This window comes from Paenibacillus allorhizosphaerae (genome assembly GCF_042659105.1).
In the GTDB taxonomy this organism is placed as follows: domain Bacteria; phylum Bacillota; class Bacilli; order Paenibacillales; family NBRC-103111; genus Paenibacillus_G; species Paenibacillus_G allorhizosphaerae.
In genome coordinates this window covers 980413-1038083 of record NZ_JBHSRV010000001.1, presented here as the reverse complement: position 1 = coordinate 1038083, position 57671 = coordinate 980413, and the positions used below count along the sequence as shown (strand labels likewise).

Annotated in this window: 63 protein-coding genes (2 of these 63 only partly in view); 62 read left to right on the top strand and 1 reads right to left on the bottom strand. The window is 51.5% G+C overall.

Features of this window, described 5'->3' with window-relative positions; genetic code table 11:
• The 16 genes from smc to ACFQI7_RS04425 form a co-directional block, all read left to right on the top strand.
• Positions 1-2209, top strand: partial view of a chromosome segregation protein SMC gene (gene smc / locus ACFQI7_RS04500; protein WP_218097279.1) — the 3' portion only. 1367 nt of this gene lie to the left of the window's left edge; the window shows 2209 of its 3576 coding nt (coding positions 1368-3576); its start codon lies beyond the left edge, outside the window; its stop codon occupies positions 2207-2209.
• Between the two features lie 63 nt (positions 2210-2272).
• Positions 2273-3274, top strand: coding sequence for a signal recognition particle-docking protein FtsY (ftsY, locus tag ACFQI7_RS04495; protein ID WP_218097280.1), 1002 nt, complete (start codon positions 2273-2275; stop codon positions 3272-3274).
• A gap of 234 nt (positions 3275-3508) precedes the next feature.
• Positions 3509-3859 (top strand): putative DNA-binding protein, encoded by a 351-nt coding sequence (locus tag ACFQI7_RS04490; protein ID WP_218097281.1) that lies wholly within the window; start codon positions 3509-3511, stop codon positions 3857-3859.
• 34 nt (positions 3860-3893) lie between these two features.
• Positions 3894-5261 (top strand): signal recognition particle protein, encoded by a 1368-nt coding sequence (gene ffh / locus ACFQI7_RS04485; RefSeq protein WP_218097282.1) that lies wholly within the window; start codon positions 3894-3896, stop codon positions 5259-5261.
• A 39-nt stretch (positions 5262-5300) separates the two neighbouring features.
• Positions 5301-5573, top strand: a complete 273-nt coding sequence (gene rpsP, locus ACFQI7_RS04480) for a 30S ribosomal protein S16 (RefSeq protein WP_218097283.1) — start codon at positions 5301-5303, stop codon at positions 5571-5573.
• Positions 5574-5738: 165 nt separating this feature from the next.
• Entirely contained in the window at positions 5739-5969 is a 231-nt protein-coding gene (locus ACFQI7_RS04475) for a KH domain-containing protein (RefSeq protein ID WP_218097284.1), read from the top strand.
• A gap of 72 nt (positions 5970-6041) precedes the next feature.
• Positions 6042-6566, top strand: coding sequence for a ribosome maturation factor RimM (rimM, locus tag ACFQI7_RS04470; RefSeq protein ID WP_218097285.1), 525 nt, complete (start codon positions 6042-6044; stop codon positions 6564-6566).
• Positions 6563-7300 carry a tRNA (guanosine(37)-N1)-methyltransferase TrmD gene (gene trmD, locus ACFQI7_RS04465; protein WP_218097286.1) on the top strand — a complete coding sequence of 246 codons (738 nt, stop codon included), beginning with the start codon at positions 6563-6565 and terminating at the stop codon, positions 7298-7300. The genes rimM and trmD overlap by 4 nt, the downstream gene beginning before the upstream one ends.
• 221 nt (positions 7301-7521) lie before the next feature.
• Entirely contained in the window at positions 7522-7863 is a 342-nt protein-coding gene (gene rplS / locus ACFQI7_RS04460) for a 50S ribosomal protein L19 (RefSeq protein WP_054800300.1), read from the top strand.
• 74 nt (positions 7864-7937) lie between these two features.
• A complete protein-coding gene (lepB, locus tag ACFQI7_RS04455) occupies positions 7938-8519 on the top strand; it encodes a signal peptidase I (RefSeq protein ID WP_218097287.1) in 582 nt (193 codons plus the stop codon).
• 36 nt (positions 8520-8555) lie between these two features.
• Positions 8556-9419 (top strand): ribosome biogenesis GTPase YlqF, encoded by an 864-nt coding sequence (gene ylqF, locus ACFQI7_RS04450; RefSeq protein WP_218097288.1) that lies wholly within the window; start codon positions 8556-8558, stop codon positions 9417-9419.
• Between the two features lie 107 nt (positions 9420-9526).
• Complete coding sequence (locus ACFQI7_RS04445; protein WP_218097289.1) at positions 9527-9910, top strand: RidA family protein; 384 nt, start codon at positions 9527-9529, stop codon at positions 9908-9910.
• Positions 9911-10111: 201 nt separating this feature from the next.
• A complete protein-coding gene (locus ACFQI7_RS04440) occupies positions 10112-10720 on the top strand; it encodes a ribonuclease HII (RefSeq protein ID WP_218097520.1) in 609 nt (202 codons plus the stop codon).
• 161 nt (positions 10721-10881) lie between these two features.
• Entirely contained in the window at positions 10882-13182 is a 2301-nt protein-coding gene (locus tag ACFQI7_RS04435; RefSeq protein WP_218097290.1) for a hypothetical protein, read from the top strand.
• Positions 13179-13484: an EscU/YscU/HrcU family type III secretion system export apparatus switch protein gene (locus ACFQI7_RS04430; RefSeq protein ID WP_218097291.1), complete on the top strand. Its 306-nt coding sequence runs from the start codon at positions 13179-13181 to the stop codon at positions 13482-13484. Before ACFQI7_RS04435 ends, ACFQI7_RS04430 begins: the two co-directional genes overlap by 4 nt.
• On the top strand, positions 13481-13849 hold the full coding sequence (locus tag ACFQI7_RS04425) for a YraN family protein (protein ID WP_218097292.1): 369 nt from the start codon (positions 13481-13483) through the stop codon (positions 13847-13849). The genes ACFQI7_RS04430 and ACFQI7_RS04425 overlap by 4 nt, the downstream gene beginning before the upstream one ends.
• On the opposite strand, the gene ACFQI7_RS04420 is transcribed toward ACFQI7_RS04425, so the two are convergent.
• On the bottom strand, positions 13846-15417 hold the full coding sequence (locus tag ACFQI7_RS04420) for a YifB family Mg chelatase-like AAA ATPase (protein WP_218097293.1): 1572 nt from the start codon (positions 15415-15417) through the stop codon (positions 13846-13848). The two genes, ACFQI7_RS04425 and ACFQI7_RS04420, sit on opposite strands and share 4 nt — an antisense overlap.
• Before the next feature lie 185 nt (positions 15418-15602).
• Here ACFQI7_RS04420 and ACFQI7_RS04415 point away from each other — a divergent pair, with 185 nt between their 5' ends.
• From ACFQI7_RS04415 to ACFQI7_RS04190, 46 genes are all read left to right on the top strand, one after another.
• Positions 15603-15863, top strand: a complete 261-nt coding sequence (locus tag ACFQI7_RS04415) for a hypothetical protein (RefSeq protein WP_218097294.1) — start codon at positions 15603-15605, stop codon at positions 15861-15863.
• A 460-nt stretch (positions 15864-16323) separates the two neighbouring features.
• Positions 16324-17484 carry an ADP-forming succinate--CoA ligase subunit beta gene (sucC, locus tag ACFQI7_RS04410; RefSeq protein WP_218097295.1) on the top strand — a complete coding sequence of 387 codons (1161 nt, stop codon included), beginning with the start codon at positions 16324-16326 and terminating at the stop codon, positions 17482-17484.
• A 72-nt stretch (positions 17485-17556) separates the two neighbouring features.
• Complete coding sequence (sucD, locus tag ACFQI7_RS04405) at positions 17557-18489, top strand: succinate--CoA ligase subunit alpha (RefSeq protein ID WP_218097296.1); 933 nt, start codon at positions 17557-17559, stop codon at positions 18487-18489.
• A 143-nt stretch (positions 18490-18632) separates the two neighbouring features.
• Complete coding sequence (dprA, locus tag ACFQI7_RS04400) at positions 18633-19736, top strand: DNA-processing protein DprA (RefSeq protein WP_218097297.1); 1104 nt, start codon at positions 18633-18635, stop codon at positions 19734-19736.
• 36 nt (positions 19737-19772) lie between these two features.
• Positions 19773-21881, top strand: coding sequence for a type I DNA topoisomerase (topA, locus tag ACFQI7_RS04395; protein ID WP_218097298.1), 2109 nt, complete (start codon positions 19773-19775; stop codon positions 21879-21881).
• A gap of 45 nt (positions 21882-21926) precedes the next feature.
• Entirely contained in the window at positions 21927-23258 is a 1332-nt protein-coding gene (gene trmFO, locus ACFQI7_RS04390) for an FADH(2)-oxidizing methylenetetrahydrofolate--tRNA-(uracil(54)-C(5))-methyltransferase TrmFO (protein WP_377516655.1), read from the top strand.
• A gap of 112 nt (positions 23259-23370) precedes the next feature.
• The gene (hslV, locus tag ACFQI7_RS04385; RefSeq protein WP_218097299.1) at positions 23371-23916 is read left to right on the top strand and encodes an ATP-dependent protease subunit HslV; all 546 of its coding nucleotides are present in this window, start codon (positions 23371-23373) and stop codon (positions 23914-23916) included.
• A gap of 115 nt (positions 23917-24031) precedes the next feature.
• Positions 24032-25429 (top strand): ATP-dependent protease ATPase subunit HslU, encoded by a 1398-nt coding sequence (gene hslU, locus ACFQI7_RS04380; protein WP_218097300.1) that lies wholly within the window; start codon positions 24032-24034, stop codon positions 25427-25429.
• A 30-nt stretch (positions 25430-25459) separates the two neighbouring features.
• Positions 25460-26233, top strand: coding sequence for a GTP-sensing pleiotropic transcriptional regulator CodY (gene codY, locus ACFQI7_RS04375; RefSeq protein WP_218097301.1), 774 nt, complete (start codon positions 25460-25462; stop codon positions 26231-26233).
• A 239-nt stretch (positions 26234-26472) separates the two neighbouring features.
• Entirely contained in the window at positions 26473-26874 is a 402-nt protein-coding gene (flgB, locus tag ACFQI7_RS04370; RefSeq protein ID WP_218097302.1) for a flagellar basal body rod protein FlgB, read from the top strand.
• 2 nt (positions 26875-26876) lie between these two features.
• Positions 26877-27332 (top strand): flagellar basal body rod protein FlgC, encoded by a 456-nt coding sequence (gene flgC, locus ACFQI7_RS04365; RefSeq protein ID WP_218097303.1) that lies wholly within the window; start codon positions 26877-26879, stop codon positions 27330-27332.
• 26 nt (positions 27333-27358) lie between these two features.
• Positions 27359-27658 (top strand): flagellar hook-basal body complex protein FliE, encoded by a 300-nt coding sequence (gene fliE, locus ACFQI7_RS04360; protein WP_218097304.1) that lies wholly within the window; start codon positions 27359-27361, stop codon positions 27656-27658.
• Positions 27659-27701: 43 nt separating this feature from the next.
• The gene (gene fliF, locus ACFQI7_RS04355) at positions 27702-29297 is read left to right on the top strand and encodes a flagellar basal-body MS-ring/collar protein FliF (RefSeq protein ID WP_218097305.1); all 1596 of its coding nucleotides are present in this window, start codon (positions 27702-27704) and stop codon (positions 29295-29297) included.
• 22 nt (positions 29298-29319) lie between these two features.
• Positions 29320-30327, top strand: coding sequence for a flagellar motor switch protein FliG (gene fliG / locus ACFQI7_RS04350; RefSeq protein WP_377516747.1), 1008 nt, complete (start codon positions 29320-29322; stop codon positions 30325-30327).
• The gene (locus ACFQI7_RS04345) at positions 30320-31141 is read left to right on the top strand and encodes a FliH/SctL family protein (RefSeq protein ID WP_218097307.1); all 822 of its coding nucleotides are present in this window, start codon (positions 30320-30322) and stop codon (positions 31139-31141) included. Before fliG ends, ACFQI7_RS04345 begins: the two co-directional genes overlap by 8 nt.
• Position 31142: 1 nt before the next feature.
• Positions 31143-32465: a flagellar protein export ATPase FliI gene (fliI, locus tag ACFQI7_RS04340; RefSeq protein WP_218097308.1), complete on the top strand. Its 1323-nt coding sequence runs from the start codon at positions 31143-31145 to the stop codon at positions 32463-32465.
• 8 nt (positions 32466-32473) lie between these two features.
• Positions 32474-32914 carry a flagellar export protein FliJ gene (fliJ, locus tag ACFQI7_RS04335; protein WP_218097309.1) on the top strand — a complete coding sequence of 147 codons (441 nt, stop codon included), beginning with the start codon at positions 32474-32476 and terminating at the stop codon, positions 32912-32914.
• Positions 32915-32944: 30 nt separating this feature from the next.
• Positions 32945-33871, top strand: a complete 927-nt coding sequence (locus tag ACFQI7_RS04330; RefSeq protein WP_218097310.1) for a MotE family protein — start codon at positions 32945-32947, stop codon at positions 33869-33871.
• 28 nt (positions 33872-33899) lie between these two features.
• Positions 33900-35546 (top strand): flagellar hook-length control protein FliK, encoded by a 1647-nt coding sequence (locus tag ACFQI7_RS04325; RefSeq protein WP_230414637.1) that lies wholly within the window; start codon positions 33900-33902, stop codon positions 35544-35546.
• Positions 35547-35585: 39 nt separating this feature from the next.
• Positions 35586-36023 carry a flagellar hook assembly protein FlgD gene (flgD, locus tag ACFQI7_RS04320; RefSeq protein WP_218097311.1) on the top strand — a complete coding sequence of 146 codons (438 nt, stop codon included), beginning with the start codon at positions 35586-35588 and terminating at the stop codon, positions 36021-36023.
• Entirely contained in the window at positions 36020-36400 is a 381-nt protein-coding gene (locus ACFQI7_RS04315) for a TIGR02530 family flagellar biosynthesis protein (RefSeq protein WP_218097312.1), read from the top strand. The genes flgD and ACFQI7_RS04315 overlap by 4 nt, the downstream gene beginning before the upstream one ends.
• An 87-nt stretch (positions 36401-36487) precedes the next feature.
• Positions 36488-37321, top strand: a complete 834-nt coding sequence (locus tag ACFQI7_RS04310) for a flagellar hook-basal body complex protein (RefSeq protein ID WP_218097313.1) — start codon at positions 36488-36490, stop codon at positions 37319-37321.
• A gap of 59 nt (positions 37322-37380) precedes the next feature.
• Positions 37381-37602, top strand: a complete 222-nt coding sequence (locus ACFQI7_RS04305) for a flagellar FlbD family protein (protein ID WP_218097314.1) — start codon at positions 37381-37383, stop codon at positions 37600-37602.
• Positions 37603-38079, top strand: coding sequence for a flagellar basal body-associated FliL family protein (locus ACFQI7_RS04300; RefSeq protein WP_230414638.1), 477 nt, complete (start codon positions 37603-37605; stop codon positions 38077-38079).
• A 43-nt stretch (positions 38080-38122) separates the two neighbouring features.
• The gene (gene fliM / locus ACFQI7_RS04295) at positions 38123-39121 is read left to right on the top strand and encodes a flagellar motor switch protein FliM (RefSeq protein WP_218097315.1); all 999 of its coding nucleotides are present in this window, start codon (positions 38123-38125) and stop codon (positions 39119-39121) included.
• A complete protein-coding gene (gene fliY / locus ACFQI7_RS04290; protein ID WP_218097316.1) occupies positions 39111-40427 on the top strand; it encodes a flagellar motor switch phosphatase FliY in 1317 nt (438 codons plus the stop codon). The genes fliM and fliY overlap by 11 nt, the downstream gene beginning before the upstream one ends.
• A gap of 34 nt (positions 40428-40461) precedes the next feature.
• Entirely contained in the window at positions 40462-40824 is a 363-nt protein-coding gene (locus ACFQI7_RS04285; protein ID WP_218097317.1) for a response regulator, read from the top strand.
• 53 nt (positions 40825-40877) lie between these two features.
• The gene (locus ACFQI7_RS04280) at positions 40878-41513 is read left to right on the top strand and encodes a flagellar biosynthetic protein FliO (protein WP_230414639.1); all 636 of its coding nucleotides are present in this window, start codon (positions 40878-40880) and stop codon (positions 41511-41513) included.
• Positions 41514-41551: 38 nt separating this feature from the next.
• Positions 41552-42274, top strand: a complete 723-nt coding sequence (gene fliP / locus ACFQI7_RS04275; RefSeq protein WP_377516746.1) for a flagellar type III secretion system pore protein FliP — start codon at positions 41552-41554, stop codon at positions 42272-42274.
• A gap of 25 nt (positions 42275-42299) precedes the next feature.
• Entirely contained in the window at positions 42300-42569 is a 270-nt protein-coding gene (gene fliQ / locus ACFQI7_RS04270; protein ID WP_218097318.1) for a flagellar biosynthesis protein FliQ, read from the top strand.
• Positions 42570-42580: 11 nt separating this feature from the next.
• Complete coding sequence (fliR, locus tag ACFQI7_RS04265; protein WP_218097319.1) at positions 42581-43360, top strand: flagellar biosynthetic protein FliR; 780 nt, start codon at positions 42581-42583, stop codon at positions 43358-43360.
• Between the two features lie 15 nt (positions 43361-43375).
• Entirely contained in the window at positions 43376-44461 is a 1086-nt protein-coding gene (gene flhB / locus ACFQI7_RS04260; RefSeq protein ID WP_218097320.1) for a flagellar biosynthesis protein FlhB, read from the top strand.
• A gap of 27 nt (positions 44462-44488) precedes the next feature.
• On the top strand, positions 44489-46522 hold the full coding sequence (gene flhA / locus ACFQI7_RS04255) for a flagellar biosynthesis protein FlhA (protein WP_218097321.1): 2034 nt from the start codon (positions 44489-44491) through the stop codon (positions 46520-46522).
• Positions 46519-47895 (top strand): flagellar biosynthesis protein FlhF, encoded by a 1377-nt coding sequence (gene flhF / locus ACFQI7_RS04250; protein WP_218097322.1) that lies wholly within the window; start codon positions 46519-46521, stop codon positions 47893-47895. Before flhA ends, flhF begins: the two co-directional genes overlap by 4 nt.
• Positions 47888-48760, top strand: coding sequence for a MinD/ParA family protein (locus ACFQI7_RS04245; protein WP_218097323.1), 873 nt, complete (start codon positions 47888-47890; stop codon positions 48758-48760). The genes flhF and ACFQI7_RS04245 overlap by 8 nt, the downstream gene beginning before the upstream one ends.
• A gap of 48 nt (positions 48761-48808) precedes the next feature.
• The gene (locus ACFQI7_RS04240; protein ID WP_218097324.1) at positions 48809-49903 is read left to right on the top strand and encodes a protein-glutamate methylesterase/protein-glutamine glutaminase; all 1095 of its coding nucleotides are present in this window, start codon (positions 48809-48811) and stop codon (positions 49901-49903) included.
• A gap of 134 nt (positions 49904-50037) precedes the next feature.
• Positions 50038-52092, top strand: a complete 2055-nt coding sequence (locus ACFQI7_RS04235) for a chemotaxis protein CheA (protein ID WP_218097325.1) — start codon at positions 50038-50040, stop codon at positions 52090-52092.
• Between the two features lie 46 nt (positions 52093-52138).
• Complete coding sequence (locus ACFQI7_RS04230) at positions 52139-52600, top strand: chemotaxis protein CheW (RefSeq protein WP_218097326.1); 462 nt, start codon at positions 52139-52141, stop codon at positions 52598-52600.
• Between the two features lie 14 nt (positions 52601-52614).
• Positions 52615-53223 (top strand): chemotaxis protein CheC, encoded by a 609-nt coding sequence (locus tag ACFQI7_RS04225; protein WP_218097526.1) that lies wholly within the window; start codon positions 52615-52617, stop codon positions 53221-53223.
• A complete protein-coding gene (locus tag ACFQI7_RS04220; RefSeq protein WP_218097327.1) occupies positions 53220-53714 on the top strand; it encodes a chemotaxis protein CheD in 495 nt (164 codons plus the stop codon). Before ACFQI7_RS04225 ends, ACFQI7_RS04220 begins: the two co-directional genes overlap by 4 nt.
• Positions 53715-54137, top strand: a complete 423-nt coding sequence (locus tag ACFQI7_RS04215) for a hypothetical protein (protein WP_230414640.1) — start codon at positions 53715-53717, stop codon at positions 54135-54137.
• Positions 54138-54154: 17 nt separating this feature from the next.
• Complete coding sequence (locus tag ACFQI7_RS04210) at positions 54155-54937, top strand: FliA/WhiG family RNA polymerase sigma factor (RefSeq protein WP_218097328.1); 783 nt, start codon at positions 54155-54157, stop codon at positions 54935-54937.
• Between the two features lie 23 nt (positions 54938-54960).
• Positions 54961-56370 (top strand): DUF342 domain-containing protein, encoded by a 1410-nt coding sequence (locus tag ACFQI7_RS04205; protein WP_218097329.1) that lies wholly within the window; start codon positions 54961-54963, stop codon positions 56368-56370.
• A 39-nt stretch (positions 56371-56409) separates the two neighbouring features.
• On the top strand, positions 56410-56730 hold the full coding sequence (locus tag ACFQI7_RS04200) for a hypothetical protein (protein WP_218097330.1): 321 nt from the start codon (positions 56410-56412) through the stop codon (positions 56728-56730).
• A gap of 25 nt (positions 56731-56755) precedes the next feature.
• Positions 56756-57361, top strand: a complete 606-nt coding sequence (locus tag ACFQI7_RS04195; RefSeq protein ID WP_218097331.1) for a DUF6115 domain-containing protein — start codon at positions 56756-56758, stop codon at positions 57359-57361.
• Positions 57351-57671, top strand: partial view of an endolytic transglycosylase MltG gene (locus ACFQI7_RS04190; RefSeq protein WP_218097332.1) — the 5' portion only. The gene runs 183 nt beyond the window's last position; 321 of the gene's 504 nt are visible here — the first part of the coding sequence; the start codon lies at positions 57351-57353; the stop codon falls past the right edge of the window. The genes ACFQI7_RS04195 and ACFQI7_RS04190 overlap by 11 nt, the downstream gene beginning before the upstream one ends.

The following is a 57671-nucleotide window of genomic DNA, read 5'->3' as shown; positions in this document are numbered from 1 at the left end:
TTTGGACTTGAGCGTAGGACTGAAAGAGAAGCAGCGTCTTACGGAAGAAGCGCAGACGACCGTTCGCAAGTGGGAGCAGAAGCTGGACGCGATGGTATCGCGGCGCGATACGATGCGCGAGATGGCCAACGATTACGACGGCTTCATGCATGGCGTCAAGGAAGTGCTGAAAGCGAAAGATCGCGGTGATTTGCGCGGCATTCGCGGGGCGGTGGCCGAGCTTGTGAAAGTGCCGGCTCATGTTGAAGTCGCCATGGAAACCGCGCTCGGAGGCGCGCTTCAGCATATTGTCGTCGACAATGAGGCGTCCGGACGCGAGGCGATCGCCTTTCTGAAGCGTAGGCAGATGGGACGGGCGACATTCCTGCCGCTCGACGTGATACGCAGCCGTTCGATCCCGGAGAGTGAGCATCGCCTGGTTCAGGGGATGGAGGGCTTCGTCGGGATCGCGGCGGAACTGGTCGAATTTGACGATACTTACCGTCAAATCGTAGGCAGCTTGCTCGGCAATGTAATCATTGCCGACTCGCTGGAGGTCGCCAACCGCATCGCCGCGCGGGTGCAGTACCGGTATCGCGTCGTTACGCTGGAAGGCGACGTCGTCAATGCCGGCGGCTCGATGACCGGGGGGAGCCAGCAGAAAAAAACGACGAGCCTGCTGAGCCGTCAGCGGCAAATCGAAGAAATGGACAAGGAAATCGCCTTGTCCAAATCTCAACTTCGCGAGCTCGGGCAAAAAGCGGAGCTGCTGAAAAGCGAAATCGGCGAAGCCAATCGCGAGCTGGACGAGCTGCGGGCGGTGGGCGAAAGCAAGCGAATCGAGGAGCAGCAAATCCGCGCCTCGCTGGAACCGCTCGAAAACGAGGCGAAGCAGGTGATGGAGCAGCTCGCGCTGTACGGAGCTGACGGCGAATCGCTGTCGCAGGAGCAAAGCGCGCTTGCGGCAAGAGGCGCGGTGGCGGAAGAAGCGATCGCGCGGCTGCAGCGGAAGGAAGCGGAACTGCAGCAGGCAATCCGCGACGCGGAAGTGCGCCGCAAAGCTAGCGAGTTCGCCAAGGAGGAACTGCAGACGCAGCTCACCGACCTGAAAGTGAAGGTCGCTTCCCAGTCGTCGGAGCTGCAATCGCTGGAGGAGCAGGAGCGCCGCTTTAAGGCGGAGCAGGCGCTGCTTAAGGCGGAGCTTGAAGCGAACCGGAAAGCCGGGGGAGATCTTGAGCTCGAGATGGCAAATCATGAGCACGAGACGGTTCGGCAAATTGAGCTGCTTAACGATCTGAAGCTGCGGAAACAAACTTGCGCCGAACAGCTCGACATGAAGCGGGCGGAACGAGCCCGGCGAACCGCGCAGCTTGAGGCGGAGGAGAACAAAACCCGGGAACAGCGGACGCAGCTCAAGCAGGTGGAAGAGCAGCTGCATCAAACGGAGGTTCGCGTGAACCGGCTCGACGTCGAGCTGGAAAACTTGTTGAAAAAACTGTCCGAAGACTACGAACTGAGCTTCGAGCTTGCGAAGGTGCGCTACCCGGTTCCGGAAGACGTGCTTGGCACGCAGAACAAAGTGCGCGAGCTGAAACGGGAAATCGCCATACTGGGCGAGGTGAACTTGGGCGCGATCGAAGAATACCAGCGTGTAAACGAACGGTATTCGTTCCTCTCGGATCAGAAAAACGATCTGGTCGAAGCGAAGACGGCGCTGTATACCGTAATACGCGAAATGGACGACGAAATGTCCAAACGTTTCCGCAGCACGTTCGACGCGATCCGCGAGCATTTTGTCGTCGTATTCGCGAAACTGTTCGGAGGCGGACGTGCCGATCTGATATTGTCCGAGCCGGAGAATCTGCTCGATACGGGTATTGAGATCGTGGCGCAGCCCCCGGGTAAAAAGCTGCAAAATCTGCAGTTGCTTTCCGGCGGCGAGCGGGCGCTTACAGCCATTGCGCTGCTGTTCTCGATCATCCGCGTCAAGCCGGTACCGTTCTGCGTACTCGACGAGGTGGAAGCCGCGCTCGATGAAGCAAACGTGGCACGCTTTGCCGAATATTTGCGCGAATTTTCGCAGCAGACGCAGTTTATCGTCGTCACGCACCGCAAAGGCACGATGGAAGAAGCCGATGTGCTGTACGGCGTAACGATGGAGGAAGGCGGCGTATCCAAACTCGTCTCCGTCCGGCTTGAAGAGGACGAAGCGATTATGGAAGCCGGTTAACGGCAAACTCGGCGTTGCTCGAAGTTAGTTTGGCGTTGAAATAGAATTAAAGGTGGAGAATCCATGAGCTTTTTTAAAAAATTAAGAGAAAGTATTTCGGCGAAAACCGAAGCGGTGACGAACAAGTTCAAAGAAGGGCTTTCCAAAACGCGCGACGTGTTCGTTGAACGGATGGATGATTTATTCTCGACCCGCAAAAAAATCGACGAAGAATTTTACGAGGAATTGGAAGAAATCCTGATCGGCGCCGATGTCGGCGTAAACACCGTGATGAAGCTGATCGAAGATTTGCGCGGCGAGGTGAAGAAACGCAAAATCGAAAGCCCGAGCGAGCTGCAACCGATTTTGTCGGAAAGGCTGATTGCGCTGCTTAAGGGCGATGAGAATACAGGGCTGAAAATGGCGGATTCGGGTCTTACGGTCATTTTATTCGTCGGCGTCAACGGCGTCGGCAAGACGACGACGATCGGTAAGCTGGCGCACAAGCTCAAATCCGAAGGGAAAAAAGTGCTGTTGGCCGCAGGCGATACGTTCCGCGCGGGCGCTATCGAGCAGCTTGAAGAATGGGGTCGCCGCGCCGGTGTCGACGTGATCAAGCAGCAGGCCGGTTCCGACCCGGCAGCGGTTATGTTCGATGCGCTGCAGGCAGCCAAGTCGCGCGGCGTCGATGTGCTGCTGTGTGATACCGCAGGCCGCTTGCAAAACAAAGTGAACCTGATGGAAGAGCTGAATAAAATTTACCGCGTGATCCGGCGCGAAGTGCCGGAAGCGCCGCATGAGGTGCTGCTTGTCCTTGACGCGACGACAGGGCAAAACGCGCTGACCCAGGCAAAGCTGTTCGATGAAAAATCCGGTCTTACCGGTCTTGTGCTCACGAAGCTGGATGGAACGGCCAAAGGCGGGATTGTTGTGGCGATCCGCCAGGAACTGAAGCTTCCGGTCAAGTTTGTCGGGCTCGGAGAGAAGATGGACGACCTTCAGCAATTCGATTCGGATCAATTCGTGCACGCGCTCTTCAGCAAGTGGATTGGCACGGAAGCTGATACGGAACGCGTCGAGAGCTGATTATTGAATTTGTGGTACGATGTACGTCAAACCGGGGGCATAAGAGTCTGGAGCGATACGGTAATATGGTTCTCATGTTAAAGAAAAACCTTGGTCCGATCGCTTCTCATGTATCGGCACACACGTGTCAAATGCCTGACAAGGAGAAATGCTTGACATCGGTCCCGGATTTCAGTATTATAAGTTTTGTTGTTTCACTGTAAAGTGTTTTACCTTAACGGGGGTGAGGCACGGATGACGGAAGAAGAAGTTCTTCAGAAGACGAATCGGATTAACTTGCTGTTTGATTTTTATCAACAGCTTCTCACGGAGAAGCAGCAAATGTTTTTGAAACATTATTTTCACGACGATTACTCGCTTGGCGAAATAGCTTCCGAGTTTCAAATCAGCCGCCAGGCGGTATATGAACATATTAAACGGGCTGAATCCGTGCTCGATGATTACGAAGCCAAGCTTCGCCTGCTTGCCAAGCACGAAGAGCGGCAGGAGCTGCTTGGACAGCTCGAACGCATTGGAACGGAGCTTCCGCAAGGAAGCAGGACATCGTTCCGAGCGATTACGGATCGGTTATCCGAACTGGATTAAAACCCTATTTCTGCAAGAAAAGAGGTGACGACCCATGGCATTCGAAGGATTGGCGAGCCGGTTGCAGAACGTGTTCAGCAAGCTGCGGGGAAAAGGCAAACTTACGGAAGACGATGTCAGCGAAGCGCTGCGCGAAGTTAGACTGGCGCTTCTGGAAGCGGATGTAAACTTCAAGGTCGTCAAAGATTTCATTGCGAAGGTGAAGGAACGCGCCATCGGCCAGGATGTGCTGCAAAGTTTTACGCCGGCGATGGTCGTGATCGACATCGTGAACAAGGAATTGACGGAGCTGATGGGCGGGGCCCAAAGCAAACTGGCACGCGCGAACAAGCCGCCTACCGTCATTATGATGGCGGGACTGCAAGGAGCCGGCAAGACGACGATGACCGGCAAGCTCGGCAAGATGCTGCTCCAGCAAAATCATCGGCCGCTCTTCGCAGCGGCGGACATTTACCGTCCAGCTGCCATCAAACAATTGCAAGTGCTTGGCGAACAGCTCAAAGTTCCCGTGTTCTCGCTCGGCGATCAAGTGAGCCCGGTTGAGATTGCGAAGCAAGCGTTGCAGCATGCGAAAGACCACAATAACGATTACTTGATTATCGATACGGCGGGTCGTCTACATATCGATGAAAACTTGATGGACGAGCTGAAACAAATCGTCGAAACGGTTCATCCGGATGAGATTTTGCTTGTCGTCGACGCCATGACCGGTCAAGACGCCGTCAATGTGGCGGAGAGCTTCCACAAGCAGCTGGCGCTTACAGGCGTGGTGCTTTCCAAGATGGACGGCGATACGCGCGGCGGCGCGGCATTATCGGTTAAAGCGGTCACCGGCTGCCCGATCAAGTTCGTCGGGATGGGCGAGAAAATGGATGCGCTTGAACCGTTCCATCCGGAGCGGATGGCTTCGCGGATTCTCGGCATGGGCGACATGCTTACGTTGATCGAGAAAGCGCAGGCCAGCATCGACGCTGATAAGGCGAAAGAGATGGAGCGCAAGCTTCGGACCGCCGAGTTCACTTTTGACGACTTCCTCGAACAAATGGAGCAGGTGAAAAAGCTTGGTCCGCTCGATCAGCTGCTCGATATGCTGCCGGGTGCGGGGAAAATCAAAGGCATGAAAGACATGAAAGTCGACGACAGGCAGATGGCTCGCGTAGCCGCTATCGTCAAGTCGATGACGAAGGAAGAACGGCAAAATCCGGATATGCTTAGCCCTAGCCGGCGCAAGCGTTTGGCGGCAGGCAGCGGCAATTCGGTGCAGGACGTTAACCGCTTCATCAAGCAGTTCGAGGACATGCGCAAGATGATGAAGCAGTTCTCCGGCATGATGGGTCCGAAAGGCCAAAAGCAGATGAAAAACTTGAAAAAGCTCGGCCGGGGAATGAAGTTCCCGTTTTAGGCCGGTAAAGATTTTATTCTACTAGGGAGGTGATATTACATGGCAACTCGCATTCGTCTTAAGCGTATGGGCGCTCACAAAGCTCCTTTTTACCGTGTGGTGGTTTCGGATTCCCGTTCCCCGCGTGACGGCCGTTTCATCGAAGAGATCGGCACTTATAACCCGGTTGCTCAGCCAGCCGTTGTGAATATTGACGAGGAAAAAGCACTGAAATGGCTTCAAACCGGTGCTCAAGCTTCCGATACCGTTCGCAGTCTGTTCAGCAAAGCCGGCATCATGCAGAAGTTTCACGAATCTAAACTGCAGAAGTAAGGTTGGATAACGTCGCAACGGCTTCGGCAGGATTCGCCGATGTCCGTTGCCAACCTTGTTGCAACTGTTACTGCGAGCATAATCCAATATCAGTTGTCAACCGTGTTGCAACTGTTACTGCGAGTATAATCCAATGTCAGTTGTCAACCATTTTCGGAGGGTACGATGAAGGATCTTATAACCGTTATCGCCAAGGCGCTGGTGGATCATCCCGATGAAGTACGCGTGACTGCCAAAGAAGACGATCGCAGCATTACGTACGAGGTTTCCGTTCATCCCGAGGATATCGGCAAAGTGATCGGCAAGCAAGGACGTATTGCGAAGGCGCTCCGAACCGTAGTCGCATCCGCTGCAGTAAAGGAAACGAAACGCGTTTCCGTTGATATTTTATCGTGATTTTTGGAAAAGCTGAGAGTTAGGAGATGCTCCTAGCTCTTTTCGTTTAGTTTCAGTTCCGGAGGGTAACGCATGAGCGATCAATTGTTTACGGTAGGAAAAATCGTCAATACGCATGGGGTTCGCGGGGAACTCAAGATTGTTCCGCAAACCGATTTTCCGGAAGAACGGTTCTCCAAAGGCAGCAAGCTGGTGTTCTTCGATCCGGAGAAACAGACTACGATTCCGGTTGAGGTCGATACCGCCCGCATTCACAAAAATATGTTTATCGTCAAATTCCGGCAGTACTCGGATATTAATGAAGCGGAAAAGTATAAAGGCTGGCTGCTCAAAGTCGAAGAACAGTATTTATCGGATCTGGATGAGGACGAGTTTTACTATCATGAAATTATCGGTTGCGCTGTTGAGACGGAAGACGGCGAAGTACTCGGCACCATATCCGAAATATTGTCTCCCGGCGCGAACGATGTCTGGGTGATCGAGCGTCCGAAAGGAAAGCCGCTGCTGATTCCATACATAGATGACGTGGTGCTCAGCATCGACGTGGAGCAGCAAAAAGTAGTTGTCCGCCTGATGGAAGGCTTGCTTGACCTATGAGAATCGATGTGATGACGTTATTTCCCGAGATGTTTGAGGGCGTATTTTCTTCCAGCATTCTCGGCAAAGCGAAAGAGAAGCGCCTAGTAACGTTGAATACGGTCAATTTCCGGGATTATTCGAACAATAAGCACAACACGGTTGACGACTACCCTTATGGCGGGGGTGGCGGCATGGTGCTGAAACCGGAGCCGATTTTTTCCGCGGTAGAAGATGTAACGGCGGGGTTAGCGTACAAGCCGCGCATTATTTTGATGTGTCCGCAGGGCGAGACGTTTACGCAGAAAAAAGCGGAGGAGCTGTCCAGGGAGGACCATCTGATTTTTATTTGCGGCCATTACGAAGGCTATGATGAACGGATTCGCGAATATTTGGTGACGGACGAGCTGTCGATCGGCGACTACGTGCTCACCGGCGGGGAGCTCCCTGCGATGGTGGTCGTCGACAGCGTCGTCAGGCTGCTTCCCGGTGTATTGGGAAACGAAACGTCGGCTGTAACCGATTCTTTCAGTACAGGACTGCTGGAATACCCGCATTATACGCGTCCGCCGAAATTCCGCGATTGGGAAGTTCCCGAAGTGCTGATTTCCGGTCATCACGGCAATATCGAAGAGTGGCGTCGCCGTCAGTCGCTGCTGCGGACGTGGAAAAAGCGCCCCGATCTGCTCGATAATATAGAGCTGACGCCGAAAGAACGAAAGTGGCTTGAGGAGATCAAGCGGAACGAATCTTAGCTTCTATTTAAATTATGAAACTTTATGTAGGTATCAGTTGAGTTTCGTATCCAACTGTGATATGATATGTAGCGTTGTGGCATTTTCGCCACGGAAAACGGTGGTCCTCTGCACGTGACATCGATAGAACTACATCTCGTTGCAACAGCCGCGGCTTCGGTCGCAGTATGTTGACAACTCAGGGGCGGCAAGAACACCTGTGTGGAAGGAGGGAGTCATCCATGAATTTGATTCAGGAGATTACGAAGGAACAACTTCGCAGCGATATTCCAAACTTTCGTCCTGGCGACACTTTGAAAGTGTATGTTAAGGTTATCGAGGGTTCTCGCGAGCGGATCCAGCTGTTCGAAGGCGTTGTGATCAAACGCCGCGGCGGCGGAATCAGCGAAACGTTCACGGTAAGAAAAATTTCTTACGGTGTCGGCGTTGAAAGAACGTTCCCGATTCATACTCCGAAGATCGACAAGATTGAAGTGGCTCGCCGTGGTAAAGTCCGTCGCGCGAAGCTCTACTATCTGCGTGGTCTTCGCGGTAAAGCAGCTAGAATTCAAGAAATTCGATAAGACGAACAACGGGGGCTTGAGTACCAAGCTCCTTTTCGTTTTTTTAAACCACGATAACGAAAGGGCAGAAGCTGATGGAGCAAGATCAAACCGTAGAAAAAGCGAATCCTGTCAAAAACGAAGCATGGGAGTGGATCAAAGCGCTGCTCATTGCGGCGGCACTTGTGTTTTTTATACGCTGGCTCATTTTCGCCCCGTTCATTGTGGAAGGGCCTTCAATGGAGCCCAATTTTTACACGGGAGAGCGTCTGATCGTAAACAAATTCATATACCGATTCGGCGATCCGAAGCATGGTGAAGTCGTTGTATTCCATGCTACAAAAGATAAAGATTACATAAAACGCGTTATCGCGGTGCCTGGCGAAAAGGTACGCGTCGAAGGCGACAAATTATTCGTGAACGGACAGCAAGTCGACGAGACGTATCTTAAACCGGCGTTGGATGAAGCCGCAAAAAGAGGGATACCTTATAACAACAGAGATTTCTCGGAGCAAACAGTACCGGAAGGCAGCATCTTCGTGATGGGTGACAACCGATCGAACAGTTCGGACAGCCGGGATCCGTCTGTAGGCTTTGTTAAATATGATAAAATTGTCGGACGCGCCGATTTGATCTTCTGGCCGTTCGATAAAATCAGCCTCGTTCATTTCAAATAGACGGGCGGGCTGCATTGGGAAGCAGAGGTGACTTCGTTGACGATACAATGGTTTCCGGGTCACATGACACGGGCGCGGCGGCAAATTCAGGAGAAGCTCAAGCTGATCGATATGGCGATTGAACTGCTCGATGCGAGAATTCCTTTGTCAAGCCGCAATCCGATGATCGACGAAATATTGATGAACAAACCGAGGCTTGTGCTGCTGAACAAAAGCGACTTGGCCGATCCGGAAGCGACAAGAGCTTGGGTAGCTTATTTTGCCGAGCAGGGGCTGAAGGCGCTGCCGATCGATTCGGTAGCCGGCAACCCGGTGAAAGAAATTATGAACCGCAGCAAAGAGCTGATGACGGACAAGATTGAAGCGCAAATCCGCAAAGGGATAAATCCCCGCGCGATCCGCGCATTGATCGTAGGCATTCCGAATGTGGGGAAATCGACGCTCATCAATCGGATGGCGGGACGCAAAATCGCGGCAACGGGAGATAAGCCCGGCGTGACGAAAGGGCAGCAATGGATCAAGGTCGGCACGGAGATGGAATTGCTCGATACGCCAGGGATCTTATGGCCGAAGTTCGAAGATCAACAGGTCGGCTTGAGGCTTGCCGCTACGGGAGCGATCAAGGAAGAAATTTTGCATCCGGAGGAGATCGCCTTCTTCGCCGTACGGTATATGGCCATCCATTATGCGGATGCGCTGCGGGAACGGTACGGCGTAGAGGAATTGCCGCAAGATGTTGAAGACGCTAATGCAGTCGTCGAACTGATGGAAGCGATCGGGCGCAAGCGCGGCGCGATTGTAAGCGGAGGCCGCGTCGATCTGGAAAAAGCGTCATTGCTCATCCTGCGTGAATTGCGTGCCGGAAAGCTGGGCCGGATCAGTCTGGAGCTGCCGGAGTAAACAGAAAATCATATAGAATCCTTCTGCCTTCAGTTTATACTGAGGGCTGTTGTTTTGTTATGACGGTTATTATCGACAGCGAACATTAAAGAAATGGGGAGATCGCATTGAACAGACAGCGGATATTTACAGGTTCTCTGTGGGAGCCGGTTGTCGGATACTGCCGGGCAATTCGTATCGGGAATCGAATTGAAGTGGCCGGAACGACAGCAATGAAAGACGGCGAGGTAGTTGGCGTCGGGAACGCTTATGAGCAAACCAAATTTATTTTAGCGACGATCGAAAAGGCATTAAATGATCTCAATGCGACAATGTTGCATGTTGTGCGGACAAGAATGTTTGTTACCGATATATCGAAATGGGAGGAAATCGGTAAGGCGCACGGCGAATTTTTCAAACATATTCAGCCGGTTGCCACAATGGTCGAAGTCAAAGCGCTCATCGATCCGCGGTTATTAATTGAAGTCGAAGTAGAAGCGATCGTGGACTAACAAAAATGATAGAGTAGATAAGACACGTCGGTATAATTTTGCCGGGTTGTCTTTTGGGTTTATTTCTGTGTGGAAATGGTGGCAGTATACAGTCGGTTCAGAAACGCTTATTACGGATATGGGAAAAAAGGGATAGGCAAGCCCCCTGATGCGCGGTATAATGAGGTTCATGCGAACTTGATTATGCGGCGGTGATTCATGGTGCTGGAGTACGAACAAGATTTATGGCAGCAAGGCAAACAGTTTATCGCCGGCGTGGATGAGGTTGGACGAGGCTGTTTGTTCGGGGATGTGGTCGCAGCGGCGGTCATTTTGCCGAAAGGTCTTGTGCTGGAGGAAGTGAACGACTCTAAAAAGCTGAGCGAAAAGAAACGCGACGCTTTATACGAGGTCATCATGGCGGAAGCGTTGGCGATCGGTGTGGGCATAGTTGACGTTCGAACGATCGAACGGATCAACATAAAGCAAGCTGCGCGATTGGCCATGAAAATTGCGGTCGGCCGGCTCGACCCGGATCCCGATTTTTTGCTGGTCGATGCGGAGAAAGTGGACGCGGACATGGAACAACTGGCAGTCATTCATGGGGACGCACTCAGCCAATCAATCGCCGCAGCTTCGATTATTGCCAAAGTGACGCGCGACCGGATGTGCTTGCAGTGGGACCTGCAATATCCGGAATACGGCATTGCGATACATAAAGGATATGCGACAAAAATGCACAGGGAACGCATCGTGGAGTTCGGAGCTACGCCGATGCATCGCAAAACGTTTTTGCGGAATTTGGAAGTGGAGCAGCAGGTATTGTTTTAATCGAAGCGACTTCAAGGATGACTTTATGTTGCCGATATATATAATATCCGGAAAATGACCGGCAAGGATTTCGTACACAACGGAGCCTGGGCCGGTTTTTATCTTTAACGGTACGGGATGAAACGATTGATCGCAAGAAGAAGAAAGGAGGTCCGGCAAACATGAACATTAGCGGCTTGCTTCGCGGCGTGATAGGCGATATGAAGGCAGGCGCTCCCAAAACATTGGAGCTGAAAACGGGCGAGGTTGTCAAAGGCACGGTGATTCAATCGATTTCGGATCAAGAGGCGCTGGTGAACATCGGCGGCGTTCAAGTCCGCGCGCGGCTGGAAACGCCTTTGAAACAAGGAGAAGTGACGATGCTGCAAGTGCAGCCTGAATCGGATTCGGGCCAAGTGGTGCTAAAACCGCTGCATGCCTCCAATGTCCAGATCGCCGACGTTTCGCTCGGCGAAGTATTGAAAACCGTAGGACTTGGCGATTCTCCGGCAAATCGCCAGCTCGTGCAATTACTTCATCAGGCCGGCGTCCCGCTTACCAAAGATAACGTTCAAGCTTTTGCCGGGCTGGCCGCGCAGCTGCCTGCGACCGCATCTCTGGATGATTGGTTGCCATCAGCTGTCGTAGCGTTTCAGAAAGGGCTGCCGCTCACACCGGAGACGGTTGCATCCGTCAAACAAGCGGTGCAGGGACCTCCGCTGCATGAAACGCTGGCACAGCTTGCCGCGATCGCTGACCGGGAGTTGGACGGTTCGGCAGCGATGTCTCCGCATTCTAAGGAGCTGTTGAGAAGCGTTCGGCAGCTTGTGGATCAAGTGCGTCAAACGGCAGGACAGCTGTTAAAGACGGCGGTGCCGCAGCCGGAAGGAGTTGCAAGCGAAGCGGGAACGACTGCTGCAGGCGGTACGCGCGAAGTGCAGACAAGTGTAGCTGCATCCGCTGCATCGAATACGCAGGCGAGCAGTCAGGCAAGCAGCTTACCGTCGGCCGGCGTTCAGCCATCGGCGGCACAGCCGGGTACAGGCACGTTGCCAGCGGCTAGCGGGGGGACAACTGCTGACGTGGCTGCTGAAGAGCCACAGGCTGGTTCCACCGCAGGGGGCGCCGCCGCGCGCGGTGCAACTTCGCAAGGGGCGCCATTGCCCAGTGCTGGCATGGCGGGCGCGGTTGTAGCGCGGCCTTTGGCGGCTTCCGAAGCAGCGCATACCGCGCAAGCAGGCATACCCGCGGCATCGCTGTTGGACAGTGCAGCCGAAGCCGCACCGACAGTGGCTGGCGCTGGCGGCGTGAAGCCTGCGCCAGCTGGCGGCGGCGCCGCGCAGCAAGGCGCGGGTAGCGCCGGGGCAGTGCCGCAGCAGGGCGCTGCCCCGGCCGGGCAGGCGCCGGCGGCTGCGGCACATCTGAGCGCCGGTGCCGCAAGCGCAGCCGCCGGTGCGGCCGCGCAGGCCAGCGCTGGCGCCGCAGCGACGGCGCAGCCCGATGGCGCAGCGGCGCCAGTGCCGCCGGCAAGCGCCGACGGCGCGAGGCCCGCGCCCCAAGGCGCACCGGCCGCAGCGCAGACGGCTGCGCCAAGCGGCGGCGCTGTTGGAGCGCTGGATGCGCAGCCGACGCCGGGCGCGAGCAGCGCCGCAGCGGCGCAGGAGGCGGCCCCGGCCGCTGCGCGGGCCGGGCAGGCGCACGCGCCTGCGGCAATGCAGCAACCGCCGGCGACACAAGGCGCGGCATCCAAGAGCGGACAGACGCCCGCGCAGGATGAGCATCTGCTCAGCCGGTTGATGAAAGCGCTCGGCGTTGAGCATGAGCATCATTCGCTCAAACTGTTGGAGCATCGATCTGCGGAGCCGACCGTATTGATGGCTGCTGCCGGGGCCGATGCGATGAAAACGGCAGACACGCTCAAAAGCGTGCTGCTCCAGCTATCGCAAGCAAGTGATATCCCAGCGAACGTGAAAGAGGCGGCGCAGCAGGCCGTGCAACAAATTACGGGGCAGCAGTTGCTTTTAACACAAGACCGGACCGCGCTATTTTCCCATATGACGCTGTTTGTTCCGATCATCGCCTCGAACGGGGAACAGACGGCCGCTGTCCACATTCAATCCCGTAAAGGGAAAAACGGCCGTCTTGACGCAAGCAACTGCCGCCTTGTATTCGACCTGCAAATGAAAGCGCTAGGGGATACGATGATCGATGTGCAAGTCGTGAACCGGATTGTCAGTTTGCATATACATAACAATTTACCGTTTGTGCAGGAACTTCTTGAAACGAATAAAGAAGAGATTGCGAAAGGCCTCGCTTCGGTCGGCTATCAGTTCATCTCTATGAAATATAGCCCGTATCCGGAAAAAAGAGCCGCCGGTTCAGAGAGTAACTCCACACCGACTAGCGCAGCGGATACCAGATCGGCGCAGCTCGCATCGGTCTACGGGCAAAAACCGTATAAAAGCGTGGATATCCGCTTATGAATCAGAAGAGGAACGAGCAACCATACGGATTGAAAAAAGCGGTTGCGCTCAAATACGCTCCGGATTTATCCTCGGCTCCAAAAGTGGTAGCCAAAGGGAAAGGGCGTATGGCGGAAGCCATCATGGATAAAGCGAAAGAAAACGGAGTCCCGGTCCAGGAAGATCCCTCGCTTGTCGAGGTGCTGTCGAAGCTTGATTTGGACCAGGAAATACCGGCCGAGCTGTATCAACTCGTTGCCGAAGTGCTGACGTTTATTTACCGGTCGGATCAACGGGCAGGACGGTGGGAACCCAAATCATGAGCGAGCATTTGACTAAGAAACAATTAGGCGCACTGGGAGAGTCGTCTGCAGCCAATTACTTGCAGCAACACGGGCTCAAAGTGCTCGAACGAAACTGGCGTTGCCGGTCCGGTGAAATCGATCTCGTTGCGGCGGACGGCGAGTTGCTGGTTTTCGTCGAAGTACGTACGCGCAGCTCGTCAGGGTTTGGGACGCCGGCCGAATCTATCGATTTTCGAAAACAGCGGCAAGTGATTGAAACGGCCCAAGTGTACCTCATGCACAAAAAGGAGTACGAGCGTCAAATCAGGTTTGACGTCGTCTCCGTGATGGCGGATCCAATGGGAAATGTCCGATCTATCGAGCATATCCGCGGCGCCTTCTAGCAAGATGGCTGCTGCGGATTCATTTTTTTATCGAGCGTTCTATACTGCAGTGCTTCGGCGATATGTTCTTTTTGCACATCCTGCTGCATATCCAGATCGGCAATGGTTCGGGCGATTTTCAAAATCCGGTCATGCGCTCTGACGCTGAGACCCAAACGTTCAAACGCCATTTCAAGCAGCTCAGCCGATGGTTTGTCCAAACGTACATGTTCGCGCAGCAGCCTGCCGCTTAGTTCGCTGTTAAATGTAATCCCGAAACGGGCATAGCGTTCGATTTGAATACGATGTGCCTGTTCGACACGGCTGCGCATTTCAGCGGATGACGTCTGCTGCTGCGTTGAATCGAGCTGTCTGTACTCGATTCTCGGAACCTCGACATGCAGATCGATGCGATCCAGAAGCGGGCCGGAAATTTTGGAGCGGTATGCAGCTACTTTCAACGGACTGCACACACAGCTTTGACGATCCGTTTCGTTCCCCCAAAAACCGCAAGGGCAAGGATTCATCGAAGACGCAAGCAGAAAGTGCGACGGGAACGTATAAACGGCACGGGCTCTCCCGATCGTCACGGCGCGGTCTTCCATTGGCTGACGAAGCACTTCTAGGGCAAGCCTCGAAAATTCCGGCAGCTCATCCAGAAACAGCACGCCCCGATGTGCCAGACTTGCTTCTCCCGGTTTCGGTATGGTGCCGCCCCCGATCAGACCGGCGGCGGAAATCGTATGATGCGGCATGCGAAAAGGACGCTCGCGAACCAATGTCCGGCGATCGGCGAATTTTCCGGATGCGCTGTATATTTTCGTCACATCGAGCGACTCCTGCTCGGACATCGGGGGCATAATCGTAGGAAGCCGTTTGGCGAGCATCGTTTTTCCGGTGCCGGGAGGACCGATCAGCAAAATATTGTGCATGCCGGCTGCGCTGATCGTTAGCGCTCTTTTCACATGCTGCTGTCCGTTGACATCGGAGTAATCAGGCAGCGAGGCACTCGGTAACGCGTTAGTCGAGATGGCTGGAGGAGAAGCGTAAAAATGATCGGATTCATGCGTTCCGATGGTCTCGTTACCGCCGTTATTGGATAGCTGGCTTAAGTGCGACAAGGGGCGCATCTCAAAACCTTGAATCCATGAAGCTTCCTCCGCGTTCATTAGCGGGACGACCGCCTTGCCGATCCCGTACTCGCGGGCGGAAGACAGCATCGAAAGCACGCCTGGAACCGGCCTGACGGAACCGTCCAAAGAAAGCTCTCCGATGATGAGCGTATCCTTGTAGTGCTCTGACTTGAGCTGCCCGCTTGTGGCAAGGATGGCGATAACAATGGCAAGATCGAACGCGGACCCTTCTTTGCGGACGTCAGCCGGCGCGAGATTGATCGTAATCCGCTGCAGCGGAAACGTAAAGCCCGAATTTTTGATTGCCGCTCGTACCCGCTCCATCGATTCTTTAATTGCGCTATCCGGCAGCCCGACGATTTGACTTTGCGGTAATCCGTTGCTTAAATCGACCTCTACCTCTACCATTTTACCTTCCACACCGTGCAAACACGCGCTAATGACTTTTCCGTACATAGAAATACACACCTTCCCCATTATGAATGACATGGCAAAAGGTGCTTCCTTATCCGCCCGATCTGTTTCTTCTATATTAATATGTTTGCCCGGTGCGTGCAACTTTGCCTGTATTCCAATTAAAATGGACGGCACGGTTAAAAGCGGAGAAAACGGGCGAAAATGTATACTGAGGTGATAACTACATGCAGGATAAACCGTATTTTTGTCCGAACTGCCGTTCCAACCGGGTAAAATTCAGCATTATCTCGAACTATGCGCAGCGATTTATGAAGGATGCCGTTACAGGAGTCGTACAAGATTTCAGTGAGCCTGAACAGCTTGATTCGAGTGAGCCGACAATCCAATGCCTCGTTTGCAGTTTTACCGGCAATGAGATGCGTTTCGTTAAACAAGCCGAACGGGAGCCGCGGCCGGGAGCGCCTATCAATCCGAATTATATGTAAAGGATCTGTCTATCTTTTAAAAGCGCATTTTTCCGAACATGGGAAGATGCGCTTTTGTTATGTTTGTAGAGCCGACTGCACAACAAATAATATAATAACAATTGGGCATGTTATGATCTGGCAGGATCGGAGAAAAACTTATCCTTTGTTAACAAATCCGATTCGAGGCAATTTGACGAGGATCGACCGCGTTTTAGTGGAAAATTTTGTTGAAACTTAGCGATCGGTTAATTGGAGAATAACCTTTCCTTTGCTAAGTTATAAAAAAAATCAATTGAAAAAGAGGGTATTTAACACAAAATATAAGGAAACCGTCGAAAAAAAGTGGTACAATAATTAAAGTTTGTGTTTCAAGGACAAGCAGGCGTCCGTGTTCACAATCTTCGTTAGCTTTCGATGCTCCGTTCGCGGACCAATCGAATCCATATAGTAAGCCATTCTGATAGGAGGATTTTGCTAAATGAATATCCATGAGTATCAAGGCAAAGCAGTGCTGAAGCAGTACGGGGTTGCCGTACCGGAAGGAAAGGTTGCTTTCACAGTTGATGAAGCGGTGGAAGCGGCGAAATCGCTGGGTACTCCGGTTGTCGTCGTAAAAGCGCAAATTCATGCGGGTGGTCGCGGTAAAGCGGGCGGCGTTAAAGTAGCGAAAAACCTCGACGAAGTTCGTACATATGCTTCCCAAATCTTGGGTAAAGTCCTCGTTACGCACCAAACCGGACCCGAAGGTAAAGAAGTAAAGCGTCTGTTGATCGAACAGGGCTGCGATATTAAGAAAGAATATTATGTGGGCGTTGTCGTTGACCGCGGCACCGGTCGCGTCGTTATGATGGCATCGGAAGAAGGCGGTACGGAAATTGAAGAAGTGGCCGCTCATACGCCTGAGAAAATTTTCAAAGAAGTAATCGATCCTGCCGTTGGCCTGCAAGCTTTCCAAGCCCGGAAACTGGCTTATGCGATCAACATCCCGAGAGAGCTTGTGAATAAAGCGGTAAAATTCATGCTGGCTCTATACGCGGCATTTGTGGAAAAAGATTGCTCGATTGCCGAAATCAACCCGCTCGTGGTAACGGGTGACGGCAACGTTATGGCTTTGGATGCGAAATTGAATTTCGATTCGAACGCCTTGTTCCGTCATAAAGACATTCAAGAGCTTCGCGACCTGGATGAAGAAGACGAGAAGGAAATTCAAGCTTCCAAATACGATTTGAGCTATATTGCGCTTGACGGCAACATCGGCTGCATGGTTAATGGTGCAGGTCTTGCTATGGCTACGATGGATATCATCAAATATTACGGCGGCGACCCGGCCAACTTCCTTGATGTAGGGGGCGGCGCTACGAAAGAGAAAGTAACCGAAGCTTTCAAAATTATTCTTTCCGACGAGAGCGTTAAAGGTATCTTCGTCAACATTTTCGGCGGCATCATGAAATGCGACGTTATCGCCGATGGCGTAGTGGCAGCAGCAAGAGAGCTTGGCTTGTCCCGTCCGCTCGTTGTGCGTCTGGAAGGTACGAACGTGGAACTTGGCAAAAAGATTTTGAACGAATCGGGTCTTAATATCGTTGCAGCCGATTCGATGGCTGACGGCGCGCAAAAAATCGTTTCTCTCGTGAAGTAATTTCCGCATTCCCTGTGCAAGGGAACGTTATTAATTATATCGTCTAAAAATTCTAGGGATGTGAACAATGAAATGAGTATTTTGATCGATAAAAATACAAAAGTCATCACACAAAACATGACCGGTACAACAGGGATGTTCCACACCAAAGGCGGTCTGGAATACGGTACGCAAATGGTAGCCGGCGCCGTTCCCGGCAAAGGCGGCATGAATGTAGATTTCGCGCTGGAAGACGGTTCGACTGTAACGCTTCCCGTGTACGACACCGTACTCGAAGCGAAAAATGCAACGGGCGCTACAGCTTCCGTTATTTACGTTCCTCCGGCTTTTGCCGCAGACGCCATCATGGAAGCGGTGGATGCTGAACTGGATCTCGTCATTTGCATTACGGAAGGCATTCCGGTGCTTGATATGGTTAAAGTTGCCCGTTACATGGAAGGTAAGAAAACCCGCCTCATCGGGCCAAACTGCCCGGGCGTCATCACTCCGGGTGAAATCAAAATCGGTATTATGCCAGGTTACATCCATACGCCGGGTCACGTAGGCGTTGTATCCCGTAGCGGAACGCTCACATACGAAGCGGTACATCAGCTGACTACGCGCGGCATTGGCCAATCCACAGCCGTAGGTATCGGCGGAGACCCTGTCAAAGGCTCCGAGTTTATCGATATTTTGAAGCTGTATAACGAAGACCCGGACACGTATGCGGTGATCATGATCGGCGAGATCGGCGGTACGGCAGAAGAAGAAGCGGCAGAATGGATCGCGGCGAACATGAAGAAGCCGGTTGTCGGCTTTATCGGCGGGCAAACGGCGCCTCCGGGAAAACGGATGGGCCATGCCGGCGCCATTATTTCCGGAGGTAAAGGAACTGCGGCAGAAAAAGTAGCGACGATGGAACGCTGCGGCATCAAAGTAGCTCCGACACCTTCCGAAATGGGTTCCACGCTTGTGAGCGTGCTCGAAGAAAAAGGTCTTCTCGACAAATGCATCACAAAGAAATAATCATTTGCGTGATATAGCTTGAGATAGGCAAGAAGCCTCTCATTTCCGTTGAATTCAACGGCGGTGGGGGGCTTTTTCTTTTGCTTGCAAAATGACTGCGATTCCCAAAAGTTGTTTCTTAATAAAGGAGTGTAATATACTATATGAACAACCGCGATCTGTTGTTTGCTTTGCATCATATGGCTGGCATTGGATTTAAGACGATTTCCCGTCTTACCGAAACGTTTACACATTTGACGGATATGCTCGCTTTTACGAAAGACGATTGGATCGGCTTCGGCTTGCCGGCTTCCAAAGCGGAGCAGCTTTGCAAAGGGTTGGACGCGCTCGAGCCGCAGGGGCTGGAGGCGAAATGGAAGCAGTATGCGGATCGGGGGATCGGGTGGATCACGGTTTGGGATGAATCATATCCGCATCTTTTGAAAGAAACGGCCGGACCGCCGTGGATTTTGTATTATATCGGCGATATTGCGCTTGCATCGAACCCTTGTATCGGGATGGTCGGCACGCGCACGCCTACTGCATACGGACGGACGGCGGCAGAACGGCTTGCTCAATCGCTGTCTGCAAATGGACTATGTGTCGTCAGCGGCTTGGCCCGTGGAATCGACAGCGCGGCTCATGAAGGCGCTCTTCGTGAAGCCGGAAGCACGATTGCCGTACTCGGCTGCGCGATTAACGAGGTGTATCCGCCGGAGAACAAGGCGCTGTACCGTCAGATTGGTTCGAAAGGGCTGCTGCTATCGGAATATCCGATCGGCACCAAGTCGCATCCCGGCTTGTTTCCTCAGCGCAACCGCATCATTGCCGGGCTCAGCCTTGGCATCGTCGTCGTTGAAGCTGCTGAGAAGAGCGGTTCGCTGATTACAGCCGATATGGCGCTCGATGAGTCGAGAGACGTGTTCGCGGTGCCCGGACCGATCACATCGCCCAAAAGTCAAGGAACGCTAACCCTTTTGAAGCAGGGAGCAAAGCTTGTTACCGGGGCCCAAGATATCATAGAGGAGTACGCCAACCGGATATGTTTGGAACAATCGGCATACATTAATCATACAACCGAAACGGTCGCTCCCGTAGGCGCAGACGAACAAAAAGTACTGGATTTGCTAACTCATAAGCCCATGGGCGTCGACGAACTCTTGACCCAAAGTCAATTTACGTTTGGACATTTGCATTCAGTTCTGATAAATTTACTATTGACGCGGAGAGTCGTCGAACTGCCAGGTTCAGTCTATACGGTAATTTGATATATATAATCATCAATCGGAGGGGGAAGCACAGTTATGGCGGATTCGTTAGTCATTGTGGAGTCACCCGCAAAAGCGAAAACGATCAGCAAATATTTGGGCAGCAAATATATTGTCAAAGCTTCGATGGGTCATATCCGGGATCTGCCGAAAAGCCAGATTGGCGTGGAGGTAAAGAAAAACTTTGAACCCAAATATATTACGATTCGCGGTAAAGGATCGATTCTCAAAGAATTAAAGGACGCCAGCAAGCGCGTCAAAAAAATATATTTGGCGGCTGACCCTGATCGCGAAGGGGAAGCGATTGCATGGCATTTGGCGCATTATTTGGAGCTGTCCGATCAGGAGGCCTGCCGAGTCGTATTTAATGAGATTACGAAGCAAGCGGTGAAGGATGCATTCAAGACGCCGCGCAAAATTAATCAGGATCTTGTAAACGCTCAGCAAGCCCGCCGTATTCTAGACAGGCTTGTAGGCTACAAAATCAGCCCTCTGCTTTGGAAAAAGGTGAAAAAAGGGCTGTCCGCGGGTCGCGTGCAGTCAGTCGCCGTGAAGCTCGTTTACGACCGCGAAAATGAGATAAAAGCGTTTGAGCCGGAAGAATATTGGACGATAACGGCGAAGCTGGCCGTGGGAAGCTCGGAGTTTGAAGCCCGATTTTACAGCATCGACGGCAATAAGAAGGAGCTTCACAACGAGGCGGAAGTGAAAGAAGTATTGGCCGCTCTGCAAAAGGCCGACTTTATCGTAAGTGAAGTCAAGGAGAAGGAAAGACAGCGCAATCCGTCTCCGCCGTTCATTACGAGCTCCTTACAGCAGGAAGCGGCACGCAAATTAAACTTTCGTGCGGCAAAAACGATGTCCGTAGCGCAGCAATTATATGAAGGAATCGATTTGGGCAGCGAGGGGACGGTCGGTTTAATTACGTACATGCGTACCGATTCGACCCGTATTTCGCCGGTCGCCCAGGAAGAAACCAAAGAGTATATATTGCAAAAATACGGAGCCGAATTTTATCCGGAAACGCCGCGGAACTATATCAAGAAAAACGCAAACGCACAGGACGCGCACGAAGCGATTCGCCCGAGCTCCGTTCTCCGCGAGCCGGAACAAATCAAATCGTACTTGAGCCGCGATCAATACAGGCTCTATAAATTGATATGGGAACGGTTCGTATCGAGTCAGATGGCTTCGGCGGTACTGGATACGATGACCGTCGATCTGTCGGCTGGGCAAACGGTGTTCCGTGCGGTAGGCTCGAAAATTAAATTTCACGGCTTTATGAAAGTGTATGTGGAAGGCACGGACGATGCCGCTCCGGACGCCGGCGACGAGGAGAAGCTGCTGCCGCCGCTCAAGCAAGGCGACCAAGCGGTGAAGAAACAAATTGATCCGAAGCAGCACTTTACACAGCCACCCCCTCGTTATACCGAAGCGCGTCTGGTCAAAGCGCTGGAGGAGATGGGAATCGGGCGGCCAAGTACGTACGCGCCAACGCTAGAGACGATTCAAAAGCGCGGTTACGTCGCGATCGAAGAGAAGAAGTTCGTACCGACCGAACTTGGCGAGCTGGTCATCGAGCTGATGATCGAGTTTTTTCCGGAAATATTGGACGTGGAATTTACCGCCCAGATGGAAGAAGGGCTTGATCACATCGAAGAAGGCAAGGAAGACTGGGTTCACGTGTTAAGCGATTTTTACGAATCGTTCGAAAAGCGTCTTGAAGTCGCCGAAGAAGAAATGGAAAAGGTTGAAATTCAGGACGAAGTTTCTGACGAAATATGCGAGAAATGCGGGCGCCATTTCGTATTTAAAATGGGCCGCTTCGGCAAATTTTTGGCCTGTTCGGGATTCCCCGAATGCCGAAATACGAAGCCGATCGTCAAAAATACGGGCGTCACTTGTCCTTCCTGCAAGCAAGGGAAAATTATCGAGCGCCGCAGCAAAAAGGGTCGAATTTTTTACGGATGCGATCGGTATCCGGAGTGCGAATTCGTTTCCTGGGATAAGCCGGTGGAACAGCCTTGTCCCAACTGCGGCTCGATGATGATCGAGAAGCGCAACAAGTCCGGGACATTCGTCCAGTGCGTTCAATGCGATTTTAAAGAAGAAGCCAAGGATGAATCGGATGCCTTGGAGGATTAAAGCTTGCAAGCGAGAAATCGCTTCTATCGGCTGTAGGGGGAAAGCATGTTGTCAGACATACCAACAGTAACCGTAATCGGAGCCGGTTTAGCCGGCAGCGAAGCCGCCTGGCAAATCGCTAGCCGCGGCGTTCCGGTTGTATTATACGAGATGCGCCCGGTGAAAAAAACACCGGCGCATATTTCCGACAAGTTCGCGGAGCTCGTGTGCAGCAACTCGCTGCGGGCCAACGGATTAACGAACGCAGTAGGCGTATTAAAGGAAGAAATGCGCCTGCTGAATTCTCTCGTCTTGCGTGCGGCGGACAAGCATGCGGTTCCGGCCGGCGGAGCGCTTGCGGTAGACCGCGACGGATTTTCGGGGGAAGTCACCTCGGTGCTTTGCAATCATCCGCTGATCGAGGTGCGTACCGAGGAGTTGGAACGGCTGCCGGAGGGCATTACCGTTGTTGCTACCGGGCCGCTTACCTCTCCGTCGTTGTCGAAGCATCTGCAGGAGCTGACAGGAGAAGATTACCTGTACTTCTATGACGCGGCGGCGCCGATTGTCGAGAAAGACTCGATCGATATGAGCAAGGTCTATCTTGCATCCCGTTATGACAAGGGCGAAGCGGCGTACTTGAACTGCCCGATGACGGAAGAGGAATTCAATGTTTTTTACGAAGCGCTGATTACGGCAGAAGCGGCGCCAATCAAGGAATTCGAGAAAGAAATCTATTTCGAAGGCTGCATGCCGATCGAAGTGATGGCCAAACGGGGCCGTCAAACGGCGCTGTACGGGCCGATGAAGCCAGTAGGGCTCATCAATCCGCACACGGGCGAGCTCCCTTTCGCCGTCGTGCAGCTGCGGCAGGATAATGCCGCCGGTACGCTGTACAATCTGGTCGGTTTCCAGACGCATCTGAAATGGGGCGAGCAGAAACGGGTATTTTCCCTCATTCCAGGCTTGGAAAATACCGAGTTCGTCCGCTACGGCGTCATGCATCGCAACACATTCATTAACTCGCCGAAACTGCTTCGCCCGACGTATCAGTTCCGGGAGCGGGACAACCTGTTTTTCGCCGGTCAAATGACGGGTGTGGAAGGTTATGTCGAATCGGCCGCATCCGGCCTGATTGCCGGAATGAACGCGGCGCAATATGCGCTCGGACAAGAATGCTTCGTACTGCCTGCCGACACGGCGCTTGGCAGTATGGCGCAGTACATTACGACGGCGGACTTCAACCATTTTCAGCCTATGAACGCGAACTTCGGGCTTTTTCCTCCGCTTGGGGAGAAAATCCGGAACAAGAAGCTGAAAAATGAAAAGATCGCTCTGCGAGCAATTGAGAAAATTCAGAATTTTTCACAAAATGTATACAATTCAACTTGTAAATAAAACATGTACTGTGATACGATATACCCGTTATATGTCGATCCGTACATAACGCCCGTAAAACTAAGCTTGCACAGCTTAGTTTTCGTCTTGAATGGAGGAGGAATCGCGGGATATGGAGCAAACCTTTCACGCAACGACGATATTTGCGATCAGGCATCAAGGGAAAGGGGCTATTGCCGGAGACGGACAGGTTACGTTCGGCAACAGCATGGTGATGAAAGCGCAGGCGAAAAAGGTTAGAAGGCTGTACCGCGGCAATGTCATTGCCGGCTTCGCTGGGTCCGTGGCGGACGCGATTACGCTTTTCGAGAAATTTGAAGCCAAGCTGGAAGAACATCACGGCAACTTGCAGCGCTCGGCTGTCGAACTGGCCAAAGACTGGCGTCAAGATCGTATTTTGCGCAGGCTGGAAGCGATGATGATCGTGATGGACCGTGCAGGATTGCTGCTTATTTCGGGCAACGGCGAAATTATCGAACCGGATGACGGAATACTCGCGATCGGCTCAGGGGGCAGCTTTGCGCTAGCCGCAGGCAGAGCCTTGAATCGCTACGCGCCGCAGCTCAGCGCCAGAGAGATTGCCCACGCAGCGCTTACGACAGCGGCTGAAATTTGCGTGTTCACCAACCATAATATCATCGTGGAAGAGATCGAATAAACAATCGTAAAGCAATGTACTACGTCGCTTCGCGGATGTTACCGTTGCAAATCGATTGATAACTGACAACGTTGCTTCATCGCTGTAACAGTTACAATGTAGGAGGTTATGCCATTTGAAACAAACAGCCTTAACCCCCCGAGAAATCGTAGCCGAGCTCGATAAATATATCGTTGGTCAAAAACAAGCCAAAAAATCGGTCGCCGTGGCGCTGCGGAACCGCCATCGCCGAAGTCTGCTCGATGAGTCGATCCGCGATGAGATCGTACCCAAAAACATATTGATGATCGGCCCGACCGGGGTAGGGAAGACGGAAATTGCTCGCCGGCTGGCGAAGCTTGTGAACGCCCCGTTCGTCAAGGTGGAGGCGACCAAGTTTACCGAGGTCGGTTATGTCGGCAGAGACGTGGAGTCCATGGTCAGAGACTTGGTGGAAACGTCGATTCGCATGGTGAAAGCGGATAAAACCGAGAAGCTGAAGGACCGGGCGGAACAAATGGTCATTGATCGCATCGCTGCCATTCTTGTGCCTAATCCTGCTAAACCGCGCAACCAGCGCAATCCGCTCGAGATGCTGTTCGGCGGTCAGAGCCAACCTTCGGGCGAGCCGGAGCCGGAAGCAGACGCTTCGCTGCTCTCGCGGCGTCAGGAAATGAAACGGAAGCTGCAGCAAGGGGAGCTTGAGGATCAAGTCATTGAAATCGAGATGGAGGACAACGCCCCATCGATGTTCGACATGCTAGCCGGGCAAGGCAACGAGCAGGCCGGCATGAACATGCAGGAGCTGTTCGGCAGCCTGATGCCGAAACGGACGAAGAAGCGTAAGCTGCCGATCAAGGAAGCGCGCAATGTGCTGCTGCAGGAAGAGGCGCAGAAGCTGCTGGATATGGACGAAGTCATCCAGGAAGCCGTGAAGCGCGCCGAGCAGAGCGGCATTATTTTTATCGATGAAATCGATAAAATTTGCAGCTCGAGCCGCGGCAGCGGCCCGGATGTATCGCGTGAAGGCGTCCAGCGCGACATATTGCCGATCGTGGAAGGATCGACGATCATGACCAAATACGGCCCGGTAAAAACGGATTACGTGCTGTTTGTAGCTGCCGGCGCCTTCCATATCGCCAAGCCATCCGACCTTATACCTGAGCTTCAAGGGCGTTTTCCAATTCGCGTAGAGCTCAGCAGTTTGACGCAGCAGGATTTCGTGCTCATTCTGAAGGAGCCGCAGAACGCGCTGACCAAGCAGTATACGGCTCTGCTTGAAACGGAAGGCATCCACGTGCAGTTTTCGGACGATGCCATAATGGAAATTGCGCGCATCGCCGCGGAAGTGAATCAGAATACCGACAATATCGGTGCCCGGCGGCTGCACACCATTTTGGAGAAACTGCTGGAGGATTTATCGTTCGAAGCGCCGGACATTACGCTGGAATCCATCATGATCTCGCCCGAGTACGTGAAAGAGAAGTTGTCGGGCATTGTCCAGAACCGAGATTTAAGTCAATATATTTTGTAATCGTCGTTGTTACTTTTAGGAGGCATTATCATGACATTGTTGATGAAAACCAGAAGGCTGAACAAATTGCTGCAAAATGAAGCGGGTAAAACGGTTAGCTTTATGGATATGGCTGCCGTGCTGAGCGATATTTTGCAATCGGATATATTTGTCGTCAGCCGGAAAGGAAAGGTGCTGGGGAGCGCGCTCTTTTCGACGAAGGACGACGCGCTTGCAAATGAGTCCGTCATTCAGGAAAACCGTTTTCCATCGGAGTATAACGAATTGCTGCTGAAGGTGCAGGAGACATCCTCCAACCTTGCGGCAGGAAGCGAATTCGATGTTTTTGGCGATCACTCCGGCGATGCCAGCTTTCTTATTACGATCGTACCGGTGCTGGGTGGCGGCGAACGGCTTGGAACGCTTGTTCTGACCAAGCGCGACGGGCAGTTTATCGACGACGACCTGATTCTCGCGGAATATGGCTCGACGGTTGTAGCCATGGAGATTTTGCGCGAAAAAGCGGAACAGATTGAAGTCGAGGCGCGTTCCAAAGCGGTTGTGCAGGTTGCCGTCGGTTCGCTTTCATTCAGCGAGCTCGAAGCGGTGGAACATATTTTCGAACAATTGGACGGGACGGAAGGGCTCCTTGTGGCCAGCAAAATAGCGGATCGTGTCGGAATTACGCGCTCGGTTATTGTCAATGCGCTGCGAAAGTTGGAAAGCGCAGGGGTCATCGAGACCCGGTCTTTAGGTATGAAGGGAACGTACATTCGTATCCAAAATGATCAGCTAATATTCGGCATTCAGAGCATGAAGTCATAAAAAAGCCTTATTTTACAAATATTTTTCAGTTTTTGAGACCTATATTCCAAAATATAGGTCTTTTTTCGTATTGTAATCATTTCCATCATTACTCAATATAGATATAGTTCTGAAATACTACCATGCAGTGACAGGTTATTATATTTTTTTTTGCTAATGGTGTCGAAGAAAGGAGGATATTATGTCTCCCTTGTTGAATAAATAACTCAGATCTTTGTGGGAAAGTGGGAACGAGCATTATGCAACTTTTAAACAGGCCCGGTTTTCAATCGTTGGAACGCTCTTTGAATGCAGCCGTGCTCCGAAATAAGGTTATCGCAGACAATGTGGCAAATGTCGACACGCCTTATTTCAAGAGGTCGGAAGTGAAATTCGAGGAATTGCTTCAGCAGGAGATGAATGGTAAATCGATTGAAGGATATCGAACCGATCCCCGCCATTTCTATATTGGCCGCCCGGCCAAACCGGAACCGCAAATCATTCAGGATAATCAGACGCTGCTCAATAACAACCTGAACAATGTCGATATCGACTACGAAATGTCCCTGATGGCTAAAAACCAATTGAGATACAATGTGATGGTTCAACAGGTGAACGGAGAAATAAAAAAGTTGCGAACCGCTATTAACGGGAGAGGTTGATCATGAAGCTTACGAACGGTTTTGATATCAGCTCCTCCGCTTTAACCGCGCAGCGCTTACGGATGGACGTTATTTCCTCTAACATTGCCAACAGCGATTCGACGAGAGCGCGAATGGTTAACGGCAAATGGGTTCCGTACCAACGCAAGCTGGTGACGATGGAGCCGAAGCAGCCGAGCTTCGCACAGTCGTTGCAAAATGCGATGAACGGAGGGACGGACGAAGTAGGTGAGGGCGTTCGAATTACGAAAGTCATCGAAGATACTTCGCCTTTTAAGCAGGTCTATAATCCTACGCATCCGGATGCGAACGAAGACGGATTTGTTTTTATGCCGAATGTAGACGTGCTTAAAGAGATGGTGGACATGATTTCAGCGACCCGTTCCTACGAAGCGAATGTGACGGCTTTGAACGCTTCGAAGGCATTGATCGGCAAAGCGCTTGAGATCGGGAAGTAACATGTTAAGAAGAAGGGGTCAAAACAATGATTGACAAGCTAAACTTGCTTCCTGCCAAAATAACGGGGCCAATCGTACCGAAGAGTACCGGGGCCGTCGAGATTTCCGATCAATTCGGCAAATTCCTTGGTGAAGCGATCGCAGATCTGAACAGCAAGCAAAAAACGGTCGATGTGTTGAACGATCAATTCGTAAAGGGCGACATGACCGACGTGCACCAGATGATGATTGCTACCGAAAGAGCATCGCTTGGACTTGAACTGACCGTACAGGTACGTAACAAAGTGATCGAAGCGTACCAGGAAATCATGAGAATGCAAGTCTAACAAGCGATAATTCAATCGACGGGCGATCGGATGGGGTGACATAGTGAATGAGAATTTACTCCAATATTGGAACCGATTGAAGCAATATTGGAATCAGTTTAGCAAAACGCAAAAATATACGATTGTAGCGACTGTGATCTTAGTCATACTGACCATCGGCATAATAAGTTATAATTTTTCGAAAACAGAGTACGCGCTCGCTTATACGAATCTTCAACCTTCGGATGCCGCGGCGATCAAAACGTACTTGGACGGCGCCAAAATCCCTTACCAGCTCAGCGACGACGGCAAAAGCATCGGTGTGCCGCGAAGCCAAGTAGCCAGCGTCAAGCTGGCGGTTGAATCGCAGGGATTGAACAAAAACGGCAGCATCGGTTACGGGGCATTCAGCCAGAGCGGTACATTCGGCACGACGGACAGGGAATTCGACGTCAAATACGTAAACGCCGTTCAGGGCGAACTCCAGCAGCTGATTAATTCGAACAATGCGATCAGCAGTTCGAAAGTGCTTATTTCATTGCCGAAAGAAACGGTATTTTTGCCAAAAGGCTCCGAGCCTGAGAAGGCGACCGCTTCGGTCGTATTGGACGTCAAACCGGGATACACCCTGGATTCGGCAAAAATCGATACGATGTATAACCTGGTCTCTCACAGCATTAAAGGGTTGCCGGTAGAGAACATTACTATTTCCGATCAAAACGGCGACATGCTCGAATATTCGAAAGGCAAGAGCAAATCGACCGGAACGGCGACGCTCGCCGCGCAGCAATTTGAGATCAACAATCAATTCAAAAAAGAAGTTCAGATGAACGTACAACAGCTGCTTGGCGCCATACTCGGCCGGGACAAAGTCATCGTCAGCGTATTTTCGACCATGAATTTCGATCAAACGAAGACGGTTCAAAATTTGGTGACGGCGCCCAATACGGTGGATCAAGTAGGGCTTGATATTTCCATTCAGGAAATTCAAAAAAGCTACAATAGCGACAGCAGCGCACCGCAAGGCGGCGTACCGGGGACAGGGGCAACGGATGTTCCGGGCTATCCTGGCAGCAGCAACAACGGGAAGTCGAATTCCGAAGAGATGCAGCGCACCGTAAACCGCGAGGTAAACCGGATAACGAACGAAATCGAGCTTACGCCATACGTTGTTAAAGATTTAACGATCAATGTCGGAGTGGAACCGCCCGACCCGAACGATCCGAACTCGTTGACGCCGCAAACGGTAGAAGCGGTCAGACAAGTGCTCGTCAACGTCGTACGTGCCGCGCTTGCGGATAACAAACAAACGTTAACCGATGAGGATCTGGCGAAAAAGGTAACCGTGTTCCCCCATACGTTCGCTCGTACGAACGAAAGACAAAGCGTGAATTCCAACACGATGCTGCTTTACGGCGGTTTGGGCGGCGTTGCGCTTGCACTGCTCGCTGGCGGCGGATACTTATTGATGCGTAGACGGAAAGCGGCTGCGCAAGCTGAGGAAGAACTGCTCGAGGAAACGCCGAAGGTAGAGTTCCCAACCATTGATATCGATAATGTGAACAATGAAAATCAAGTGCGCAAACAGCTTGAACAGCTTGCGAAGAGAAAGCCGGAAGATTTTGTCAATCTGCTTCGCACTTGGCTAGTAGACGAATAGAGGTGTGCAGCGCTTGGCAAAAATGCATCAACCGATGTTATCGGGCCGCCAGAAGGCTGCGATATTATTAATCAGTTTGGGGCCGGAAGTTTCGGCTCAAATATTCAAGCATCTGCGCGATGAAGAAATTGAACAGCTTACTCTTGAAATTGCCAACGTTCGAAAAGTCGACAACCACGAGAAGGAAGCCATTATGGCGGAATTTCACCAAATTTGTCTCGCGCAGGAGTTTATATCGCAAGGCGGTATTTCTTACGCGAAAGAAATTTTGGAGAAAGCGCTCGGCTCCCAAAAAGCACTCGACATCATCAATAGGTTGACGGCGACGTTGCAGGTCAGACCTTTCGACTTTGCCCGCAAAGCCGATCCGGCACAAATTCTGAATTTCATTCAAAACGAGAATTCGCAAACCATCGCGCTCGTGCTATCGTACTTGCAACCGGAGCAGGCTTCCATTATTTTGTCGTCGCTGCCGCAAGAGAAACAGGCGGACGTGGCCAAACGGATTGCCTTGATGGACAGTACGTCGCCGGAAGTCATCAGCCAAGTAGAGCGTGTTCTTGAGCAGAAGCTGTCAGCCACGGTCACACAGGATTACACGAATGCCGGGGGCATTTCCGCAGTCGTTCAAATTTTGAACGGCGTCGACCGCGGCACGGAGCGAACCATCTTGGATTCGCTTGAAATCCAGGACCCCGAGCTGGCGGAAGAGATCAAGAAGCGAATGTTCGTTTTCGAGGACATCGTCAATATCGACAACCGTTCGATTCAACGGATCATACGCGATATCGAGAACGTCGATCTGCAGTTGGCGCTAAAAGTAGCCAGCGAAGAAGTGCGCGAAACGATTTTCAAGAACATGTCCAAACGGATGGCCGAGACGTTCCGGGAAGAAATGGAGTACATGGGCCCGGTTCGGCTGCGTGATGTGGAAGAAGCGCAGACCCGTATCGTAGCAACGATCCGCAGACTTGAAGAAGCTGGAGAAATCATTATCGCACGCGGTGGAGGAGATGATATTATTGTCTAATGTCATCAAATATTTCCAGTACGTGACTGTTGAAGATTCAAAAATCGTCGAGCCTCCCGTTTCGTCTTCGGCTGTTCTTTTTCAAGAACAATCTGAGGAAGGCGAACCGTCGCCAGGGCAGCAGGAACTCGACGAGATCATGCAAATGCGGGAGCAAATATTGCAGGACGCGCAATCGTTCGCCGAGGAGCAAGTCCGCGCAGCCTTGGACGAAGCTGCGGCAAGCAAGCAGCAAGTCCAGGCTGAGATCGAGCAGTGGTGGCATGACCGCAGATTGCAGGATGAACAGGCTGCACTTCAGGCGAAAGAGCAAGGTTTTCGCGAAGGCTACGTTGAAGCGCAAGTGCAGGCCGAGCGCGAGCTGCGCGAGCAGTATGAAGGGATGCTGCAGGAAGCCTCGCAAATATTGGAACAAGCGTACATTTTAAAGCAGCAAATTATACAGGAGTCCGAGCCGTTCCTGATCGAACTGAGCTGCTCGATTGCGGAAAAAATCGTGCACCGTCAGCTAACGCTGGAATCGGAGTGGGTCATTGATCTGATCCAAAATGTACTCGCTCGCCGCAGGGAGAAAGGAATTATTGCCTTGTGCGTGTCGCCTGCACATTTCTCCTATATACAAGACGCACGAGAAGAACTTTTGCTGCACATTGACTCGCAAGCCGAGCTGCAAATTATTCCGGACGCCTCGGTTCATGATCACGGCTGCGTCGTTCGATCGTCGTACGGAAGCATTGACGCCCGTATCGACACGCAGTTGAAGGAAATCAAAAATGCGCTTCAGCAGTTGGCGTTACGAAGCGAGGAAAACTAGGATGCAGCAAGTGCCTTCTGCAGCAAAGTATTTAGATCATTTACGCCAAATGGACCCGGTACGGGTCAACGGCAAAGTAACGCAGGTGATCGGACTGACGGTAGAATCAGAGGGTCCTGATGCCAGTATCGGCGACGTATGTTACATTTTTCCTTTAAAATCGGATAAGCCTTTAAAAGCGGAGGTTGTCGGCTTCAAGAACAATAAAGTCATTTTGATGCCGCTTGGCGATCTTCAATCCGTAGGACCCGGCTGCGACGTAGTCGGAACAGGCAAGCCGCTCACCGTGCAGGTGGGACATGAGCTGCTGGGCAAAGTGCTCGACGGACTCGGTCAACCGCTCGACGGAACGTTCCTGCCTTCGCGAATGACGCACTATTCTACAAACAATATGCCGAGCAACCCGCTCAAGCGCCCGCGGGTGCTTGAACCGATCAGCGTAGGCGTACGCTGTATCGACGGTTTGCTGACGATCGGTAAAGGGCAGCGGGTCGGTATATTCGCCGGCTCCGGCGTCGGAAAAAGTACGTTGATGGGCATGATCGCCCGGAACACTTCTGCCGATGTTAACGTCATCGCTCTGATCGGCGAGCGTGGTCGCGAAGTGCTTGATTTCATCGAACGCGATTTAGGTCCCGAAGGACTTGCACGTTCCGTCGTCATTGTAGCGACATCGGATCAACCCGCGCTTATCCGCCTCAAAGGAGCGTTAATTGCAACGAGTATCGCGGAATATTTTCGCGATCGAGGTTTGAACGTCATGCTTATGATGGATTCGGTCACCCGATTTGCCATGGCGCAGCGGGAAGTAGGTCTGGCAGTAGGCGAGCCGCCCGCAACGCGAGGTTATACGCCATCCGTTTTTGCGATGCTGCCCAAGCTGCTGGAACGTTCGGGTACCGGACCCAAAGGATCGATCACCGCGTTTTACACGGTGCTGGTGGACGGCGACGATATGAACGAGCCGATCGCGGATGCTGTGCGGGGCATACTTGACGGGCATATTGTGCTTGACCGTCACATCGCGAACCGGGGCCATTATCCGGCGATCGATGTGCTGGCCAGCGTCAGCCGCGTCATGAAAGAAATTGTCCCTGTCGAACAGCAGCGAGCCGCGGAAAACCTGAAAAGATTACTATCTGTTTATAAAGATTCGGAAGATTTGATCAATATAGGGGCGTACCAACGAGGCTCGAATCCGGAAATTGATCAATCGCTCGAATCAATCGAATCGATCTGGGATTACACCAAGCAGAGAGTAAATGAAAAGTTGAGCTATACGGAAGCGACGGAACGGTTGATTCAACAATTTTACAGGGGATGAGCTCAATTATGAGGTTTCGCTACTCTTTTCAAAAAATCGTCGACTTGAAAACAAATGAAAAGACACAAGCGGAGTGGATATTATCCGACGCCATCGTAAAGCTCAAAGATGAAGAGTCTAAATTGCATGATTTGGAGCATGTCAAATCGGAAATGCAAGAAGAGCTTCATCATGCAGCCGGACACCGAACGACCGTTTCGAACTTGCTGCTGCTGCAAAGCTTCGTCGAGCAGATCGATCAGCGCATTCAGGCCAAACATAAAGATTTGCAAACGGCGAAGACGGACGTTCAGAAGAAACAGGACGATCTGACGGGCAAAATGCTCGAGGAAAAAGTTTGGACAAAAGCGAAAGAACGGGCGTTTCAACGATTTTCGGCTCATGTGCTGAAGAAAGAACAGGACAATCTGGACGAGATGGCCACCAACCGGTTTAGAAGATTTTCCTGATCGCAATCAACGAAGGAGGTGGGGGCGAATATGGCAAACACGGGTACGGAGCAATCCTCTTCTTATGGTGCGATGGAGCGCTTTTTGATCTGGTTCCTCATCCCTTTTGTTTTTACGGCCGTTTTGCTAGGCGTGCTGCTTACGATTTTCGACTACGATGTAATGAACGGCGTACTGAGAGCGGCAAATAAAATTCCCGTGGTGAACACCATTATTCCCGACCCGAAGACGAAGTCCGCAGAAGGCAGCCCGGAGCAATCGAAAGCACCGGCACCTGTCGGTAGCGCAGCGTCCTCGCAGGAAGATAAGCTGGCCCAGTTACAGGCAAAGCTGGATCAGCAAAGCGCCGATCTCAAAAAGGCAGAAGCGGCGGTGCAGCAGCGGGATCTGCAAATAAAAGATTTGCAATTGAAAAACAGCAGTCTTGAAGAAAAAAACAAAACAAAAACGCTGACGGAAGATGAATATACGATTCAAATCCAGCAGTTGGCGACGATGTACTCCAAAATGACGGCGTCCAAGGCGGCCCCGATCATGGAAAATTTAACGACCCGCGAACTGGTGCTCATACTCGGCATGATGAAGACGGACGACCGGGTGAAGATTTTGGAGAAGATGGACCCGAAGAAAGCGGCGGAAGCGTCGATCCTGCTCAAGGATCAAACAAATGTCAGAGATGCTCAAATCGCAGCGCTGCAAGACCGGGTGAAGCAGCTGTCTGCGCCGGATCCGAAGGCGGCGGATAAGCTGACGAAGGACGATCTTGGTTCAACCTTCGCCAATATGACGCCGAAAAGTTCGGCGGCGGTGCTGCTCGAAATGCAAAAGACGAATCCAGATAAAGTGATCTCGATTCTCAGCTCGATGGATAGTGCCGGACGATCCAAAGTTCTTTCCGCCTTGTCCGATCTATCCAAAGAAACGGCCGCATTAATATCGGCCCGGCTCGTTCAATGACATTTCGAAAGGAGGTGACAAAACGCTAATGGAAATTCAATCTCAATCCGTAATCGTAAACGGAACACCAGGCGCGTCCGGATCGACCGGAAGTTCGGCTTCAACTGGAACGCAAGCACAAGCTCCTTTCGCTTTGACACTTAATGGCATGATGTCCGGAAATCAAGGACAGGGCGGTTCGTCCAACACGACCATTCAAAGCATCCCCGCGTCGGTTCAACAGTTGAATCCGCTTCTGCTCTCTTTCCTGGCGGGTGACGCACAATCGTTAGATGTAAGCGGTGAGCAAGTCGGCGCATTGGCTGAACTGCTCCAACAGCCGGAGCAAGGGGACGCGTTGCTGAGCAATCCGGATTTGCAGGCATGGTTATTGCAGCTTCAATCTCTTGTTGCCGCAATGATGCAAAATCATCAACCGAATGAAGGGGAATCACAGCGAACGGAGACGTTTCCGTCAGAAGGAGCGTCTGCGGAAGGAACCGCGAGCATAGCTGATCAACTGTTGTTTGTTCCTGCTATAACCGCTTCGCAGGCGAATGAGGAAATGACGACTGAGCAATCGGCCGGAGCTGCACAAGCCAATGTCGATTCAAGCGAAGGGGACCAGACGGAAGCGGCAGCAGCCGATGCGGCGGAAAACTTGCATGTTGATGTGCTGGACCCGCTATTGTTTATTCCGATTGCTGTAGACACTTCGGCTAAATCCGATTCAAGCGAAGCATCGGATGACAATAAACAGCCTGTACTTTCATCGGGGCAAGCAGTTGAACTGCTCAATCAGCTGAAAGATTGGATAAAGGCTGGCCAGAACGATCCGGAAGTCAAACAAGTATTGAGAGAATTGCCGGCCGTGCTCGCATCTGCGGCAACAGCGGCGAATATGACCCAACTACATAAGTCTTCTACAACTGCATCGCAAGTACTGCTTGCTGCAAGTCAAGCGAAGGTGGCTGCTGTGGACGATACCACGGTTTCACTGACAGACTTGGTGCAAATCGCATCCAACAAACCGCGGCCATTGGAAATGTTGGCGACAAAACATGTACAGATCATGAATCGTCTGGAACTCAACCCGGATGAAGATAGACCGTTATTCGAGCCATTAAGCGGTAATGAAGTGGACGAAGCGACGGCACAACCGATTACGGTTCAAGAGTTTATGAGGCAGACGCAAGCCGGTCATCCCGTGAAAATGCCTGTACTGCATATGCCGGCCTCGACATTTACGGATGATATGACGCAGTTCGTCGTTTCTTCATTTATGATGGAGTCTTCCGTCGACGGTTTCACGGAAGCAAAAATTTCCTTATATCCGCAGCATCTCGGCCATGTAGACGTCAAATTGACGATGCATAACGGGCAATTGGTGGCGCAGTTCGTAGCGGATAGTCTCGTCGGCAAGGAAATGCTTGAAAATCAGCTTTCTCAATTGCGCACGGCGCTTCAAAGTCAAGGCATCCAAGTGGAGAAGCTGGAAGTCAGCCAGAGCCAAGGGTTCCAATCGGGCATGTTCCAGGATGGCAGACAACAGCAGCAGCCGGGACAATCGGCGAAACAGCAAAAATCGTCCGGCAGCCGAAACGGAGCTGTGGAAGAGGTTTCTATTGAAGAAACAAACGATGCCACCACTGCGGTACGTACGGCAGGCAGCGGTTCGATTGATATCACAGCTTAGTCCCAGCGATGAGCATTGGCTTTAATAGGGGGTGAAACTATGGCCGACTCGATCATCAGTACCAAAAACGTATGGCCTTATTACGATAAGAGCAACGTACAGCGAGCAGCGAACGGAAAAACCAACGAACTGGGCAAGGATCAATTTTTAAAAATTTTGATGACGCAAATGCAAAATCAGGATCCTACGCAGCCGCTGCAGGACAAAGAATTTATCGCCCAGATGGCGCAATTTACGTCGGTTGAGCAGCTCACCAACATGAATGCCGAAATGAAGCTCCTACGCCAATCTCTCGGCTTCGCCTCCGGTTTGATCGGAAAAAACGTGACTTGGAGCGAAAAGGACGATGCCACTACGCAATCCGGGATTGTGGAATCCATCGTCATGAAGAACGGCGAGCAGCTGGTAAAGATCGGTGCGGAAGAAGTGCCACTGAGTAAAATTAGCGAAATTTCGAATCCGGAGGCTAGTCAATGACGGATCGAATAACGCTTGGTCAACTTTATCCGAATGCCGTTCCGCCGGCCGCAGGCAAACGTTACAGCGGTGACAAAACGCAAGCAGCCGGGACGTTCGATCAAATATTACAGCAGCAGCAGGACGTTCGATTTAGCCATCACGCGGAAGAAAGACTAAAACAACGCGGCATCCGCTTTCAACCGGAGCAGCTTGCGAAGATTCAATCCGCGATTGATAAGGCGGCTACAAAAGGCGCCAAAGATTCGCTGATGTTGATTAACGATACGGCGCTTATCGTCAATATCAAAAATCGGACCGTCATTACGGCGATAGACGGCGCTTCGATGAAAGACAATGTGTTTACGCAAATCGACAGCGCCATGATCATTTCTTAAATGTACAGGGCTGGCCCGAGTCGGAGGCCCAAGGCTGCGGATCGACGGAAGCAGCCATCATAATCCAAATTGGGAGGCAACAAGCCAATGCTAAAATCGCTTTATTCCGGCGTTTCGGGGATGAGAGGCTTTCAAACGAAGCTTGACGTTATTGGCAACAACATTGCCAACGTGAATACGGTCGGTTTTAAATCCGGCCGCGTCATGTTCAAAGATATTTTGAGCCAGACGGTAGCGGGCGTTACGGCGCCCACGGATACGCCGACAGGAGGTATGAACTCCAAACAGATCGGTCTCGGTGTGACGGTCGGCGCGATCGACACGATTCATACGCCGGGCAGCGCGATGACGACGAATGTTCCGACGGATTTGAGAATTGACGGAGACGGTTTTTTTGCCGTCAAGAGTAATGACGAACAAGCGGTGCCTTATTTGACACGTGCGGGTAACTTTGTGGTTGATGCCAATAACCAGCTTGTAACTGCTGATGGTATGTTTGTGATGAGCTCTGAGAATGCAATCATCGACTTGGATGATTTTGGAACGGTAACCGCGTTTTCAATTTCCAATAACGGTGAAATCATTACGGTCAATGAGAATGGAGAATCAGTTCCAAGCGACACTTTCATCTCGGTAGTTAAAGTATCGAACCCTGCCGGTTTAGATAAAATTGGCGGAAATCTTTATCGTACGACCCCTAACTCACATACTGGAGATTTACCAGAAGGTGAGGATGCCCGAGCCAATAATTTAGCAATGGGTACTGGAGCGATTGTTGCAGGACAGCTTGAAATGTCGAACGTAGATTTAACTTCGGAGTTCACGGAGATGATCGTCGCTCAGCGCGGTTTCCAGTCAAACTCCCGTATCATTACAACGTCCGATGAAGTGCTCCAAGAGGTTGTAAACTTGAAGCGATAATAGAAGCAGCGGGGAGGTTCGGCGCCTCCCCGATTTCACGCCAGTTTGGAGGATAGCTGATGATTCGGCTCACGCGGCTTAACGGAAAACAAATTACGGTCAATGCGCTATTGATCGAATCGCTCGAGGAAACGCCGGACACGATGATCACCTTAATTACCGGCAAAAAATTTATGGTTCTGGAGACGGTACCGGAAGTGACCGAAACCGTGCATCGCTTTTTCCAGTCCATCGGTCTCGTGAGTAGTACGTTAAAGAGCTTGAATTCGGAGGGGTCGTAGTTGTTTAAGAGTAAAATTTTTATTATGGTCGTCGCGATACTGATCGCAATTACGCTAATACTAACCGCGGCATTCGTCTTGTTAAATTACATGGACAAATCCAATCAAAATTTGCAGGAGCAAGCGCAAAACTCGGCACGCGAAGTAAAAACGCCGAAAAAACTGACGCCGGATCAAGTGAAAGAAAACACGACGGTCATGAAAGACATTTTGACCAATTTAGCCGGCAGCAGCAAATTCATTAAAGTGAGCATCGCATTTGAACTCGAAAACAAGAAGGCGAAAGACGAATTTGACAAGCTGGACACCAAAATGAAGGCGATCGTCGTTCAGACGCTGGCGGATATGACGCCTGAGCAGGTTTCGGGAAGCAAAGGCTTTGATAATTTGACTTCGACCCTTATGAATAAAATGAATCCGTTTCTCGCGCAAGGGAAGCTGAACCAAATTTTGGTCACAGACATCGTCATTCAATAATTGCAAGCATATAATGCGATACGAATAAAAGGAGGTGACGCTGATGGTAGATGTACTCTCGCAGAATGAAATCGATGCATTGCTCGCCGCCTTATCCTCTGGCGAGATGGATGCGGAGGAACTCAAAAAAGAGGAGACTAACAAGAAGGTCAGCACGTACAATTTTAAGCGAGCAGTACGCTTCTCCAAAGATCATATCCGGAGCTTGACTCGAATTCACGAGAACTTTGCCAGATATTTGACGACCTATTTCTCCGCTCAGCTTAGAACGTTTGTGCAGATCAATGTAGTCCAGGTCGAACAGCTGCCTTATGACGAGTTTATTCGTTCGATTCCCAAAATGACGATTCTTAATATTTTTGAAGCGGAACCGTTGGAAGGAAGAATGGTGCTGGAAGTACACCCGAACGTAGCATTCGCGATGCTTGATCGCTTGCTTGGGGGGGGCGGCACGTCGCCGCCTAAGATCAATACATTAACCGAGATCGAAACGATCGTGATGGAGCGTATTTTCAGCCGGGCTTTCGAAAGTTTGCAGGAGGCGTGGAGATCGGTCGTCGATTTATCGCCGCGACTCGAGGCGCTGGAGACGAATCCGCAATTCATTCAGATCGTTTCTCCAAACGAAACCATTGCATTGATATCGCTAAGCACCAAAATCGGCGATACGACGGGAATGATCAACCTGTGTATACCGCATGTCGTCATCGAACCGATTATGCCTAGATTGTCGGTGCATCACTGGTTCGTTTCGCAGAAGAAAACGAGCGTTCCGGAAGAAGTCACGGCGCTGCGCTCCAGACTTCATAAAGCGAAGCTGCCGATCATAGCGGAGCTCGGTTCTTCGCAAATCTCGGTTCGCGAGTTTTTGTCGCTTGCAACCGGCGATGTGATCACGCTGAACAAATCCGTGAATGAACCGCTGGATATACGGATCGGCGAAAAACTTAAGTTTTACGGCAGCCCGGGAACGACGAGAGGAAAGCTGGCTGTTCAAATTAGCGAGATTGTCAATGAAGGAGCAGAAGAAAATGACGAATAACAAAGATTATTTGTCTCAAGAGGAGATCGATGCCCTGCTGCGGCAGTCTTCCGAAAGCAGTTCCTCGGGGTCCGGCTTTACGCCGCATGTGGAAGACTACTTGTCTTCGCTCGAGCAAGATGCTCTGGGTGAAATCGGCAACATTACATTCGGGAGCGCGGCAACAGCATTATCGACGCTGCTGGGGAAAAAGGTCGATATTACTACGCCGAAAGTATCCATCATCGCGCGAACGGAGCTTGTCGAAGAATTTCCAAAGCCGCATGTAGCCGTTCACGTCAATTACGTAGACGGGTTTGACGGCATCAACCTGCTGGTCATCAAGACGCGAGACGCGCAAGTGATCGCCGATTTGATGATGGGTGGAGACGGGACCGGGCAAATTTCGGAGCTGTCGGAAATTCATATCAGCGCCGTTCAGGAAGCGATGAACCAGATGATGGGGTCTTCGGCCACATCGATGTCGACGATATTCAACCGATTCGTCAACATCTCGCCTCCCGGCATCGATATTTTGAACTTGGCGGAAGGCGAAGGAGCTTCGAACCTGCCGCAGGAAGAAGTATTCATCAAAATTTCGTTCAGGTTGACGATTGGAGATTTGATCGATTCTACCATTATGCAGCTGCTCCCCGTAACATTTGCCAAAGAAATGGTGTCCATTTTGATGGGTGACGGAGATGTCCAGGAAGACGTTGCGCCTGCCCAATCGACCAGTGCAAGCCAGGCAGAGGTGCAGCAGGCCAAACCATCCGCTCCTTCCGAGCCGCAGCATATGCCGGCGCAGGAACAGCAGCTGTATCAACAGCCGCCGTCGCAGCCGTTATACGAGCAGCCGATGCATCAACAACCGATGTATCAGCAGCCGATGTACCAACAACCCATGTACCAGCAACCGATGCAGCAGCCGATATATCAACAACCATTGTACCAGCAGCCTCCAGCGGCACAGCCGGCTACATACGGCGTTCCGGCTGGACGCAACGTCAATGTACAGCCGGCGCAATTCTCGAGTTTTACTCCGTCCAATATGTCGCCGGTGGAAGATTCGAACTTGAATCTGCTTCTGGATATTCCGCTGAAAGTGACGGTGGAGTTGGGACGTACGAACAAAGTGATCAAGGATATTTTGGAGCTTTCTTTAGGCTCCATCATTGAATTGGATAAGCTTGCCGGCGAGCCGGTTGATATTCTGGTGAACAACAAGCTGATCGCGAAAGGTGAAGTCGTCGTTATCGATGAAAACTTCGGGGTTCGTGTAACCGATATTGTGAATCAGTGGGATCGTATTCAAAAATTACAATAATAACGAAGCAACTGCTTAGGAGGAAAAATAACCCATGGCAAACCGGATTTTAATTGTAGACGACGCAGCTTTTATGAGAATGATGATTCGTGACATTTTGACGAAAAACGGTTATGAGGTTTGTGGTGAGGCAAATGACGGCGCGCAAGCGATCGAGAAATTTAAAGAACTTCGTCCCGATCTCATTACGATGGATATCACGATGCCCGAAATGGACGGTATTCATGCATTGAAGGAAATCAAGAAGATCGACGCCAACGCCAAGGTGATCATGTGTTCCGCAATGGGGCAGCAGGCGATGGTTATCGACGCGATCCAGGCCGGGGCAAAAGATTTTATCGTCAAGCCGTTTCAGGCGGATCGCGTAATCGAAGCGATTAAGAAAACACTCGGATAAATTCGAAACCGGCGCACCCGCAGAAGAGACACAGCCTGAAAGGAATGTGAACCTTGAAAAGACTCGCAGCCAAGCTGTCGGCAGCCGTTTTCATGTGGGTACAAACAGCAAAGGCTGCTGTTTGTTATGGGGAAGCGGGGACAGGCTCTCCGGACTTGGGTTTTGTGGATTCTCCGGACAATTTTACGGGGAACAGCTCAGCGGAACCATTCATGATGATTGTGAAAGTACTTTTTTTCCTTATTGTTATTATCGGAATTTTTTTCGTCATAGTGAAGATCTTGGCTAAAAAATCTACTTTTTTATCCGGCCGTTCCATTCGTTCCATTGGGGGACTACCGCTCGGTCAAAACAAATCGATTCAAGTCGTGGTCATCGGCAAATCGCTCTATATCGTAGGCGTCGGCGATAATATTCAGCTGCTTGAGAAAATTTCGGATGAAGAAGAAGCGGCGGCCCTTATAGAGATGATGACCCCGGGGACGTCTTATGCCGGACCTGCCTTCGAGACGATCGGAGGCTGGCTGGGTAAGTTTCGGAACAAACCTGCGGCAGAAGAGGAGCTCGAGATGACAGCGACGTTTCAACAGGTGTTTCAAACGAAATTGCAAGGGATGAAAGACCGCAAAGAACAAATGGACGAGTGGCTGCAGGAAGAGAAACAAACGGATCGGTTGAATGATAAATGATGAACCATCGCATTCGTTTTCTGCAACTGCTCTTCCTCATGATCTTATGGTTTGCGCTGCCGCTTCACGCGCAAGCCGCGGATCCGATTCCAGGCATCAATATCGATATCGGCACTTCGGACAGCCCCGAAGGCGCATCCAGTACGATCACGATTTTGCTTCTTGTGACCGTCCTCAGTATTGCACCGTCGGTCCTGATTTTGATGACAAGCTTCACAAGAATCGTGATCGTCCTTGGTTTTGTACGGACTTCGCTCGGTACGCAGCAAATGCCGCCTAACCAGATGTTGATCGGACTGGCCTTGTTCCTGACATTTTTCATTATGGCGCCGACGTTCGGAGAAATTAACGAAACGGCAGTTCAGCCTTATTTAAAAGGACAAATTCAGCAGATGGAGGCACTGGACAAAGCGTCTGTATCCATGAAGAAATTCATGTTTCAGCACACGCGGCAAAAGGATTTAAAGCTGTTCCTGGATTATTCCAAAGCGGCACCGCCCAGCGGAGTGGAAGATACGCCGCTGACGGCGCTTGTTCCGGCTTATGCGATCAGCGAGCTGAAGACCGCGTTTCAGATGGGCTTTATGATCTTTATCCCGTTTCTCGTCATCGATATGGTTGTGGCCAGCACGCTGATGGCGATGGGGATGATGATGCTCCCGCCTGTCATGATCTCGCTGCCATTTAAAGTGCTGCTGTTCATCCTCGTAGATGGCTGGTATTTGGTCGTACGGTCGCTATTGTTAAGCTTCAACACATAGATAGGCCGTCAGGGGGAGAAATGATTTGACTTCCGAATTTATTATCCGATTGGCCGGCGAGGCGGTATACACTACGTTGAAGGCAAGTGCGCCGATGATGGTGCTGGCGCTCGTCGTCGGTTTAATCATCAGCGTCTTCCAGGCCACAACGCAAATTCAGGAGCAGACGCTTGCTTTCGTACCGAAAATCGTCGTCGTTCTGCTTGCGCTGTTGATATTCGGACCATGGATTCTTACGACGCTGGTCGACTTTACCTATAACCTGTTGAATAATCTATACAAATACGTAGGTTAGGTAGTGGGTTAATGGATTGGCTGACGCAATATGTTCCAGGATTTCTGCTGTTTTTTTGTCGGATTGGCTCGTTTTTTATCATTTCACCTGTATTTTCGGCTCAAAACGTGCCGGGACCGTTTAAGATCGGGCTTGCGTTTTTCGTCTCGTTTATCGCTTATTTCGGGTTCGGGACAACCATGCCGGCCACGATGGATTCGCTCTATATTTTGGCGATTATACGGGAGCTGTTAGTCGGACTGTGCATCGGCTTTATCGCCTATATGTTTTTCATGGTCGTGCAGATTGCAGGGGCATTCATCGATATTCAGATGGGTTTTGGCATCGCAAACGTGATCGATCCGATGACGGGTGCGCAAAGCCCGATTATCGGAAACTTTAAATATGTCATCGCGCTGCTGCTGTTTCTGTCGTTTAACGGACATCACTATTTGCTCGAAGGCATTATGCGAAGTTACGAGTGGATTCCGCTTGACAACGAACTGTTCGTTAAAAATAACAGCGGGCAATTATGGACATTTATGGAGAAAACATTCTCGAGTGTGTTTTATTTAAGCTTCCAGCTCTCTGCGCCGATCGTCGTCGCTTTGTTTTTGACCGATCTGGGCCTCGGCTTGCTGGCGCGGGTCGCACCGCAATTTAATATTTTCGTGGTCGGAGTTCCGATCAAGATCATTGTCGGGTTTTTGTTGCTGCTTTTGCTGTTTCCCGGCTATGAATTGATTTTCAAAGATTTGTTCGCTTCGATGATCGATTCGATCGGGAAGTTTTTCGGATTGTTCAGAACGTAGAACGGAGGAACGGCTGTGTCGTCTTTTCGCTTACAACTTGATCTGCAGCTGTTTTCCGGTGAAAAAACGGAACCCGCCACGCCGAAGAAACGTCAAGAGGCCAGAAAAAAAGGTCAAGTGGCGAAAAGCATGGAACTGCCTGCGGCCTTCATCTTGTTTTTCTCTTTCCTATCGTTCTATTTGCTCGGCGGATTTATGAAAGAAAGGCTGGTAACGCTCTTTCAATCGATCTTTTACAATTTCTTGACGCTCCATATATCGATGAGTAACGTGATGGTGCTGTTCGAGAACGTTTCGGTGCAGATGCTATTGATTATGGGACCGATTTTTCTCATTTCCATCGTCATTGCAGTGCTCGGCAACTACTTGCAAATCGGATTTCTGATGACCGGCGATCCGCTGATGATGAAGTTCAGCAAGATCAATCCGCTGGAAGGCGCGAAGAAGCTGTTTTCATTAAGAGCGCTGGTCGATTTCCTGAAATCGGTATTGAAGATGACGATTATCGGCGTAGTCGTGTATCAGATGCTGTGGGGCGAGAAAGAACACATTATGCAGCTCGCGCGTCTGCCGCTTGAAGAAATAATGATTTATGCTTCGTCCGTTACGCTGCAGCTCGGAATCAAAATCGGCTTCATCCTGATTGTGATGGCGATTTTGGACTATATTTACCAGAAATACGAGCATGAAAAAAGCTTGAAGATGTCCAAACAGGACATTAAAGATGAATACAAGAAGTCGGAAGGGGACCCGCTCGTAAAAGGGAAAATCCGTGAGAAACAGCGACGGATGGCACTGCAGCGCATGATGGCGGAAGTGCCGAAAGCGGACGTGGTCATCACCAACCCGACGCACTTCGCCGTTGCCATCCAGTACGATGCCGGCAAAATGCAAGCCCCGACGGTCATTGCCAAAGGGACCGATTACATTGCGCTCAAAATAAAGCAGGTTGCCAAAGATAACGGCATTATAACGATGGAAAATAAACCGCTGGCCCGAGCCCTGTATGCTCAAGTAGAGATCGGCGAGTCGATTCCGGCTGACATGTTCCAGGCGGTGGCCGAGGTATTAGCATATGTGTACCAAGTGAAAGGCAAATAAAAATTCGTCAAGAAAGGGGGCATCGGCATGAAAGCGAAAGATTTGGTCGTGCTGATCGGTATTATCGGTATTGTGCTCATGATGGTCGTTCCGCTGCCGATTTGGCTGCTGGATGTCCTTTTGATCATCAATATATCGATTGCGCTCATGATTATTTTGGTCGGGATGAATACGCAGGACGCGCTGCAGTTTTCCATCTTTCCGTCGCTGCTGCTTATTACCACGTTGTTTCGCCTGGCACTTAACGTTTCAACGACAAGAAACATACTTGCCAATGCGGATGCCGGTAATGTGGTCAAAACCTTTGGTTCCTTCGTAGCCCAGGGCAACATCGTCGTCGGCTTTGTTGTCTTTATTATTCTGGTTTTGGTACAGTTTATCGTCATTACCAAAGGTTCTGAGCGCGTTGCCGAAGTGGCGGCAAGGTTTACGCTCGATGCGATGCCAGGTAAGCAGATGGCGATCGATGCCGACTTGAACGCGGGGCTCATCAACGAGCATCAAGCAAAAGAACGGCGGGAAAAAATCGCCCGGGAAGCGGATTTTTACGGTGCAATGGACGGTGCGAGCAAGTTCGTAAAAGGCGATGCGATCGCCGGTATCATCATGCTGCTCATTAATATTTTGGGCGGACTCGTGATCGGGATGGCGATGAAAGGCATGTCGCTAAGCGAAGCAGGGAAGCTTTATTCGATCCTTACGATCGGCGACGGGCTTGTCAGCCAAATCCCGGCGCTTCTCATTTCTACGGCCGCAGGCATCATCGTCACGAGAGCGGCATCCGAAGGGAATCTGGCATCGGATTTGACTTCGCAAATTTTCTTGTATCCGAAGCTGCTGTATATTGTGGCCGGTACGATTGCCGCCCTCGGCATATTTACGCCGATCCATTTTTACACGACGTTTCCGATTGCCGGTTTGTTGGTTTTTGCTTCTATTAAAATGCAGCAGACGATGGCCCGCAGGCAAGAGCAGGAAGTTCAGCTTGAGGAAGAACAGCAGATCGAAGAAGTGCGCAGCCCCGAGAGTGTCATCAGCCTGCTGCAGGTGGACCCGATCGAGTTCGAATTCGGTTACGGCCTCATACCCCTCGCGGATACGCAGCAGGGCGGCGATTTACTGGACCGCATCATTCTCATTCGCCGACAGTGCGCGCTAGAGCTGGGCATTGTCGTTCCGGTCATTCGGATTCGCGACAACATTCAGCTGCGGCCCAACGAATATGTGATCAAGATTAAAGGGAATACCGTTGCCCGCGGCGACTTGCTGCTCAATCATTACCTCGCCATGAGTCCAGGCATCGAAGATGAATCCGTTACGGGGATCGATACGATGGAACCGGCATTCGGCTTGCCTGCGCTATGGATTGACGAAGCGACGAAGGAACGGGCGGAGCTGTCGGGCTATACCGTGGTGGATCCGCCGTCGGTCGTGGCCACGCATTTGACCGAGGTCATCAAGAAGCATGCGCATGAGCTGCTCGGCCGTCAGGAAACGAAGTCGCTTATCGAGAATGTCAAAGAAAATTATCCGGCGCTCGTGGACGATCTTATCCCAAGCATTCTCTCGACCGGCGACGTACAGAAAGTGCTGGTCAAGCTGCTGAAGGAAAAAATTTCCGTTCGCGATCTCGTGACCATTTTGGAGACGCTGGCGGATTACGGAACATATACGAAAGATCCGGAAATATTGACCGAGTATGTCCGGCAGGCGCTCTCCCGGCAAATTACGCAGCAGTTCACGACCAGCGGCGACTCGCTTAAAGTTATTACCGTCGGTCCTACGCTGGAGAAAAAAATCGCCGAGTCGGTTCAACAGTCGGATCAGGGGAGTTACTTGGCGCTTGATCCTAGTTCCACACAGCTTATTTATCAGAAGATTACCGATCAGGTAACAAAGCTTTTGCAGGCGGGACAGCAGCCGGTTGTGCTGACTTCGCCGACAATCCGCATGTATTTGAGGCAGCTGATGGAACGGACCATGCAGGATATTCCGGTGTTGTCCTACAGCGAGCTGGAGCCGAATGTCGAAATCCAAAGCATGGGGGTTGTTAATATATGAGAGTGAAGCGGTATGTTGTAGACTCGATGCCGGATGCCCTTCAAAAAATAAGAACGGATTTGGGTAAAGACGCGGTCATCTTAAATACGAAAGAAATACGTTCGGGCGGATTTCTCGGATTATTCGCCAAAAAGAAAATCGAGGTGATCGCCGCAACGGATACCGCCGCCTCCGGAGGTGCGCCGGCGCCGATGAAACCGACGACCGCGCCTACCAAGCCGGCGACACCGGTCATGACGACCGCGCCGCAAACATCCAGACAAACGGCGGCATCGGCATACGGCATGCACCGTGAAGACAGAGCGGCGCTAGCTTTTCCGGAAGTGCCTGATGTTTTACCGCCGGCAACGACACCGATACCGACGCCAGCTCCGGTTATGGCGCATGCGGCTGCTCCTGCGGCGGAACAGCCTTTTTTGCGGCAGGCTGCCGTACCGGTAAAGACAGGCGCCGTTGCCGTAAAAGAACAAAGAAACGGAATGCCGCCGGGCAGAGAAGATTTGCTGCTTGAGGAAATCAAGCAAATGAAACAAATGATGCAGCGGCTGTCCGTTTCCCAAGCGGCGGAGCCTTCCGCAGACCCGGCGTTGATGCTGATCGAACGAAGATTGATCGATCAGGAAGTTGATCGGGACTATGTTGCGCACCTGTTGTCCGCTGCCGCGGAAGAAGCCCGATCGGAGGACGTGCCACTCACCGCCGAATTTGTAGTGCAATCGGTACGGCGCCAGCTGCTTGAGCTTCTGCAGCCGAGAGGGAAGAAAACGATCGCGCCGGACACGCGTGTCGCTCACTTTGTCGGTCCGACCGGCGTCGGGAAGACGACAACGATCGCCAAGCTCGCGGCCGAACAGGTGTTGAAGCATCGCCGCAAAGTCGGCTTCATTACGTCCGACACGTACCGTATCGCAGCCGTCGAGCAGCTCAAAACGTACGGCACGATTCTAAACGTGCCGCTGGAGGTCGTCTTCTCGCCGCTCGATTTGAATCAAGCGTTTGAGCGGCTCAAGGATTGCGATTTGATTTTCATGGATACGGCCGGAAGAAACTTTCGTAACGAAATGTACGTATCCGAGCTGAACGCGCTGCTGCAATCCGGCGGGAAGAGCGAGACGTTCCTTGTTCTAAGCATGACGACCAAATATAAAGATATGAGTGCCATTACGAACAATTTCAGCAATTTCAAGTTGGACAAAGTATTGTTCACGAAGATGGACGAGACCGAGTCTTATGGCGCTATCGTAAATTTGATTCGGGATTACGGCTTGCTAACCTCTTATGTCACCGACGGACAAAATGTACCGGATGACATTGTGGAGCTGAATGAAGAACAAATCATCGATTTGATTTTGGAGGATATCACCCATGAATGATCAGGCACAAGGACTTCGAAATCTGATCAGTAACCGAACTGCAGAGCCGCTCAAATCGACTAGGATCATCACCGTAACCAGCGGTAAGGGGGGAGTCGGCAAATCCAACTTTACGCTCAACTTTGCGCTGACGCTGCAAAAAAAAGGGTTCAAGGTACTCGTGTTTGATGCGGATATCGGGCTCGCCAACATCGATGTACTGATGGGCATGCCCACGAAATACAACTTGTACCATTTGTTAAAAAAAGAAAAGACGATATGGGAAATCGTTCAGAACGGTCCGGAAGGGTTGCAGTTTATCGCCGGAGGCTCCGGGTTTCAGGACCTGATTCGGTTGACCGAGGAACAGCTCGATTATTTCGCCGATCAAGTCGGCCAGTTAAACGGACATGTCGATTATATTATTTTCGATACGGGCGCAGGGCTTTCCAAGGAGACGCTGAAATTCATTTTGGCCGCGCAGGAAACGATCGTCGTCACGACACCGGAGCCGACCTCGATTACGGATGCCTATGCGATTATCAAGATGGTACATGCCATGGATCATCAAATTCCGTTTCGCCTCGTCGTCAACCGCGTAGCGGATCGGCGGGAAGGTAGGCAGACGGCCGAAAAAATCAGCATGGTCGCCAAACGGTTTTTGCAGCTGGATATTCCGACGCTCGGTTATGTTACGGATGACCGAAACGTATCCAAAGCGGTGAAAAAGCAAGTGCCTTTTACCATTGCATATCCATCCAGCGAAGCTTCGAGATCGATCGATGAGCTGACGGACGATTTCATTGCGAAACAGCTGCCGGACGAAACGCAAAACGGCGCGGTGAAAGGCTTCTTGAACAAAATGATGAAGTTTCTCAAACCATGAGTTCCGAACGCTAGCCGGAAATTTCAACAACAAAGAGGAGTGATTGCGATGCAGCCCTTTGACGTGCTGGTAGTGGACGACTCGGTGTTCATGAGGAAGATCATATTCGATCTCATTTCGGAAGATCCTGGCTTTCGGGTAGTGGGTACGGCTAAGAACGGCAAAGAAGGCGTTGAAATGGCGAAGCGGCTCAAGCCGCACGTCATGACGATGGATATCGAAATGCCGGAAATGAATGGACTGGATGCCCTGCGCGTCATTATGAAAGAACACCCGGTCCCTGTCATTATGCTCAGCAGCTTAACGCAGGAAGGAGCGCAAGAGACAATCAAAGCGCTGGAGCTTGGCGCTATCGATTTTGTCGGGAAGCCATCCGGTTCGATCTCGCTTGATCTTTACAAAGTGAAGCGGCTTCTTCTGGAAAAGCTTCATATTGCGGTCAAAACGAAAGTAAGCCATTTTACAAGTCCAGTCCCGACCGCTCCAAAGGTAATGCAAAAGCCGAAGTTGATGCCGAGAGGGAACGCGGAGACCCCCCGGCGGGATCGGCAAACGGGATTCGAACATTTGATCGCTATCGGCACGTCCACGGGCGGTCCGCGGGCGCTTCATCAAGTGCTCTCCGGTTTTCCGGAGCATTTTCCAGCGCCGGTGGTGATCGTACAGCATATGCCTCCCAATTTCACCAAATCGTTGTCGCAACGGTTGGACTCGATCTCCAATCTGCGGGTGGTGGAGGCTGAGAACGGCATGAGTCTTGAGGCGGGAACGGCTTATGTCGCTCCTGGGGGATACCATATGTGCATCGCTCGCAACGGGGCGCGTGCATACCGGATTCATTTGACCAAAGAAGATCCGCGCGGAGGCCATCGTCCTTCCGTCGATGTCATGTTCGAGTCGCTGCTTCCGCTTAAGGAGTTGAAGCGCCACGCCGTGCTGATGACCGGTATGGGCTCGGACGGAGCCAAAGGGATGCTGGCGCTGAAACAAGCCGGCGCCGTGACGACCATTGCCGAAGCGGAGAATACTTGTATCGTGTACGGGATGCCCCGGGCGGCCGTCGAATTGAAGTGCGTCACGCATATTTTGCCGCAGCATGAAATATGCGGTCATCTGGTACAAACCGTTATCCCTTCATCCTAGCAGCGCCGATGTTAAAGCCGGCATCCGCTGGGAGCTTGCAATTATGAATTCGATCTTCATCGAAAAGCTCCGGATACGGACTTTTCGCTAATCATACATACATGGCAACGATTATTGACGGAGGTGTGGGATATATGGAAATGAATCAATACCTGTCGATGTTCATAGATGAGTCCAGAGATCATCTGCAGGCGATGAACGAGCATCTGCTCGGGCTGGAGAACAGTCCGGAAGACATTGCCATCGTTCAAAATATTTTCCGTTCGGCGCATACGCTGAAAGGGATGTCCGCAACGATGGGCTTTGAGGATTTGGCTTCGCTAACGCATGAAATGGAAAATGTGCTTGACCTCGTACGCAATCATAAATTGGCAATGGATTCATTTATTTTCGACTGCTTGTTCAAAAGTTTGGATGCGCTTGAATCGATGGTCGAAGACATTATCCAAGGCGGTACCGGGCAGGCGGATGTCACCGAGATCGTCGCCGCGCTTAAGTCCGTCGTTTCCGGAGATTATGCGAAGGGCGGACAAGCGGCTGCAGGGAGTAAGGCATCGGCAGCCGGGTCCACTTCCAACAACGGAGCCGAGCTGGATGAATTTCAATTTTCGATTCTCAAGCAAACGATCGAAGCCGGTATGATGGCGTTGCGAATCGGCGTAACGGTGCGGGAAGATTGCGTATTGAAAGCCGCGCGCGCCTATATGGTATTCAATGTGCTGGAACAGAACGGAGAAGTCATCAAATCGAATCCTGCGGTAGAAGATATCGAGCAGGAAAAATTCGACCGGTTCTTCACCGTATACTACGTTTCGCATACCGACACAGCAGAGCTGGAAAAACAACTGTCAAGCGTCTCGGAAATCGATCAGGTAGAGATTACCGTTCTGGATGAGGCAAAGCTGAGCGAATTGACCAAGCCGGTCGTCGCGGAAGCGAAGCCGTCCGGTGCATCCGCGCTGCAATCGGGCAAATCGGATGGCGGCAAAGCGCCTGAAGCGAAGAAGCCTGCAGCTTCCGGGGGCGCGCCGGTATCGAACCGGACGATCCGCGTCGACATCGAGCGGCTCGATGCGCTGATGAACTTATTCAGCGAGCTGCTGATCGACCGGGTTCGCTTGGAGCAGCTTTCCAGCGAAATCCGCAGGAATGAACTGACGGAAACCGTGGAGCATATGGCGCGCGTCAGCAGCGATTTGCAGAACATTGTATTGAAACTGCGGATGGTTCCGATCGACACCGTATTTAACCGGTTCCCGAGAATGATTCGCGACGTAGCCAAATCATTGGATAAAAAAGTCGATTTGATTATTACCGGGGCCGACACGGAGCTGGACCGGACGGTCATCGATGAAATCGGAGATCCGCTCGTGCATCTTCTGCGCAATGCCGTCGACCACGGCGTCGAAAGGGCGGCAGAGCGGCTGAGTGCCGGCAAGCCCGAGACGGGGACGATCTATTTGCGCGCGTTTCACAGCGGCAATCACGTGTTTATCGAGATTGAGGAAGACGGCCGTGGAGTGAACCACGAGAAAGTGTTGAATAAAGCCATTCAGAACGGCGTTCTGACAAAAGAGCAGGCTTCCCGGATGACTGAGGCTGAAATCACGCAATTGATCTTCGCTTCGGGATTCAGCACGGCTGATAAAATATCGGATATTTCCGGTCGCGGCGTCGGTTTGGATGTCGTGAAGACGAAAATCGAAAGCTTGGGCGGACATGTGGAAGTGACTTCCAAATGGGGGAAAGGCTCCAAGTTTTCCGTTCAGCTTCCGCTGACGCTATCCATTATCTCCGCGATGCTGATTCGCCTGGCGGGAGAGAAATATGCGATTCCGCTGACGTCCATTGTGGAGACGATGGCGATTAGAAAAGATCAGCTTCGTACCGTTCACGGCAACGTGATGATAGAGTACCGCAATAGCGTCGTTCCGTTGATCCCGCTCGCCAAACTATTCGACGTGCCCGGCAGCGGAGAAGGAGCGCAGGAAGAAGATATTCAGATCGTCATTATACGCAAGGGGGACAAGGTTGCCGCATTGAAGGTTGATGAATTTATCGGGCAACAGGAAATCGTCCTGAAGTCGCTGGGCAAATATTTGACGGGGCTGTTTGCGATTTCCGGCGGCACCATATTGGGAGACGGACAAGTGGCGCTCATCATCGATACGAACGCCTTAATTAAATAGCTGCCTTAACCGGCGCATCGTACGATAACCTATAGGAGGCTAAACCATGGGACAAGAACTGAAAGTGATCGTGTTCGCTTTAGCGCATGAAGAATACGGGGTAGAGGTGGATAGCGTCAAAACGATTGAACGCATGCTGCCGATGACGCGCGTGCCGAAAACTCCCGCATTTGTGAAAGGTGTCATTAATTTACGCGGCGTCGTAACGCCGGTCATCGATTTGCGGGGACGGTTCAGCCTGCCCGAAACCGATTATACCGAAAATACCCGGGTCATTATTGTGGCCGTAGGCGACATCGAAGTAGGGCTCATCGTCGATTCCGCGAACGACGTGATCGACGTCGATACGGATACGATTGAAGATCCGCCGGAAATTGTCGGCGGCATTAAAGCCAAATATTTGCGAGGCATCGCCAAAGTAGGCGACAACCGCCTGCTCGTTTTACTTAATCTGCAGGAAGTGCTGAATAAGAGCGAAATCGTTCAATTAGAGCAAATTGAGGGGTAACATTTGTGGGAGATATGAACAATTTTGCCGAATTTCATCTGGACGTGCTGAAGGAAATCGGAAATATCGGCGCAGGCCATGCGGCCACCGCGCTGTCCAAGCTACTGGATAAACCGGTGGATATGCTCGTCCCCAGCGTGCGGATTGTTCCTTTTGAAGAAATTGCAGACAGCGTCGGCGGCGCGGAACAGGTCGTCATCGCCATCTTTCTTCGGGTCGAAGGCGATACGCCGGGTAATTTGTTCTTCATTCTGACGCTCGATTCATCCAAAAAACTGCTGCACAGCCTGGCAGGAATTGACGTCGCGGAAGGAGAAGAATACACCGAGCTGGAAATTTCTGCACTTAGCGAGATCGGCAACATTTTGGCCGGTTCCTACTTAACGTCGTTGGCGGATTTCACCCTTCTGCAAATGTCGCCCACCGTCCCGTCTTTAGCCATCGACATGGCGGGCGCGATATTGAGCTATGGGATATTGCAGTTCGGCCATATGGGGGATCAGGCGCTGTTGATCGATACCAAGTTTTTGGACGGACCGGATGAAATGAAGGGGCATTTTTTCCTCATTCCGGACCCGGAATCCATCGGAAAAATATTCGTCGCCCTCGGTGTGCAACCATGATTCAAGACAGCCTTATCAAAGTAGGGATGGCTGATTTGAATGTCGCGAGCATGACCGGAGTGCTCAAAACGACGGGATTAGGCTCCTGTGTCGGCGTCACCCTCTACGACGCTTATGCGAAAGTGGCCGGTATGGCGCATGTCATGCTCCCGAGCTCGGAGATCGCCAGAGAAGGAGCGGTCAATATTGCGAAATACGCGGATACCGCGATTCCCGAACTGATTCGCCTCATGGAAGCGCTCGGCGGGCAGACGCGGCGCATGGTAGCGAAGCTGGCAGGCGGAGCGCAAATGTTTGCCTTCGCCAATCAAAACGACACGATGCGTATCGGTCCCCGGAATGTGGAATCGTGCAAAGAACAGCTGCAGCGTTTTGCCATTGCCGTCAAAGGGGAAGATACGGGCGCAAACTACGGGCGAACCATTGAACTGGATTGCGCGACGGGCATTCTCGTGATACGCAGTGTACAACACGGAGTGAAGGAATTGTAAATGATGATCGGATCGATTCGATGGAATTTTATTGTGGGTGGCATCGCATTTTTTTTAACGTTTCTTTTATCCATAGGCAGCAACATTTGGTTGACGACGTTCCTTAGAAGTTTGTACAGTTTCCTGTTCCTGTTTGTTCTTGTCTTCGGATTCCGTTATTTGCTCGGCACATTCGCTGGATTAAACGGACTTTCTGTTCTTGATACAGAACCAGCGGATGAAGAAGGGAAAGGAACCTCTGTGGATGCGCTCACGCCGGACGAAGAAGAAGAGCTGCATCTTTTGCTGAAGCAGTCGATGAATTCGAACGGTTCTCCACAGAGTATGGAGTTTTCTCCTCTGAACCCGCCGAAGCTTTCTACCAAAGTGGATGCGGGACCGGAAGAGCTCGCGCAGGCCGTCCGACGAATGTCTGAAGATTAAGGGAGGTGTCGACTGGCATGATTGGACAAAAATCTCACTTATCGAATATGGATGTCTGGAAAGAGTGGCGCGAAGAAGGGAATCTTGCCTCGAAGAAGTCGCTGATCGAAACGTATTTACCGCTTGTCGATTACGTCTCGGGACGTCTTTCCATCGGACTGCCGAAGAACATTTCCAAGGAAGATTTGACCAGCTGCGGCGTAATGGGCTTAATCGATGCGATTGAAAAATTCGATTACCAGCGCGGACTTCAATTCGAAACGTACGCTTCCTGGCGCATTCGCGGCGCCATGATCGACAGTCTTCGCCAAGGCGACTGGGTGCCGCGATCCGTTCGGGAGAAGGCGAAGAAAATCGAAGATGCGTACCAGAAGCTGGAGCAGCAATATTTGCGCTCCGTTACCGACAGCGAGATCAGCGAATACCTCCTGATCAGCGAGAACGAGTTTCAGCAAATGGTGCAGGACATTGCGGTGACTACCGTTTGCTCGATCGACGAGCCTATCCGCGAGGAAGATTCGGAGACGCGGCTCTCCTTGCTGATCGACGAAAAAGCGAAAAACCCGGAATCGAAAGTGAACGAATTTTATTTGAAGGAAACGTTGGCCAAAGCCATTGATAAGTTGACGGAAAAAGAAAGAACCGTAGTCTCTCTCTTTTATTATGAAGAGTTATCCTTGAGTGAAATCGCCGAAGTCATGAATCTTTCACCATCCAGAATATCGCAGCTGCACTCCAAAGCGATTTTACGGTTAAGAGGATCTTTAAGCCGTTACAAGGGGCAGTTGTTTCATGACTAATGGAATGAAAGGCGGGGGATTAGATGAGCGATTTGGCGATGCCATTGAGCTACTATATGGACATCACGCTCTCGGACGACAAACTGAAAGCCTATTTGGAGTTTATGAATTGCGATCCATTGCTGCAGCTGACGAGAGAACAGCTTGACGGTTTTTTGAATTCGTATCATATTGTATCCGGTATCGATGAAGAAAAGCTGGAGGCGATCGCGAAAGATCCGAAACCGTTCTTTTTAACCCGGACGCTGATCGCAAGCGGTCAGCCGGCTAAAGATGGCGGAGACGGGTCAATTAAACTGCTGTATAATCTGGACGATCGTTCGAAAAAACCGGTGGAGCTTAGCGACGGTACGGTCGACTTTAAGGAAGTTACTTCCATCCACAATGTAAGTAAAGGCCAATTGATCGGAGAACGGACACTGGCCGCGAAAGGAATCCCAGGCCGCGCTGTCACAGGCGAACCGCTGTTTGCCAGAGACGGGAAGGAAGCGCACTTTAAGCTTGGGAAAAACGTCGTGACCGACCCGGAGCAAATGGCGCTTTATGCCGCCATTGACGGTATGGTAACGAAGACCGATCGAGATAAGATCAATGTGTTTCCGATCTACGAAGTGAATGGGGATGTCGATTATAAAATAGGAAATATTCAGTTCGTCGGCTCGGTTGTCATCCGCGGCAGCGTATTGACCGGGTTTAAGGTGAAGGCCGCCGGGGATATTCGCATCACGGGTAATGTCGACGGAGGCGAGCTTGAGGCGGGCGGTTCGATCGAGATCACCTCGGGTATACTCGGACATAACAAAAGCGTCATTCGCGCCGGCAAACGGGTGAAGTGCTCTTTCATTCAGGATGCTACCGTAGAGGCTGGGGAAGAGGTACTAGTGACGCAAAGCATCATGCATTCGCATATCCGTTCCGGCAAGAACGTCATATGCAAAGGGACGAAAGGCCTTATTGTCGGCGGCATGATTCAAGCGGGAGAATACGTTGCGAGCCGAACGATCGGCAACTCGATGTCCACGATCACCGTCATCGAAGTCGGCGTATTGCCCGAACTGCGCAATGAGCTGCAGCAGCTGCGGGTTACGCTCAAATCGCTTAGCGATAATATGGACAAAACCGAGAAAGCGCTCACCCTGCTTGATCAGTTGGCAGCGGCCGGGCAGCTCGGGCCCGACAAGGTGGCCATGCGCATTAAGCTGAATCATACGAAAAAGCAAGTCAATGAAGAGTTGACGGCATCCAAGGAACGGATGCTGGAAATCGAGAAGTCGCTCGAAGATTCCGATAAAGCGAAAGTGGAAGTCGTCTCGAACGTATACAGCGGAACCAAAATCGTGATCGGCCGATATACGAAATTTATTAAGGATACTTCGCCGCGCGTGAAATTTCAGTTGGTTGACGGCGATATCGCGATACTCCCTTATATATAACTCGTGCTGTCACCCGGCAGCGGGAAGGGATGTTGATGTATGAGCTTAAAACCGGTCGAATTGCAGTTTGTGATTCACAAAAATGATCAGGCGGGCTTAAAGCAGCATCAATTGATGCAGAAGCCGATACAGGATCAGGCGGTTTTATCGGACGCGGCAGACAAGAACACCGTGAAAGAACGACAGGTGAGCGGGAAGGCGGAAGAAGCGGATCGCGCTGCGGTCAAAGACGACGGAGCACGCCAGCAAGGGGGGCAGTCCCGCAAGCGCCGGACGCCGGAAGCGGCTTCCGGCGATAAGAAATCGCCCGCCGCAAGCGATCATCCATATAAAGGGCGCCACATCGATTTATCGCTCTAATTTGCAACGAAAAGGTGAAGCTTTGATGGATAAACCGTGGGTTTATATTGTATTGTTCGGGCTCCTTTTGATCGTTTATGCCAAAATCATGCCGAAGAACGGAACGCCGGCGGCAAAACGCGATGAACATATGCTTAGCGATGTCGAAGCGACGATGGATCATTTTGCGACGGAGCTGGAGGAACAAAATAAAGCGCTCATTCAAATGTTCGGCGATACGAAGAAGGAATATGAGCTTTATTCCGCGAAGCTTGCTTCGCGCGTTGAACTGCTTGAAAAGCAAAATGACCGTTTGCAAGGGGAGTTGAGCCGTATCGGCGTGTTTCAGGAGCAGCTCCAAAACCGCGACGGCATTCTCGAAGCGCAGCCGGAGGCAAGTTCGGCGAAACGGACGGAATCCGCCGGACAAGCCGCTTCGCTTCTCGCCGCCGCCATGTCCGAGCCCAGGGCAGAGGCAGCCGAGCCGGCTGATGTGCCGCTTAACATCAGGGATCGCTACCGCGAATTGCTGCAGCTGTACGAGCAAGGCAAGTCAACGGAATTCATAGCGAGGAAACTGCAAATGAACAAGGGCGAAATCAACCTGATTTTGCAGCTTGCCAAACAGGAGGAGCGGTCGCATGCGCAATAATAAATCGCTTCTTTACGGGCTTGGCACGGGCCTCATTATAGGTGCTATCCTACTTCAACTGATGAATGCGGCGTCTTCGGCGGGCCATACGATGCCCGTTTCGGCTGTCCCGAATGCAACGGCGATGGATTTGGATCAGAAGCAGATTAAGGAAGCGGCCTCCAAGTATTTTCAAGTCTTCGATAAAGCAGAGAAGCTGTACACCCAGCCGCAGCTGGATTCGTTCGTTCAGCAGAAGCTGAAGGAAGAGAAAGACAAGCGGGACGCACAACCGTCGGCTTCACCGAAGGAAACGTACATTTATATATCG

Excerpts from the sequence above, each read along its gene's own strand:
- ftsY (WP_218097280.1), top strand. The coding sequence starts at position 2,273 with ATGAGCTTTTTTAAAAAATTAAGAGAAAGTATTTCGGCGAAAACCGAA.
- ACFQI7_RS04490 (WP_218097281.1), top strand. The coding sequence starts at position 3,509 with ATGACGGAAGAAGAAGTTCTTCAGAAGACGAATCGGATTAACTTGCTG.
- ffh (WP_218097282.1), top strand. The coding sequence starts at position 3,894 with ATGGCATTCGAAGGATTGGCGAGCCGGTTGCAGAACGTGTTCAGCAAG.
- rpsP (WP_218097283.1), top strand. The coding sequence starts at position 5,301 with ATGGCAACTCGCATTCGTCTTAAGCGTATGGGCGCTCACAAAGCTCCT.
- ACFQI7_RS04475 (WP_218097284.1), top strand. The coding sequence starts at position 5,739 with ATGAAGGATCTTATAACCGTTATCGCCAAGGCGCTGGTGGATCATCCC.
- rimM (WP_218097285.1), top strand. The coding sequence starts at position 6,042 with ATGAGCGATCAATTGTTTACGGTAGGAAAAATCGTCAATACGCATGGG.
- trmD (WP_218097286.1), top strand. The coding sequence starts at position 6,563 with ATGAGAATCGATGTGATGACGTTATTTCCCGAGATGTTTGAGGGCGTA.
- rplS (WP_054800300.1), top strand. The coding sequence starts at position 7,522 with ATGAATTTGATTCAGGAGATTACGAAGGAACAACTTCGCAGCGATATT.
- lepB (WP_218097287.1), top strand. The coding sequence starts at position 7,938 with ATGGAGCAAGATCAAACCGTAGAAAAAGCGAATCCTGTCAAAAACGAA.
- ACFQI7_RS04435 (WP_218097290.1), top strand. The coding sequence starts at position 10,882 with ATGAACATTAGCGGCTTGCTTCGCGGCGTGATAGGCGATATGAAGGCA.
- ACFQI7_RS04430 (WP_218097291.1), top strand. The coding sequence starts at position 13,179 with ATGAATCAGAAGAGGAACGAGCAACCATACGGATTGAAAAAAGCGGTT.
- ACFQI7_RS04425 (WP_218097292.1), top strand. The coding sequence starts at position 13,481 with ATGAGCGAGCATTTGACTAAGAAACAATTAGGCGCACTGGGAGAGTCG.
- ACFQI7_RS04420 (WP_218097293.1), bottom strand. The coding sequence starts at position 15,417 with ATGTACGGAAAAGTCATTAGCGCGTGTTTGCACGGTGTGGAAGGTAAA.
- ACFQI7_RS04415 (WP_218097294.1), top strand. The coding sequence starts at position 15,603 with ATGCAGGATAAACCGTATTTTTGTCCGAACTGCCGTTCCAACCGGGTA.
- sucC (WP_218097295.1), top strand. The coding sequence starts at position 16,324 with ATGAATATCCATGAGTATCAAGGCAAAGCAGTGCTGAAGCAGTACGGG.
- sucD (WP_218097296.1), top strand. The coding sequence starts at position 17,557 with ATGAGTATTTTGATCGATAAAAATACAAAAGTCATCACACAAAACATG.
- dprA (WP_218097297.1), top strand. The coding sequence starts at position 18,633 with ATGAACAACCGCGATCTGTTGTTTGCTTTGCATCATATGGCTGGCATT.
- topA (WP_218097298.1), top strand. The coding sequence starts at position 19,773 with ATGGCGGATTCGTTAGTCATTGTGGAGTCACCCGCAAAAGCGAAAACG.
- trmFO (WP_377516655.1), top strand. The coding sequence starts at position 21,927 with ATGTTGTCAGACATACCAACAGTAACCGTAATCGGAGCCGGTTTAGCC.
- hslV (WP_218097299.1), top strand. The coding sequence starts at position 23,371 with ATGGAGCAAACCTTTCACGCAACGACGATATTTGCGATCAGGCATCAA.
- codY (WP_218097301.1), top strand. The coding sequence starts at position 25,460 with ATGACATTGTTGATGAAAACCAGAAGGCTGAACAAATTGCTGCAAAAT.
- flgB (WP_218097302.1), top strand. The coding sequence starts at position 26,473 with ATGCAACTTTTAAACAGGCCCGGTTTTCAATCGTTGGAACGCTCTTTG.
- flgC (WP_218097303.1), top strand. The coding sequence starts at position 26,877 with ATGAAGCTTACGAACGGTTTTGATATCAGCTCCTCCGCTTTAACCGCG.
- fliE (WP_218097304.1), top strand. The coding sequence starts at position 27,359 with ATGATTGACAAGCTAAACTTGCTTCCTGCCAAAATAACGGGGCCAATC.
- fliG (WP_377516747.1), top strand. The coding sequence starts at position 29,320 with ATGCATCAACCGATGTTATCGGGCCGCCAGAAGGCTGCGATATTATTA.
- fliI (WP_218097308.1), top strand. The coding sequence starts at position 31,143 with ATGCAGCAAGTGCCTTCTGCAGCAAAGTATTTAGATCATTTACGCCAA.
- fliJ (WP_218097309.1), top strand. The coding sequence starts at position 32,474 with ATGAGGTTTCGCTACTCTTTTCAAAAAATCGTCGACTTGAAAACAAAT.
- ACFQI7_RS04330 (WP_218097310.1), top strand. The coding sequence starts at position 32,945 with ATGGCAAACACGGGTACGGAGCAATCCTCTTCTTATGGTGCGATGGAG.
- ACFQI7_RS04325 (WP_230414637.1), top strand. The coding sequence starts at position 33,900 with ATGGAAATTCAATCTCAATCCGTAATCGTAAACGGAACACCAGGCGCG.
- flgD (WP_218097311.1), top strand. The coding sequence starts at position 35,586 with ATGGCCGACTCGATCATCAGTACCAAAAACGTATGGCCTTATTACGAT.
- ACFQI7_RS04315 (WP_218097312.1), top strand. The coding sequence starts at position 36,020 with ATGACGGATCGAATAACGCTTGGTCAACTTTATCCGAATGCCGTTCCG.
- ACFQI7_RS04310 (WP_218097313.1), top strand. The coding sequence starts at position 36,488 with ATGCTAAAATCGCTTTATTCCGGCGTTTCGGGGATGAGAGGCTTTCAA.
- ACFQI7_RS04305 (WP_218097314.1), top strand. The coding sequence starts at position 37,381 with ATGATTCGGCTCACGCGGCTTAACGGAAAACAAATTACGGTCAATGCG.
- fliM (WP_218097315.1), top strand. The coding sequence starts at position 38,123 with ATGGTAGATGTACTCTCGCAGAATGAAATCGATGCATTGCTCGCCGCC.
- fliY (WP_218097316.1), top strand. The coding sequence starts at position 39,111 with ATGACGAATAACAAAGATTATTTGTCTCAAGAGGAGATCGATGCCCTG.
- ACFQI7_RS04285 (WP_218097317.1), top strand. The coding sequence starts at position 40,462 with ATGGCAAACCGGATTTTAATTGTAGACGACGCAGCTTTTATGAGAATG.
- fliP (WP_377516746.1), top strand. The coding sequence starts at position 41,552 with ATGATCTTATGGTTTGCGCTGCCGCTTCACGCGCAAGCCGCGGATCCG.
- fliR (WP_218097319.1), top strand. The coding sequence starts at position 42,581 with ATGGATTGGCTGACGCAATATGTTCCAGGATTTCTGCTGTTTTTTTGT.
- flhA (WP_218097321.1), top strand. The coding sequence starts at position 44,489 with ATGAAAGCGAAAGATTTGGTCGTGCTGATCGGTATTATCGGTATTGTG.
- flhF (WP_218097322.1), top strand. The coding sequence starts at position 46,519 with ATGAGAGTGAAGCGGTATGTTGTAGACTCGATGCCGGATGCCCTTCAA.
- ACFQI7_RS04245 (WP_218097323.1), top strand. The coding sequence starts at position 47,888 with ATGAATGATCAGGCACAAGGACTTCGAAATCTGATCAGTAACCGAACT.
- ACFQI7_RS04240 (WP_218097324.1), top strand. The coding sequence starts at position 48,809 with ATGCAGCCCTTTGACGTGCTGGTAGTGGACGACTCGGTGTTCATGAGG.
- ACFQI7_RS04235 (WP_218097325.1), top strand. The coding sequence starts at position 50,038 with ATGGAAATGAATCAATACCTGTCGATGTTCATAGATGAGTCCAGAGAT.
- ACFQI7_RS04230 (WP_218097326.1), top strand. The coding sequence starts at position 52,139 with ATGGGACAAGAACTGAAAGTGATCGTGTTCGCTTTAGCGCATGAAGAA.
- ACFQI7_RS04225 (WP_218097526.1), top strand. The coding sequence starts at position 52,615 with ATGAACAATTTTGCCGAATTTCATCTGGACGTGCTGAAGGAAATCGGA.
- ACFQI7_RS04220 (WP_218097327.1), top strand. The coding sequence starts at position 53,220 with ATGATTCAAGACAGCCTTATCAAAGTAGGGATGGCTGATTTGAATGTC.
- ACFQI7_RS04215 (WP_230414640.1), top strand. The coding sequence starts at position 53,715 with ATGATGATCGGATCGATTCGATGGAATTTTATTGTGGGTGGCATCGCA.
- ACFQI7_RS04210 (WP_218097328.1), top strand. The coding sequence starts at position 54,155 with ATGATTGGACAAAAATCTCACTTATCGAATATGGATGTCTGGAAAGAG.
- ACFQI7_RS04205 (WP_218097329.1), top strand. The coding sequence starts at position 54,961 with ATGAGCGATTTGGCGATGCCATTGAGCTACTATATGGACATCACGCTC.
- ACFQI7_RS04200 (WP_218097330.1), top strand. The coding sequence starts at position 56,410 with ATGAGCTTAAAACCGGTCGAATTGCAGTTTGTGATTCACAAAAATGAT.
- ACFQI7_RS04195 (WP_218097331.1), top strand. The coding sequence starts at position 56,756 with ATGGATAAACCGTGGGTTTATATTGTATTGTTCGGGCTCCTTTTGATC.